The following is a 47,229-nucleotide window of genomic DNA, read 5'->3' on the forward strand; positions in this document are numbered from 1 at the left end:
CCCCGGGGGGTGCCCGCCCCCCCCCCCGCGGCTGACCCCACCCCACACCCCCCCCCCCCCCCCCGCGGGGGGTACCCCCCCCCGGGGGCCCCCTCGGCGGGAGCCGGCTCCGTCACAGCTGGCCGGTCCGCTCGCGCCACGCCCGCTCCTTGACGATCCACTCGTTGTCCTGCGGGAACTCGTCGATCGCCGGGACGCGCCGGATCTCGCACTTCGACCCGGGGATGGCGGGCATCCGCTTCGCCCACTCGACCGCCTCCTCCTTCGAGGCGACGTCGATGAGGTAGAAGCCGCCGAACAGTTCCTTCGTCTCACCGTAGGGGCCGTCGGTGACGACGGGGGTCTCGCCGCTGTAGTCGACCACGACGCCCTGGCCCGGGTCGTCGAGGCCCTCGGCGGCGACGAGCACGCCCGCCTTGATCAGCTCCTCGTTGAAGCGGCCGACGGTTTCGAGCATCTCCTCGAAGGGGGTCTCCATCATCTTGGTCATCGACTCGTCGGTGCCGCGCATGATCAGCATGTACTTGGCCATCGTCGTTCTCCTCGGTGTCGGGGGGTCGTCCGTCGACCCTCTCTACCTCAGGTCGAACGGCGGCGTGGCGGATCGACACAAGGAGGGAAAACTTTTTGGGACCTGTTCCCGGCCGGTTCTCAGTGGCCCGCCGCCGGGCGGGGCCAGCTGTGGTGGTGCTGGTCGATCACGTAGTGGTGGACGTGCTGCCAGCCGCCCTTGGTGGCCGGGCGGGCGTCGGTGAGGTGGGGGTGGCCGGGCGGGAGGTCGGTGTGGAGGTGGCCGAGGGTGTCGGGGTCGCGGGCCGGCCACAGGGCGGCGGCACCGGCTGCGGCGGCCAGGGCGACGGCCCCGAGCACGACGGCCGTGACCGGGAGTCCGGCGCCCGCCGCGAGCCAGCCGGCCAGCGGGTAGGTGAGCAGCCAGCAGCCGTGCGAGAGCGAGAACTGGGCGGCGAACGCGGCGGGGAGGTCCCCGTCGGCGGACGAGCGGCGGATGAGCCGGCCGCCCGGCGTGAGGACGGCCGAGCTGCCCGCGCCGATCAGGGCCCAGGCCGCGAGCAGCGCGGCCCACGCCCACGCGCCGGGCCCGGCGGCCGTGATCGCCGTGACGGCGGCGAGCACGGCGGGCAGCGCGAACGCGGCGGTGAGCATCACCGGCCGGTCGCCGGTCCGGGCGAGCAGCCGGGGCAGCAGCAGGGCGGCCAGCATCGAGCCCGCGCCGTACGCGCCGAGGGCGAGCGAGACGGCGCCGGCCGGGCGGTGGAAGTGCTCGCGGACCACGACGACGGTGTTGACGAACACGATCGCGCCCGCCGCCGCGACGGCGAGGTCGAGCGCGAGCAGGGCGCGCAGCCGCGGGGTGGCCCAGAAGAGGCGGGAGCCGAACGCGGCCCTGGCGTAGGCGCCGCCGGTGCGCTCGACCGGGGCGGGCTTCGGCAGGACGGCGGAGACGACGAGGGCGGCGGAGGCGAGGAAGCCCGCGGTGGTGCCGGCGAACAGCCAGTTGTACGGGACGACGGTGAGCAGGAGGGCGGCGAGCGCCGGGCTGAACAGGGACTCCAGGTCGTAGGCGAGCCGGGACATCGACAGCGCCTGCGTGAAGTCGCGTTCGGCGGGCAGGAGGTCGGGGATGGTGGCCTGGAAGGTGGGAGTGAAGGCCGCGGAGGCCGCCTGGAGCAGGAAGATCAGCAGGTAGACCTCCCACACCTGGGTGACGAACGGCAGGGTGAGCGCCACTCCGGCCCGGGTGAGGTCCATGCCCGCCATGAGGGCCCGCCGGGGTATCCGCCCGGCGATCGCGCCGGCCAGCGGGGCGATCGTGACGTAGGCGACCATCTTGATCGCGAGCGCGGTGCCGAGCACCGCCGAGGCGTCGGCGCCCGCGAGGTCGTACGCGAGCAGGGAGAGCGCGACGGTGGCCAGGCCGGTGCCGACGAGCGCGACGACCTGCGCGGTGAACAGGTGGCGGTAGGCGCGGTTGCGCAGCACGGAGAGCATGCGGGCCGTCCCGGTGGTCAGGGGGCGGTGGGGGACGTGCCCATGATAGTCAATGCGTGCGTACCTGTGCACACGTTGGTGGGACGTGGGCCCGGATGGGGCCCGCGGGGGCGTCAGTCGTGCGGCGGCAGGTGCCGGATCTGGTGGTCGGCGACGTTCATCGCCTCGTCGACGAGGCGCCGCAGGTGGCCGTGGCGCAGCGAGTAGACGACCCGGCGGCCGTCGCGGCGGGTGGTGACGAGGCCGGAGAGCCGGAGCTTGGCCAGGTGCTGGCTGACGGAGGGGCGCGCGGCGCCGGTGGCCTCGGTCAGCGTGGTGACGTCGGCCTCCCCCTCGCCGAGCCGCTCCAGGAGCGCGAGGCGGGTGCGGTCGGCCAGGAGCCCGAGGATGGTGGCGGCGACGTCGAGCCGCTCCTCGGCGCGTTGGTGCGAGTGGTGTGCATCTGCCAGCTCGGTGCCACTGCTCATCGGGCCATCGTAGGCCGTCCGGCCGCCGTGGGAGTGCTCGGGTGCGCACTCATGGTGAGTTGCCGGGAAGTCCGGCGGAGTGGCGGCCGCTCGTATACCGTGCTGGGGTATATGATCCCGGACCGTTCCGGTAGGAAACCGGGGAGCCCGGGGGAAGGCCGACCACCACATGCACGCGATCCTGCACGCCCTGTCCATCACCGGTTCGATGACCTGGGAGATCACCTGGGCCCTGGTGCTGGGCTTCCTGCTGTCCGCCGTCGTCCAGGCCGTCGTGCGCAAGGCGACGATCGTCCGGCTGCTGGGGGACGACCGGCCGCGCACGCTGGCCGTCGCGTCCCTGCTGGGGGCGGCGTCCTCGTCGTGCTCGTACGCGGCGGTCGCGCTGGCCCGGTCGCTGTTCCGCAAGGGGGCGGACTTCACGGCGGCGATGGCCTTCGAGATCGCCTCGACCAACCTCGTCGTCGAACTCGGCGTGATCCTGGCCCTGTTGCTGGGCTGGCAGTTCACGGCGGCCGAGTTCGTGGGCGGCCCGGTGATGATCCTGCTGCTCGCGCTGCTGTTCCGGCTGTTCCTGCGGGACCGCCTGCTGCGCGAGGCGCGCGAGCAGGCGGAGCACGGTCGCGCCGGCTCGATGGAGGGGCACGCGGCGATGGACATGTCCGTCCGGGGCGAGGGGTCGTTCGCGAAGCGGCTGCTCTCGCGCGAGGGCGTCACGTCCGTGTCGCACGTGTTCGTGATGGAGTGGGCGGCCATCCTCAAGGACCTCGTGATCGGCCTGCTGGTCGCCGGGGCGATCGCCGCGTGGGTGCCGGACGGCTTCTGGCAGGCGTTCTTCTTCGCCGACCACCCGCTCGCGAGCAAGCTGTGGGGGCCGCTGGTCGGCCCGCTGGTGGCGGTCGCGTCGTTCGTCTGCTCGATCGGGAACGTGCCGCTCGCGGTGGTGCTGTGGAAGGGCGGGATCAGCTTCGGCGGGGTGGTCGCGTTCATCTTCGCGGACCTGCTGATCCTGCCGATCCTCAACATCTACCGGAAGTACTACGGCGGCCGGATGGCGCTGTTCCTGTTCGGCACCTTCTACGCGACGATGGCGGTCGCCGGGTACGTGGTCGAATTCGCCTTCGGCGGGCTCGGGCTGGTGCCGGACCAGCGGACGGCGGAGATCCCGATGGCGGGCGTCGAGTGGAACTACACGACGTGGCTGAACATCGCCTTCCTGCTGCTGGCGGCGGTCCTGGTGGTCCGCTTCTTCCGGACGGGCGGGACGGCGATGCTCCGCATGATGGGCGGCTCGCCGGACGGCGGGCACGCGCAGGACGAGCACGGCGCCCACGGTGGCGGCCACGACGGTCACGGCCAGCACGGTGGTGGCCACGACGGTCACGGCCAGCACGGCGACGGCCGGCACGGCGGCGGCCACGGGCACCACTGACTCGGCGCGCCGAGCCGCGCCGACTCTGCCACGCTGAGGAGGGCAGCTACCTCGACCGAGGAGGCCCGCACCCATGTCAGCGCAGAAACCGGGGCCGGCCGAACGACGGGCCCGCGCCGCCGCGATCCGGGCCGAGGAGGCCCGCCGGGAGCGGCGACACCGATGGCTGGTGGGCGGGGTCGTCGGGGTGCTCTCGCTCGCCGTGATCGGCGGGATCGCCGGCGTGATCGCGACGAACCAGAGCTCGACCTCCCCCTCCGGCGTGCCGGCGCACCCGCGCACGACCGCGGAGGGCCGCACCACCCCGCCGCCCTGGGACGCGCCCGCCGACGTCGAGGCGGCGGTGAAGGCGGCCGGGCTGCCGATGCTCGGCGCCGAGGGCACCGCCCTGCACATCCACGCCCACCTCGACGTCTACGCCGACGGGCAGCCGGTGACCGTCCCGGCGCTGGTCGGCATCGACGAGGCCGCGCAGAAGCTCAGCCCGCTGCACACCCACGACACCACCGGCGTCGTGCACATCGAGTCGCCGGTGACCGCCGACTTCAGCCTCGGCCAGTTCCTGACCGAGTGGCAGGTCTCCGCCTCCGCCGACCACCTCGGCGGGCTGCGCACCGACGCCACCCACACGCTCACCGCGTACGTGGACGGCAAGGCGGTGTCCGGCGACCCGGCGGCGATCGTGCTGCACGCGCACGACGAGATCGCCCTGGTCTACGGCACGGCCGCGGAGAACGCCGCGGTCACCGTGCCGAGCAGCTACAACTGGCCGAGCGGGCTCTGAAGCGCGCCGTCGGCGGGGCCGCCCGGCACGAGGGGCGCGATGACGCGCTGGGTCGGGTTGGTGCTGTCGTTGTCGTCGTCCGAGGTCACCGTGGTGGTGATCGAGCTCGTCGCCCAGGAGACCACGCCGAGGACGATGAAGACGACGAGCAGGCCGCGCCCGCCGCCGCCGAGCACGAGCGGGCGGGTCGCCGACACCGGGCCGTCCGGCTCGCTGCCCGCCTCCTCGCCGAACAGGCGCTTGGGGTAGGCGGAGGTGAGCATCACGAAGTAGGCGGTGGCCCGCATCCGGTAGCGCACGATCGCGGCCGTGGCCTCGAACAGCGGCTGCGGCATCCGGCCGAGGATCAGCACGACGAGCCAGAGGACGAAGGACACCATCCACCACCCCGCGTACACCAGGCCCTGCACGATCGCGGCCGGGATGACGAGGACGACGCGGAACAGCACGGCCAGCCGGTTCAGCTCCCCGGGCCGCAGCTCGACCTGCACCAGGTGCTCGGGCGTCCGGAACCGGAACGGCGGGTAGCGGTCGTGCATGAGCATCAGGTAGGCGGTGACCCGGGTGTCGTACGGGACGAACGCGGTCAGGTAGTCCGCCGCGAAGCCGGGCAGGCGGCCGAGCACCAGCGCGCCGAACCAGCCGATGACGGTGACGAAGAACGCCACCACCGACAGCACCCACACCACCACGAACTGGGGGATCAGCAGCAGCAGCCGCAGCAGGACCGTCCACCGGTTCTGCGCCCCCGGCCCCGGCATGTCCAGCACCGGGAGCCACTCACGGCTGACGGGGGCGGGGGGAGCCTGCCACATCCGGGCCTCCACGGTCTCGGGACGACGGGCCCGGCGGTCGGGCGCGGCCGGGTGCCTTCCGAAGATCGCAGCAGTCCGTCCGGCCCGCGCGCGGAGCTGGGCCGGACGGCTGACGCCGCCTAAGCCGTGAGGTACGCCGGGTCGTGGGCGCAGATGATCCGGACGTCGGCGGAGCGGGTGCGCTGGAGGGCGCGCAGGCGGTCGAGGTTGTGGAGACGGGCGGGGTTGTCGACGGCCAGGAGACGCTGGAAGGCGGTGAGCCCGGCCGGGCGGCGCGGGGAGCCGGGGGCGATGTCGGCGTGGTTGAAGTAGGCGTCCCCGGCGTGGAGCAGCCAGCGGTCGCCGGTGCGGACGGCGACGCCGCTGTGGCCGCGGGTGTGGCCGGCGAGGGGGACGAGCAGGACGTCGGTGCCGGCCTTCGGGAGGACCGGGATCGCGCCGAAGCCGTACCAGTCCTCGGTGGCGGCGTCCGGCCGGTGCTCGACCCAGCGCGGGCCGTGCGCCCACTGGGCCGGGCGGTAGCGGTCGCGCTCGTTGAACGTGGCGCCGGCGCGGGCGGCGCGGAGTTCGTCGGCGAGCACGTGGACGTCGGCGTGCGGGAAGTCGCCGAGGCCGCCCGCGTGGTCGACGTCGAGGTGGGTGAGCACGACGGCGCGGACGTCGCGCGGGTCGTACCCGAGGGCGCGGACCTGGTGCAGGGCCGTGCGGGCAGGGGAGAGCCGGGGGCGGACGGTGGCGAGGAAGCGGCGCCCGAGGCGCTCCTTCGGGCGGGCCACGTCGTCGGTGCCGAAGCCGGTGTCGACGAGGACCAGCCCGTCGGCGCCCTCGATCAGCAGGCAGTGCGCCGAGAGCAGGCCGAGCAGCCGCCCGCCGCCGCCCATCAGCGCGCGGCCGCCGAGCGGGCACATCGTGCCGCAGTCCAGGTGGTGAACGGTCATGTCGCCTCCAGGGGTTGGGGGGCTTCGGGGGTGCGGGACAGCAGCCGGTCGAGGCCGGCGGCCAGCTGGACGTCCCCGTGCGCGGTGTACAGCTCGCCGGCGGTGCGCCGGTGTTCGGCGGCCTCGGCGGAGCGGCCCAGGGAGTCCAGGAACTCGCCGAAGTGCCGGTGCGCCAGGGCGTGCAGGCGCACGTTGCCGGAGGAGCGGCACAGGTGCAGCGCCTCGCGCCAGGTGAGCTCGGCGGAGTGCGGGTCGTCGAGCGCGTGCAGGGCGAAGGCCTCGTTGACCATCGCCCACACGTAGGCGTTGGCGGTCGGCTGTGCGGCGAGCAGGTCGCGGGTCTCGCGGGCGAGGTCGAGCGCGGCGGCCGGGGCGCCGAGGACGACCTTGAGGGCGGCGGCGTTGCTGAGCACGGTGGCGGCGTGCTCGCGCAGGCCGGTGCGCCGGACGAGGGCGAGGGCGGCGTCGGAGAGGCGGTCGGCGCCGGCCTGGTCGCCGGTGAGGGCGGTCATCGAGGCGCGCACGGACAGGGCGTGGATGTGCAGGTCGCCGTCCTCCGGGGTGGTGCGCTCGACGGCCCGCCCGGCGAGGGGCAGCGCCTCGGCGACGCGCCCGGTGGAGCCGAGGGCGCAGGCCGTCGCGGCCTCCATCGCGGCGAGGCCCTCGCGGTCGCCGCTCGCTCGCGCCGCGTCCAGTCCGACGCGCAGGCAGGCGAGGCGGTCGTGGACGCGCCCGGCGCCGTAGTAGAGGGTGGCGGTCGCCCGGGCCAGTCGCCAGGCGCGGTCGTGCTCGCCGCGGTCGGCGGCGGCCGTGACGAGTGCGCGCAGCACCGGTTCCTCGGCGTGGCACCAGGCGAGGGTGGCCTGCGGGTCGGTGAGCCGGGGGAGGGCGAGGTGCCCGGTGCCCGGGGGCCGGAACGGCTCGTGGTACGGGTTCAGGCGGCGGATGGCCGTGCCGGTGGCGAGCAGTTCGTAGTCGACGAGGCGGCGGAACGCGTCCTGCCGGCCGGCGGCGGGGAGGTCCGCGAACAGCTCGGCGCCGTACAGGCGGACGAGGTCGTGGCGGGCGAAGCGGCCGGGGGTGGTCTCGGTCAGCAGGTGGTGGGCGGCGAGGGAACCGAGTGCGAGCCGGGCCGCGTCGGTGTCGGCGGCGAGCAGCGCGGCGGCCGCGTGGACGTCGACCTCGGTGCCGGGGTGGGGGGTCAGGAGGGGCAGGAGATTTCGTGCGTGCGACGGCAAATGGCGATACGTCAGGCTGAGTGCCGAGTGGACGCCGAGGGTGCCGTCCGGAGTGGCGAGGGTCGACAGGCGGGTGCGTTCGTCCGCCAACTCGGCTACCAGATCGGCCAGTTGCCAGCCGGGGCGGGCCGCGAGCCGGGCGGCCGCGATCCGCAGGGCGAGGGGGAGCCGGTCGCACAGCTCGACCAGGTGGCGGGCCGCGTCCGGCTCGGCCGCCACGCGCTCGGCGGTGAGGCGGAGTTGGAGCAGGCGGTGGGCGTCGCCGTCGGGCAGCACGTCGACCTGGAGCAGCGCGGCGCCGTCGGCGACGACCAGCTCCTCCAGGCTGTTGCGGCTGGTGACGACGGCGACGCCGTCCGGCCCCGCGGGCAGCAGGTCGGCGACGTCGTCGGCGCTGCGGGCGTTGTCCAGCACGACCAGCAGCCGCCGCCCGCGGGTCCGTTCGCGGAACAGCGCGGCGCGCGCGGGGCGGTCCTCGGGGATCGCCGGTTCGGGCACGCCGAGCGCGCGCAGGAAGCGGCCGAGGGCGTGCGCCGGGTCGGCCGGTCCGGCCGGGTCGAAGCCGCGCAGGTCGGCGAAGAGCCGGCCGTCCGGGAAACCGGGGGCGGCGCGGTGGGCCCAGCGGACCACCGTCGCCGTCTTGCCGACCCCGGCCGGGCCGACCACCACGGCCAGTCCGTCCCCGGTGCGGTCCGGGCCGCACTGGGCGTCGAGCCAGCGGTCCTCCGCCTCGCGGCCGACGAACCCGCGCGGAGGGGCGGGGAGTTGGTCGGGTGCCGCCGATGGTGCCGCCGATGGCGCGGGCGTCGGTGGCACGGCGGGCTCCTCTTCGGGCTCCTCGTCGGCGAGCACGTCGGAGAGGGCCTGCTGGAGCTCGCGGCCCGGGCAGACGCCGAGCTCCTCCGCCAGGCGCGCGCGGGACCGGTGGTAGGCCTCCAGCGCGGCGGCGGTCCGGCCGCTCCGGTGCAGGCAGCGGACCAGCAGGGCGGCGACGGGCTCGCTCAGCCCGTCCGCCGCGACGGCCTGCTCCAGCGCCGGGACAGCCGCGAAACCGCGCCCGAGGTGGAGCTGGCGCTGCGCCCAGGCGGTGAGGAGCTCAGTGTGGGCCGCGTCCAGCCGGCGGGCCAGGGCCGCGGCGGGCGCGGTGGCGGGGAGGTCGGCGAGGGCCGCGCCCTGCCAGAGGCGGAGGGCCCGTTCGAGGAGCGCGGCGGCCGTCGCGTCGTCGGCCGTCGCGGCGGCCCGTGCGCCCAGCGCCTCGGCGGCCAGGGCGTCGACGGCGGCCGGATCGCCGGTGAGGCGGTAGCCGGGGGAACGGGTCGTCAGCTCGAACGGGGAGCCGGGCCCGGCGAGCAGTTTGCGCAGCGCGGCGACGTGACCCTGCAGGGCGGCCTTGGGGTGCGCGGGCGGCTCGTCGTCCCAGAGCAGCCCGGCGAGGCGCTCCACGGGGACCGTGCGGTTCAGCTCCAGGGCCAGCAGGGCGAGCACCGCCCGCCGCTGGGCACCCCCGACCGCCGTGGGGGCGCCGGTGCCGCGCGTGAGCTCCACCGGGCCGAGCAGCCGTATCCCCATGCGTTCCGTCCCGCCGTCATGCCGTTGGTCCGACCGCAGCTTACCCGCGGGTAGCCACGTCGGAGCCGGCCCGTTGAACGCCCCCGCCCGTCGGTCCCGTTCACGGAGAGGGGCGCGCACTCGGTCGCCCCGGAAACACGGGGAGGACGTGGATGCAGTCCCGACGCGACCAGGTGCAGGCCCACCTGTTCGTGGTGAGCAGACTCGCCTCCGGCATGCTGCGCGCCGAGCCCGACGCCGCCGACACCCCGACCGGACGCACCACCCGGGGCGCGGTGACCGGGCTCGCGCTGGGCGTGCTGATCGGCCTCGGCGCGGCCGTCTACGGGGTGATGGTGCCCGGCGGCGACACGGCCTGGGCCAAGCCCGGCACGCTGGTGATGGTCAAGGAGACCGGCGCCCGCTACCTCTACGTCGGCGGGCAGCTGCACCCGGTGCTCAACGACACCAGCGCGAAGCTCGTGGCCGGCGAGCAGATGGCGGTCGAGGAGGTGAGCCGCGCCTCGCTCGCGGACACCCCGCGCGGCGCGCCGGTCGGCATCGCGGGCGCGCCGGACGGGCTGCCGCCGGCCGCCGACCTGGCGGGCGGCACCTGGCTGGTGTGTGCCACCGTCCAGCCGGGGGCCGCCGGGGCCGCGCCCGTGCCGAAGCTGGGCGTGCAGCTGGACCCGGCGAGGGAGGGCAAGGCGCTCGCCCCCGGCCAGGGCCTGCTGGTGACGACCCCGGACGGCGCCGTCCACCTGCTCTGGCAGGGCCAGCGCCTGCGCGTCGACACGGCGAACAAGGCCATTCAGGCGCTGGGTTACTCGGGCACGACGCCGTTCCCCGTACCGGCCGGGCTGCTCAACGCGCTGCCCGCAGGCCCCGACCTCGCCGCGCCCGCCGTCCCCGGACGCGGCGACCCGGGCCCGGCGCTGGCCGGCGCCCCGACCCGGGTCGGCCGGCTCTTCGAAACCCCCGGCGGCGTGCGCTACCTGCTCCAGCGGGAGGGGTTGGTGCCGCTGACCGGTACGCAGTTCGCCCTCCTGATGGGTGATCCGCGCACCCAGAACGACGCGTACGGCGGGACGGCCCCGGCACCCGCGCGGATCGGCGCCGCCGACCTCGCCGCGCACACGGCGCCCGGCGCCGGCGCCCCGACACCGGGCCTGCCCGAGTCCCCGCCGACGCTCGTCACTCCGCTGCGGGACGAGGGCGTGTGCGCGGACCTGCACGTGGGCACGGGTGCGCCGGTCGGCTCGGTGACGGTCCTGAGCGCGGCGGACGCCGGAGCGGGCCGGGCGCCGGTGTCGCCACCGGGCTGTGCGGTCACCGACCTGGTCGCCGTCCGCCCGGGCCGCGGCGCGCTCGTGCGGGCGCTCTCCGGCGCGGGCACGGGCAGCACCGAGTACCTGGTGACCGAGGCGGGCGTGCGCTACCCGCTGCCGTCCGCCGCCGCCGTCAAACAGCTCGGCTACGCCGGCGCCACCCCGGTGGCCGTGCCGTCGGGCGTCCTGGGACTGCTGCCGACGGGCCCGAGCCTGGATCCGTCCGGCCTCGGCGGCGACGCCGCGACGAGCGCGCCGGCGGGCCGGGGGAGTTCGCCCACCTGCGGCTGAACCCGCCCGCGAACAGCCTCCGTTGACGAGGTAGACCGACGAACGAAAGGAGCTCCGATGACCACCCCCGCACCCGGCGGCCTGCTCAATGTGGAGCAGCAGGCGATCCAGAACGCGCTGCAGAGCCTCGAAGGCCAGATCTCGCAGATGATCAGCTCCGGCCAGACGGTCGAGCGGATCAACATGGAGATCGCCGCCAACTACGTCTCCGTGGCCAGCAAGACCTTCCAGGACAAGGTCGGCGACTGGGTCGTGAACTACAAGCGGGTCATGCAGGCCTTCGACAAGCTCACCCAGGACCTGGGCAGCGCCCGCTCGATCCTCACCAAGGCCGAAGAGGACGCCCACGTCCAGGGCGGCAACTGGGGCGCCTCGGACGGCGTCTTCCACGCCCTCGGCGGCAAGAGCTGACGCTCCGTCATAACCCTTACGCAACCCACGAACACGAGGAGGAGACGCCATGAGCGGCCCCACCGACATCATGCTCAGGCACGAGTCGATCGACGCGGCCTTCCAGGACCTGCTCAGCGCGGCCCACACCATGCAGAGCGGCCTGGAGGAACTGATCGGCCGGCTCCAGGGCATGGAGGCGAACGCCGGCCAGTACAAGCAGGCGTTCAGCGAGTTCCTGAACATCGCGAGGAGCAGCTCCAGCGCCATGCACGACGACATGCGCGACGGCGCCCGGGCCCTCGACGAGATGAACCAGGCCATGAAGTACGCCGACCGGGCCGCCGCCGCGGGCTTCTGAGCGGAGCACGGGCATGGCCAAGGAGCTCCGGCTCAACGACCAGACGATCGCCGACCTCACGGCGAAGGTGGACCTCTGGCGGCAGTGGCTCACCGGAGACGCCACGCCGCCCGGGATGCCGGCACCGACGGACGGTCACAAGAACCTCGTCCTGCAGGTGGAGGCGTTCGCCGGCGGCGCCGACACCCCGGGGGACAAGCACTACCCGGACACCTACACCAAGCTGCTGGGTGCGCTCGGGCTCGGCCCGTCGACCGAGATGCAGAGCAGGTTCAAGACCTTCGCGGGCGGTGTGAAGGCCGAACTGGACGTGCTGGTGAAGTCCCTGGACGACATCACGCTGGGGCTGGCGATCGCCAAGATGAAGTTCAAGGAGGGTGAGGACCACGCGCTGACCGCGGCGGAGATGTTCGAGATCCTCAGCAGCCCGTCCACGCCCCCGCCGCCGGGACCCTCGGGGGCCCCGCCGGCACCGTAGTGACGCCGCCGCCGGCGCCGGGCCGGCGGCGGCACATACCCGGGTCGGGACGGATCCCCTCCGAACCCCGGCCCCTTCCGTAAGCAGCATCGCAGGAGCGTGAGTCGATTGGGCGCAACCGGAACCGGCGGGGGCGGCGACAGCAGCCCGAACTACCCGTGGGAGACGGCCCTGAAGGCCTTCGGGATCACCGACTACCCGTCCCGGGACGACGTGGCCAACCCGGCGGTGTCCGGGGACTGGCTGATGAGCGGCGCCTACTGCTCGACGACGGCCATCAGCACGAGCAACATGGACGTCGTGGCCGTCCTCCACCCGCTGAAGAAGTCGAAGACCGACAACACGCCGAGCTGGTACGTCGGCTTCAACGGCAACTGGAACGGCAACGGCGACAACCCCGGCTGGAACTCCGGGGCCAACAAGTGGGCCCACTTCACGAGCGCGTGGACCGACGTGATGTGGGGGCTGTACGCCGGTGGCGACAACAGCGCCACCAGCGTGCCCAGCCTGAAGTCGGGCAGGTACCTGATCGACCACCTCTCGGCCCTGCTGGCCGAGGTCAAGAGCGACGTGCACAAGGTGGCCGACACCCTGGACGTCGAGGGGAGCGACTTCCAGGGCTCCGCCGCCGGCGAGCTGAAGTCCTACCTGACGAGTTTCGAGCAGGCCGTGAGCGTCCTCCAGCTGGAGATCACGCTGCAGGGGAACCCGTCCGACGCGCTGGGGACCGCCGCCGACGGCCTGAAGGCCGCGTACAAGGCGCTCCTGGACGCCCGGCAGGCCTGGCTGACGGACCGGGGGGCCTACCAGGCCTTCAACACCCAGGCGTCCCCGGTGCCCTGCCTGCGGTACGCGCTCAACCAGCTGATCCTGCCCGCACACGCGGACACCTCCAAGAAGACGGTCATCTCGAACGGGATGGACGTCAAGTCGGACGAGTTCCGCAACGCCGTGGAGGCCCTGGCGAAGAAGGTCTGGCGGGACAACGTCGTCAAGTACCTCGACGCCGACGCCAGCACCGCGATGGGGAACCTCGGGCTGCAGTTCACCGCCGTCAGCACGAAGCTGAACACCAGGTTCAGGGTCGAGACCCCGACCGGGACGGCCATCGCGCCGCCGGCTCCCCCCGGTCCGGGCGGTGACGGCGGGGGCAAGGACGGGGGCAAGGGCGGTGGCGGCGACCTCGGCCTCGGCGGCGGCGGTGGTGGTGGCAACGGTGACCTCGGCCTCGGCGGCAGCGGCGGCAAGGGCGACCTCGGCCTCGGCGGCAAGGGCGGCAAGGGCGGAGGTTCGCACGGCATCAACGGCGGCGGACCGCCCCCGCCGAAGGACGGCGGGCCGCTGACCCTCGACCCCGGCGGCACCGGCGGCATGCGCGTCCCGCTGCTCGACAAGGACGGGAACAAGCTGGTCGGCAAGGACGGCCAGCCGCTGACCGTCCCGCCCGGCTCGACCATCGACGGCCAGGGCCGGGTGATCGGGCCCGACCACAAGCCGGTGCTCGGACCGGACGGCCGGCCCCTGGTCGTTCCGCCGGGCACCACGCTGGGCAAGCCGGCGCCGGTCGTCCCCGGGGGCGGGTACTTCACGGTGCCGCCGGGCTCGAAGGTGGACGGGAACGGCATGGTGATCGGCCCGGACGGCAAGCCGCTGCGGGACGCCCGGGGCAATCCGGTCTACGCCGGCAAGAAGGGCACGATCGACAAGGACGGCCGGCTCCTCGACGCCAACGGCAAGCCCGTCACCACCAACGACCAGCTCTTCGCCGACGAGGAGCACGCCCTCAACGAGCTGACCACCCTCGACCCGACCACCGGCGGCAGCGGCGGGTTCGACCTCGGGTCGCTGCGCGGCGGGAACCGGTGGACCGACCCCGGCTCCTTCGACCTCGGCGACGGTTCGCCGGGCTCGCTGGGTTCGCCGGGTTCGTCGGGCGGCCTCCGCCTGCCGGGCCCGGAGGTGGGCGCCCCCAGGCCGGAGACCGGGTCCGGGGAGCCGCTGTCCGTCACCGGCGGGTTCTACGGGGGCAAGGCGCTGACCGACGGCGGCCTCGTCAACTCGCCCGAGGACGCCGCGACCCTGGCGGCCGCCAAGAAGGCCGCCGCCGAGCAGGCCCTGACCGAGAAGCCCGGCCCGAAGGGCCCGAACCCGGCCCAGGAGGAGGCGCAGCTCCAGGGCCGCAACACCGCCACCACCGGCGGCGGCATGCCGCCCATGATGCCGCCCGGCGGCATGGGGGCGGGGGCCGGCGCCCAGGAGAACAAGGAGCGGCAGCGCACCACCTGGCTGGCCGAGGACGAAGAGGTGTGGGGCACCGACGCGGGCGCCGTCAGCGGCGTCATCGGCCGCTGACGGCACCCGGGTTGAACGCGGGCCGCCGCCCGTCCCGTTGTCCGGAATGACAACCCCGAAAGCCGGCGCGCGCCGGGCTCCCTCCCCCGTGGGCCCGGTGCGCGTCCTTGTCCGAGAGGAGCCCGATGGCCGTCTCCCCGTTCGCGCAGCAGATCGAAGAGGCCATGGAGACCCTGCGCGTGCAGCAGGCCAAGATCGAGGAGGCCACCCGCAAGCTCCAGGCCGAAACGGTCTCCGTCACCTCCAAGGACCGGATGATCACGGCCGTCCTCGGCGCGCAGGGCGAGGTGGTGTCGCTGACCTTCCACACCACCGCCTACCGCTCCATGGCCCCGGCCCAGTTGAGCGCGGCCCTGACCGACGTGCTCAACCGGGCCCGGGCGGACATGGGCGCCAAGGTGACGGAGTCCCTGGGCACCTTCGAAGGGCTCGGCGAGATGCTGCGCACCTCGATGACCGGCGGCACCGAACTCGACGAACTGCTGGCCCCGCTCCAGGCGATGCGCCCGGGCCCCGGCGCCGGCGCCCGGCGCGAGCGGCAGGAGGAGTTCCGTGGGTGAGTTCAAGGCCACGGCCGAACTGGGCGGCTCGTTCGCCCAGTTGGGGTCGATGACGACCCTGCTCGACCAGATGAACCGCCGGATCGGGCAGATCGACAAGTACAACAAGAACTCGGCCGGCCACGACGAGATCGGCAAGAGCTACCACGAGACGGTCGACGGGCCGACCAAGAACCTCATCGAGCTGATGGACCAGGTCGGCCAGGTCGTCCAGAAGCTCAGTGAGAACGGCGGGCACGCCGCCAAGCTCTTCACCAAGACGGACGACGACCTGTCCACGACCGTCAAGTAAGGCCTCCCGGACGCCCCGCGGCGCCTCCGGCGACCCGGACGCACTTCGTACCCCTCAGGAGTCCCCCGCCATGTCGATCGAGATCCCGGTCGGGCTCGCGAACCTCTTCCACGGTCTGACCGGCATGGCGTGGCCGGAGGCCAAGGAGGACGACCTGCGCAAGGCCGGGGACTACTACCTGCTGGTGGGCAAGAACATGCCGCAGCTGGAGGACTACGTCCGGCAGGCGGCCGCGTACTGCACGGACAACATCGCGGGCCAGGCCGGTACGGAACTCGCCGCGGCGGCGGGCGCGCTGGTCGGCGCGGGCGGCAAGGACAACGCCCTCGACCTGGCCGGCAAGCAGTGCACCCAGCTCGGCCAGGTCGCGCACGACACCGCCAACCAGGTCGAGTACGCCAAGTGGATGACGATCGCCCAGCTCATCCAGCTGGCCCTGGAGATCGCCTGGGCGATCGCCGCGAGCCCGTTCACCGGCGGGGCGTCCCTCGGCACGATCGTGGCCGCCCGGGCGGTGGCCGAGGGCGTGATCCGCAAGATCCTCGCCTGGCTGATCGACCGGATCGTGATGCACACCGTCGTGAGCATCACGGGCGGTCTGGTGATGGACACGATCATCCAGCTCATCCAGATCGGGCGCGGCGACAAGACCGAGTGGGACTCCAAGTCCACGCTCCAGGCGGTCGAGTTCGGCGCCCTCAACGGCATCGTGGGCGGCCCGCTGGCCCTGCTCGGCGGCGGGCTGACCAAGCTCTTCCGGGGCGTGATCGGCAAGAGCCTGGGCAAGGAGGCCGGCCGCGTCCTCGGCGGCGACCTCGCCAGGATCTCCAACGGGCTCGCCAAGGACGGCCTGGCCGGCGTCCTGTCCAAGGACGCGGCCCGGACGATCGGGGAGACGGCGGCGAAGGACCTCGCGAAGGGCGCCGGGAAGACCCTGGCCAACGAGGCCGGGCGCAGCGCGGCGGACGCGGCCGCGCGGGACGCGGCGCGGAGCGCCGAGCACGCCCTCGCCAACGAGGCCGCCCACGCCGTCGCCAACGAGGCCGCCCACGCCGCGGCGGGAGCGGCCGCCCGGGACGGCGAGAAGTGGCTCGCCAGGGAGTCCGCCGAGGCCTTCGGCAACGACCTGGCGCAGACCATCGGCCGCTACTCCCACGAGATCGGCAACGCCTTCGCGGGTGGCCTGCGCGAGCTCGGCAAGGACGCGGTGGCCCGGTTCGAGAAGGACGTCGCGCAGGTCTTCTCGCAGCACTTCGGCAGCGTCCTCGGCAAGGAGGAGGCCACCCAGCTCGGCAGGGACTTCGCCCACGCGATGGCGGTGAGCGGCGGGCGCGGCGCGGCCGAGCACGAGGCGCTGCGCACCGCGATGCGGGACGCGCTGGGGTCGCGCGGGCTGAGCTCGGAGGGCGTCGACCACCTGGTCGAGCAGGTGCCCGGCTTGCTCGACCAGGTGGGCGGCAACACCAGGCTGTTCAGGATGGGCGTCGCCGTCGGCGGCTACCTCGGCGCCGGCGTGCAGAACGGCCTCACCGAAGGCTTCTACAACCTCACCTTCGGGCCCGACCACTCCTTCTCCGTCACGTGGGAGAGCTTCGTCTCCGGCATGGCCATGGGCTTCGTCGGCCACATGGGCCACAAGGGCGTCGCCCCGCTCGCGGAGCACTACGGGAAGTGGGTGAGCAAGAAGCTGGCCGATCCGAACGACACGGGCCCGGGGGTCCAGTACCTGCCGTGGAACCACCCGCTCACCATCCTCTCGGCGGTGGCGAACCTGACCGGCCGGTCCGCCCCGTTCCCGGTGCCGCGGCCGAAGCCGCTGACGGGCGGGCCCGAGCACGTGGGCGGGGCCGCGCACCCGGAGGTCCCGAAGGCGGGGAGCACGTCGACGGTCGGGGGCAAGGCGTCGTCGTCCTCCTCGTCGACCTCGTCCTCGTCGTCGTCCCGGTCGTCGTCGGAGAAGGCTCCGACCGCGCCGGTGCCCGACTCGGTGAAGGTCCAGGGCGGCGCGGAGCACCAGCAGCCGTCCGAACACGAGACCGGCGGGCAGCAGGGGGCGGTCAAGACCTCGTCGGAGGGCGGCAGTTCGCCGTCCGCACCGCCGTCGAGCGAGCGCGAGGCGCCGGCGCACGCCGCGACGGCGGGCGGGGAGCCGGGGCAGGTCGCCCCGCCGACGCGGGTCGCGACGTCGGGGTCCGTGGCGCCCGAGGCACCGAGGCCCGTGGCGCCCGAGGCACCGAGGAACGTCGACGTCCCCGTCCTGCCGGTCGTCGAGGCGGCCCCGGACGCCACGCCGCCCCACGCCGCCACCGCGGCCGGTCGCCACCTTCCCGACGGGGGCGGCTGGCTCCTCCACGACACGGGCGCCGGGGCGCCGCGCTTCCCGGCGGACCTCGGGAGCGTCCTCGGTCGTGCGGCGGAGGACGGCACCCGGTTCCCCGTCGTCGTGCACGTCGGCGAGAACGGCCGGCCCGTGCTGGACGGCCGGGAGATCCCGCCGGAGCGGATGGCCGACCTCCTCCGCCGGCGGGAGGCCGACGGGGAGTGGGAACCCGCCGCCCAGACCGTCGAGTTCCTCGGCTACGGCGACCGGCGCGCCGTCGACCCGCAGTACGTCCAGCACGTCGTCGACGACCTCGCCCGCTCGCCCCGGTTCGCGGACGCCCAGGCGCGGACGGGCGGGAACGGCACCGGGCCCGTGTTCCGCAGCGCCGAATCCGGCGAGCGCGCACGGGTGTTCGACGAGTCCTCGCCCGACCGGCGCACCTTCGGCGACCTCCTGCGCACGTCCTCCGACGGCGACGGTCCGACCGCCGCCGAGCACCCGCTGCTGCCCGATCCCGCACGGCTGCACGAACTCACCGCCGCCGAACGGGCGGAGGCGCTGCGCAACCTGCCGGACGAGCGGCGCCGGGAGCTGGCGCGCGACGCGGCCGTGATCGAGAGCCTGAAGAAGCTCGGCGACACCCGGGAGTTCGCGGAGGCCGCCGCACACCTGATGGTCGACTCCGGCCCCCGGGCCGGCGGGTCCGGGCCCGCGCACCGGGAGGCCGTCGAGCAGGTCGCCCGGATGCTGCGCAACCGTCACGTCGCCGTGAAGCTGCTGGAGGCGGGCCACCGGGTGGGCGCCGTGCCCGGCGGGCACCCGACGACGACCCACGACGTCGCCCACGCGGTCCTCGACGTGCTGCCGACCCGGGACCGGGCGATCATCAGGGAGGCCTACCGGACCCGGACGGAGGGCGGGGAGCAGGGGGCCGGTGCGGGGCAGCGGACGGGCGACGACGTATCCCGGGGCGAGCACGAGTACTTCGCCCGCGTCACCGAGGGCTACCTCGGCACCGACGGCGGGCCCGACCGGGTGCGGCGGAACGAGCCGCCGGAGGTGTCCGCTCTGCTGAAGCGCCTCTACGGCAAGGATCCGGTGCACCCGAACGACGGCACCGGCCCGCACCTGGCGCCGTCCTCCCCGACCGAGCAGGGCGGGCAGCCGCACCAGGTCGCCGCTCCGGGCCAGGGCGACGGGCCGACGACCTTCGTGGCGCCGCGACTCACGAGCGGAGTCAGCGACCTCATCGGTGGTCTCGGCACGGACGATCGACCGGGCAACTCCGCCTTCGAGAACGTCACGAGGAACGTCGGGGCCGTGCCGAAGCTGTCCGAGGCGGACTACCTGGCGTTCCTCAAGCCCGGTGAACCCGATGCCCTCCCCCCTCTTCGACCGCTGGGCTTCGTGGTCAGCGCCATGACGAGCTACAAGAGCGCCGGCGAGATCAGGACCGTGATCGAGCGGATCATGGAAGGCTCGCACGGCATGGACCGCCGGGTGGCCTTCGTCATCGGCCTGAACGCCCCGAAGGGCGAGGAGGCGGCCCTCGCCGCCGCCGCCCGGGAGGCCAGGAACATCGCGGCGACCATGGGCGTGCCGGTGGCCGTCGTGAAGTCGACGTTCTCGTGGCTCAAGGTCAAGGGGGAGGAGGTCTTCCCCTACGGCGAGATGCGCAACGCGCTCCTCGACAGCGCGCCGACCCACCAGCTGATCAAGGCCATGATGGACAGCGACCTGCATCCGTACCTCGCGGTGCAGGACTACGACATGGGCTCCCGCAAGGTGCCGTCGGGCAAGCACGTCTTCAACTTCGTCGAGGACACGCTGCACCGGCCGCAGCCGCACCCCGACCACTCGCCCACGGGCACGGGCGAGCAGACGGACCACCGGTTCGACCTCGACGACGACGCCCTCGACCCCAGCCGCCCGCTGGCCTTCGTCGGCGGGTACCGGATGCCCACCGAACAGGCGGACCTGGACCGGCTCGTCGCCGATGTGGAAGGGAGGTTCACCAGGAGCGGGAAGCAACTCCCGGCGCAGTGGCTGGACGCCCGAGGCCGGGCGGAGATCCTGGAGCAGGTGAGGCTCGCCGTCGAGACGGACATGCTGGAGCGCGACTGGCAGGCCTCGTACGCCCCGCTGCTGCCCTACGCGCCGGAACCCAACCTGATGGTCGACGGGCCGGCGGTCCTGCTGGCCGACGGGACCGGCACCCAGGCCCTGAAGTGGGGCCCGGGCCGGGCGGAGTTCGAGGAACTCGGGCGCGGGCTCAACCGGATCAACGCCTGGGAGCTCGACCGGTACTACCGGAACGAGCTGGAGGGCAAGCCGGAGACCGTGGCCGTGCCGAACAGCACGCGGTCCACGAAGACCTCCACGCCCCTGGGCCAGGGGCGGGACGAGATCGTCGAGAGGGTACGTGCCGACGCGTCCAACAACCGTCTCCCGAACCGCGGTGAGGCCTTCCGTACCGACTTCCGGGGCGGTGCCACGGTCACCGACCTGTCCCGGCTCGTCGTGGACCACCTGGAGAAGCTGGCCGCGTACAAGGGCAAGGGCGCGGGGCCGAAGATGGCGCTGGGGCAGTCGCACGTCGGCCTCGCGACCCCGTCCGCGCGTCTGAACAGCAAGGACTTCCGCCTGGGCGACGGCGATCCGAACTCCTCCGCCAGGTCGGCCCGGCACACCATCGGACTCGGGCCCTACCGGGAGGACTACGGGAAGAACCTCGCCGACCGGTTCCGGAGCGAGGACCGGCTCAACCGGTCGCACCGGGAGCCGGCCGGGGACCGGAACGCGATGGTCCCGGTGGACCCCGCGAGCTACAAGACGACCGAGGCGTGGCAGAAGGAGATGGTCAGGACGCGGGTCGGCCGCGACTGGCTGCTGGCCGGACAACCGGGCCCGGACGGCAGCGCGATGCCGCCGCACCTGATCCCGAGGGACGGCCTGGGCAGGCCCGAGTTCGGGCCGGGCGGGCTGACCAAGAACGTGCTGAGCCACTCGACGTCGGCCCCGCTGGACCCGCGAGGGCCGTTCGCCGGCATCAAGGCGGGCATCCAGGACGAGCACAAACTGCCGACCGCCCAGGCGCTGGCCCTGTCGACGGCCGCCATCCGCCTCGGGCGCCGCCTCGCCGACCTGCGGTTCAACCCCGAGCCGGGGCGCACGGCACCGCGCGCCGAGGACGCCGCCGGGCCCTGGAGGATGCCGACGGAGCCGGTGCTGCGCGAGTACGGCGGGCTCTACCGGGCCTTCGGGCACCTCCGGGCGGAGAACCGGCCCGGCGGTGCCGCGGGGCAGCCCGCCGGTGCTCCCGGGGAACTGCGGGCTGCCGTCGAGGAGGTGCGGAAGGAGGTCTTCGACTGGATGCTGAAGCCCGCGAACCTCGAACGGGTCACCACCTACGCCCGGGAGAAGGGCGTGAACCTGGACGACCTGTACCTGACGATCGAGCACGGTGAGGACCGGACCGGTCCGACGGGTGACGTGCTCCCGAAGATCCTCGCGTCGATCCGGAAGGCGAAGCTGGACTTCGGCACCGGGGAGCCCGTGCTGCCCTTCAAGGGAAACCCCAAGAAGGTGATCAGGGTGGACGGGCCCGGGGACGGTGACACCGCGATGGACATCGATCACGCGACGGACACCGGTACCGCGATGCACACCAGTACCGCGATGCACACCGATACCGCGATGCACACCGATACCGCGATGGACATCGACAACCCGGCGCCGGAGGGGGCGCCGGAGCCGGGCCCCGCCGTCCCGGGCGGCGCGCCGGCGCCCGTGCGGTCCGTCCACGAGCTGGAGCTCCTCGCGCCGGAGGCCCGGCGTGAGCTCGCGCGCGACGCACAGTACGTCAGGGGCCTTCGCGAGAGCCTGGAGCCGGAGGACTTCGCCGAGGCGGCGGCCCGGCTGATCGTGGACGTCGACCCCCGTACCCACCAGCCCGTCGCGGCGCGGTACGCGGCGTACGAGCAGGTCGCGCGCATGCTGCGGGATCCGAAGGTCGCGGAACGGCTCCTCACGCAGGAGGTCCGGGTGGTCATCGTTCCGAGGGACGTGCCGATCACCGAGGTGGCGGGCCTGGAGCACCTGAACGACCTCCCCGAGGTCGACGGCCGGCCCTGGCGGACCGTCCGGGGCGTGCAGTCCAGGAAGATCGTGGTCGTGACGGAGGAGAACCTCCTCGGTGCGACGACGACGCTCGGACGGGCCTCGACCCATCCCGAGGGCTACTCCACGACCACCCACGAACTCGCCCACGCCATCCACAAGTTCGGCCTGACGGGCGACGAGCACGCGCTCGTCAGGGAGGCCTACCGCGGCAAGCGCCAGGCGGACGGGCTGACCGACCTGTTCGGCGAGGAGCCCGTCGCGGCGTGGCCCGACGGCGGGCGACGCAATGCCGCCGACGAGCTGGTCGGCAACTACTCCTCGGCCGACGAGTACGAGTACTTCGCCCAGCTGAGCAACGCCTACCTCGGCACCAACCACGGGAACGACCCGAGCACCCGGTCGGCCCGCAACAACGGCGCCGACTGGGTCCGGCGCAACGACCCGGAACTGCTGCCCCTGCTGGAGCGCCTGTACGGCCCCGACCCGCAGGCCGGCCACCCCGCCCCGGCCAACCCGGTCAGCCGCACCCGTGCCGAGGAGGAACTGTACGGAGGCTTCCGGGAGTTCATGCGCACGGCGACCGGCGAGCCGCACCCCGAACCGGAGGGGCCGAGCCACCCCGTCTCGGAAGCCGACCTGATCGAACTCGCCCTCAACCCCGCCGCCGCCACGGCCCACGGAGCTCACGAAGCCCACGGTGTCCTCCTGTCGCCGGAGGGGGAGGAGCCGAAGCCCGTCGTCCTGACCGACGAGGAAGTGCTCAGGCCCCTGGTCAACGAGATCCTCCCGGGCCCGCACCCGGGCATGACCTTCGCCGTCGGGCACCTGCGCCTGGAGGGGCAGGACAAGGCCGGGAACCCCTACGTGTGGACGTCGAAGCGGACCAACAACGGCGCGAAGCAGTTCCCCGAGCTCAATGACCGGACCCGACTCGACGAGCTGAAGGCGCAGTCCTGGCCCGAGGACGAGAGGGCGATCAAGCAGGGGAAGGGTTACCAGAGCGCGGAGAAGTGGCGGGCCGAAAAGGTGGCCACCGTGCTCCGCGAGGCGGCCGCTCAGCACAAGGCCGCGTCCACCGGACTGACGGAGGCGGTCGCCGGGTACAAGTCCGCGTTCACGGCTCTGGACACCTGGGTCACGAAGCCCGCTGAAAGGGAGGCGGCCGGAGAGCACTTGGCCGCGGTCGCCAGGAAGATCGACGATGCGGTCGCGCTGGCCGCCACCGCACGGGAGAGGACCACGGAGGACGAAGGGGGCAGGCCGAGGGATCCGCGCGAGTTCTGGAACAAGATCGAGCTGGCGGAGACCCGCCATGGCGAGGCGGTCGAGCTCCACCGGCAGGTCGTGGACATCCAGGAGAGGGTGAAGGCCGCCAAGACCCGGAACGAACCGCGGGAGACGATGGCGGAGTTGCACAAGCGGGCGGCGGACCTCCACAAGCAGGCCTTCGAGAAGTTGAAGGAGTACGCGCGGGCCGAGGACGAGGTGGCCGCCGAACTCCGGAAGCCCGCTGCCGACCACTCCTTCGGCTACCAGCGGAAGGACGCCGAGGTCACCCTGCTGAACGCGGCGTACCGGCAGCTGGAGAGCTGGGGTTTCAAGGAGAAGAACCAGGTGTCCGGGACGTTCACCGTCTTCTCCACCAAGGGGACCTGCGAGAGCTGCAAGGACGTCGTCCGCGACCTCAACCAGGCGTACCCCGGGATCCGGGTGGTGGCCGCCTATCCGAAGGACGACGGCAAGGTGCCGCCGAGCCGGGAACTCACGTTCGGGGGCGCGAAGATCAACGTCGCCATCCCGTACGGGTACGAGCACGTCGACGGGACGTTCGACGTCACCGTCACGGACGACCGGGGGAGGAAGCAGCGCCACCAGATCGCGTACAAGACCGTCGCGCCCGTCGCTCGCCCGAGCGACGCGGCGACGACCGCCGGGGCGGAGTCGCAGAAGCCGGAGGCGGGGGCGCCCGAGTCGTCGTCGCAGCCCGTGAAGCCGCAGGCGAAGGGCGCGTGGGGCAAGCCGGCGCCGCAGTCGTTCGGGCAGCGCGAGTATTCGGGCCCCGACGCCGAGCACCCCATCGCCGACCGTCCCGGCAGCGCCGACGCGCCGTTCTGGCCGGCGGGCGAGGCACCGGACCCGGCCACCGCCGACGCCCTGGCCCACTTCCCGCACGACCCTGCCGTCCGGCTGGTCGCCCTGCACACCAAGGACGCCCAGTTGCCGCTGAGCCCCCGCCGGCTCGCCGACCGGCTGGTCGAGTGGCACCGGAGCGGCGGTTGGGACGGCCGGACGACCCTGCGGTTCGTCGCCTGCGACCTGGCCTCGCAGGGCGGCCACACCCAGGTCGCCGAGGTCCTGGCGCACCTGGCCGAGCACGGGCTCACCCCGGAGATCCACGCGGCCACCGGCCCGGTCTGGTTCGTGCCGGACCACGGGAACCCGGACGGGCCCGGACACCTGCTCGTGGCCGCCGACGTCGGCATCGACGCGCACGGCCGTCCCGTCGTGGTGCCCGGGGGGCACTGGGTCGGCCACCGCCTCGGCGAGGACGGCACGGTCGTCCGCACCGAGCTGCCGGCCGGGGACCTCCCGTCGGGGTACCACCCGGCGGAGCACCTGGCCGGCCCGGGTGAGCACCACCTGCGGCCGATGGAGGACACGGCACGGTTCGGCGGTCCGGGCGGCCAGGAGGAGAGTTCGTCCTCGGGCGGGCATCGCGAGCAGCCGGAGAACGGCAACCTGGTGAGCGTCGATTCCGACGGCTTCTGTCTCCTGCGGGCGGTGGCCACCAGCGATCCGCGCGGCGTGGCAGGGCTGTTGACCGACCACGGGCTCCACACGCTCGAGGAGCACGAGGCCCTCCGCAGGGTGGTCGAACAGTACCTCGCAGCTCGGGATCCGCAGGGTCTGCCGAACGAGATCACTCACGCTTACCGCGTCCTGAGGGGAGATCCGGCCGCTCACCTCACCCGGGACGACTACGCGGGACTGGTGGACGCCGTCGCCAACTGGCGGACCCACTGGGCGACCGCCGAAGGAGAGATGTTCGCGCCGCTGGTGGCGCACGCGCTGGGCATCCGGTTGCGGATCGTCACCCCGGAAGGCCGGCAGGCTCCCGTGGAGTTCGGCGACCCCGCCCACCGCCAGGTCACGGTGTTCTACTCCAGCAGCCGCAGCCACTACGACGCGAGCGACCTGCTCCACCGTCCCGAGGCGCCGGAGCGTGCCCAGGGGCTGGTGACCCAGCTCGAAACGGGCCCGGACGGGAGGATCTCCAACGTCACGGTCGTCGGCCGCCCGCCCTCCCCGTACAGCGGCACGATGGGTGACCACTCCACGGCCTTCGCCGTGCAGGTCGCGGCTCTGACCAGAAGGCTGCGGGCCCACAGCCCCGCGGACGCGGTGACCGGGCTCGCCAGCCTGATCGGGGCGGTGCGTGAGCTGCCCGGCGCGCGGTTGACCGACCACCTCCCGCCCGAGCACCGGCGGAGGCTCGAGGAGGCCGAGCGCGAACTCCGCGATCTGCACTACCTGCTGACCCGGGTGAGGAATCCGGAGTTCGGTACCTCGCTGCTGCAGCAGTTCGCGGACGCCTACCTGCACTACCGCGAGCTGATCCCGCTCACCACGATCAACGTGCGGGAGGTCAGCCCGGCCACGGCGGGCAAGGGCAAGGCCGAGGCCGGTCCCGTACGGCTGCTGGCCGACTTCGAGGACCGTGCCGTCAACCGGACGCAGGCGGATCTGCAGGACGCGGTCCTCGACCTGTTCGACACACAGGCGGCGGCCTGGGCGGTGGCCGAACCCGATCCGCACACGCTGGGCAGGATCGCCCCGGGCATGCCGGACTCCGCCGGCTTGGAGCAGCGGATGAACGAACTCGTCCAACAGCACCTCCGGTCGGTCGAACTGGCCTTCCCGGATGCCTTCGTCGCGGCGTGGGGCCACGGCGATGAGGGCCGTGAGCGGGCGGCCGTGCAGTTGGCGATGCGGATCCGGCCGGCGGTCCGGCAACTGGCCGACAAGTACGTGCAGGAGGCGAAACGGATCATGGGCCTCCGCGAGGGTCGCTTGGAGCGGCTGACCAGCAGCCTCACCACGAAGAAGGAGCGCGCGGAGATCCCCGTTCTCAGGAAGGAGATCACCGACCTCGGCAATCTGGTCGGGCAGTTCGAGCAGATGCAGCTGGACGAGCCGATGACCGCGGGCGCCGCGCCCGGTCCGTCGTCGGGTCCGGCCGCCGCGGAGCACTCCGGGACGCCGGCTTCCACCGATCACAGCAGTGAACCGGACGAGGACGCCCTGCTGGAGGAGGAGCGGGCACGGTCTCCGCTCGCCACGCAGGCCGTTCTCGGACCGGACGGCGTGATCCGGCAGGTGCTCCTCGCGGGCCGCAGCCCGTCCCCGTTCTCGGGCACGATGGGCGCGCACACCACCTCCTGGGTGGTCCACCAGGACGTGATCCGCCAGGCCGTCACCGGGGAGGGGATCCCCCAGGCCATGCTGAACCTGGCGCGGGTCGCCCGGCACGCCGAGCGGCAGGAGAACGAGCGCGTCGGGGCCATCCCGATCGAGCCCTACCACCGGGAGAGGCTGAACACGGCTCGTTCGGAGCTCGCCGTGCTGGTGAATGACACCGAGAACGGACGCGCCGAGACGTCCCCGCAGGCTCTTCAGCGGTTCGTCAACAGCCTGCTCACCTACACCAACTACATACCCGGAGCCACCTTCGAGGCGGCCGTCCCGGACGGCCGCCGTGAGGCCCACCACCGCGCGATGCTGCGGGGCGGGGCCAGGAACGCGGGCGAGCTGGCGAGTGCGGTGATCGGTCTGCTCGACCTGCACGACGTGCCGGACGGCATCGCGCTCGTCATCGCCGGGCACCACATCGAGCTGATCAGGGAGGCCTACCCCGGGGTCTACGAGGCAGCCGGACTGGGGGACGCGGCGGCACTGCTCCGGCGAGTGCGGGCGGCCGAGCGGGCCCGGGAGGACCGTGGCTAATACCCGGGGGTCCCACGCCCGTGCCCCGGCCGTGTCGATCGGCCGGGGCACGGGACGGGCATCGCGGCGCTCAGCCGCCCAGGGCGCGCAGGGAGTGGTAGAGGCCGCAGGCCTGGAGGGCCAGCGGGAGGAGGGCGAGGGCGGTCAGGGTGTGGAGGAGGTCGGCGATGCGGCCCCAGTAGGGCAGGAGGCGGCGGCCGGGGACGGTCCAGGCGGCGACCAGGAGGGCGGCGGTCAGGGCCACCAGGGCGCCGAGGAGGGCGAGGCGTTCCGAGGGGGAGGCGCCCGTGGTGAACCGGGTGAGCAGCACGGCGCCGCCGTACACGCCGGGCAGCAGGAGGACGAGGCGCTGGCGGATGCTGCCGATGGCGCGGGCGTGGAGGACGAGGAGCAGCGCGAGCGCCCCGGCCTCGGCCGGGCCGGCCCAGCCGCCCGTGAACGGCAGGACGGTGAGACAGACCGCGCAGACGGTGCCGATCGCGGTGTAGAGCGCCATCAGGTAGTCGTCGGCGACGAGCGCGCGGGGGAGGACGGCCGTGGCCGGGACGGGATCGATGTTCTCCTGGAGTTCCTCGGCGTTGCGCGGCAGCATCGGCAGCCGCAGGCCGGAGAGCCGGAACGCCACGGACGGCACGAAGGAGCCGACCAGGACGGCGAACACCGAGACGAGGGCGACGAGTTGGTCCGCGGCGAGGCCGAGCAGGAGCAGGGCCCCGGCCAGCACGCCGAGCGCGGCGACCAGCACCAGGCCGATGAACAGCGGCGCCGCGGCCCCCACCGCCGCCAGCGACAGCACGGCCGCGCCCGCCGCGGCGGAGGAGGCCGCGAGCACCCGGGCCCCGAGCAGGTCGTCGCCGCCCGGCCCGGCGGGCAGCAGCAGGGCGGCGAGCCCCAGGTACGGGACGGCGGCGGCGCCGAGCGCGGTGCCCGCGCCCGCGTCCGCCATCGCGCGGGAGGCGCTGGCCGCGCCGAGCAGCAGGAGCACGGCGACGCCCGCCGCCGCGGCCTCCCGCGGGGCGGCCGGGCCCGGGAGGGCCAGCACGATCCAGCCGGCCGCGAGGGCGGCCAGGGCGAGCGCGAGGGCGAGGCGGCGGGTGAGGGCCGGGCGCCAGGTGTCGCCGCGCTCGTGCATGCCGGTGGCGACGCCGTCGACCAGGTCGTCGAAGTGCACCGGGGGCAGGGCCTCGTGGCGGGGGCGCAGGTAGAGCGCGTCGCCGTCGTGGAGCGCCAGCGCCTCGACGCTCCGCTCCTCGTCCAGCGGCTCCTCGCCGAGCCGCTGGAGCACCCAGCCGCCGTGCTCCAGGCCGCTCTCGGCGAGGCCGGGGCCGGCGTGGCCGATGATCGCGGGGAGCAGGTCGGCCAGGGGGACGTCGGCCGGGACGGCGAGTTCGAAGACCGCCTCCGGCGCGTGGAACCTCAATCGGCACAGTCCTGCGACGGCGCTGGTGCTCACGCCTCTCCTCGGGGTCGGGGTCCGTAGTGTTCTCCGTCTTCTCGAACGGGCCGCGCGGGAGTCGGCGTTCACGCACCCGGCCGCGTCCGGCCGGACCCCGCTGAACCCCGCGGTCGCCGCCGCCCGTCAGCGTGAGAGGACGGTGGCGGAACGTGAGGAGCCCTGAGTGAGCGTGGTCCTGGTCAAGCGGACGCCCAGGCGTCCTGGGCCCGAGATGCCGGACGGCGACGTCCAGCTCCAGGAGCCGCCGGTCCTGCCCGAGAAGCAGAGCGGCATGTCGAGCATGATCGGCATGGCGCCGATGGCGCTCGGCTCGCTGTCGATGGTGTTCATGTTCCTGCGCCCGGCCGGGCCCGAGGGCGGCGGCGCGCTGAGCTACGTCGCGGTCGGCATGATGGCGCTGTCCGCCGTCGGCATGCTCGTCACCCAGCTGTTCCGCGGCTCCAGCGACCGCAAGCACCAGCTGCGCGCCGAGCGCCGCGACTACCTGCGCTACCTCGCCCAGATGCGCCGCCAGGTGCGCCGCTCGATCGACGCCCAGCGCAAGGCGCTGGCCTGGCGCCACCCCGCGCCCGGCGAGCTGTGGTCGCTGGTGGGCACCACCCGGCTGTGGGAACGGCGGGCCGCGCACCCGGACTTCAGCGACGTCCGGATCGGCCTCGGCGCCCAGCGCCTCGCGACCCCGCTCGCCCCGCTCGCCACCAAGCCGGTCGAGGACCTCGAACCGCTGTGCGCCCACGCGCTGCGCCGCTTCATCCACGCCTACGGCACCGTCGCCGACCAGCCGATGGCGATCCACCTGCGCGGCTTCGCCCAACTCCTGCTGCGCGCCGACGATCCCGAGGCCGCCCGCGCGCTCGTGCGCGCGATGATCGCCCAACTCGCCGTCGTGCACGGGCCGGACGAGCTCCACGTCGCCGTCGTCGCCGACGCCGAGCGGCGCACGCACTGGGAGTGGGCCAAGTGGCTGCCGCACGCCCTGCACCCGACCGACACCGACGGCGCCGGCCCGGTCCGGCTCGTCGCGGGCAGCCTCGGCGAGGTCGAGCAACTGCTCGGCGAGGAGTTCACCGGCCGGCCCGCGTACGAGCCCGACGCCGACCCGAGCCGCGACGAACCGTTCACCGTCCTCGTCCTCGACGGCCCCGGCGCGCACGCCGGCAGCCGCGCCGCGCTCACCGGCTACCGCAACGCCGTCCTCGTCGACCTCGCCGACACCCTGGAATGGCGCCCGGCCCGCACCACCCTGCGGCTGCGCGTCGAAGAGGGCCGGCTCACCATGGTCGGCGCCGACCGCAACCGCAAGGACGTCGTCACCGACCTCGGCCGCCCCGACGCCCTCGCGCTGCCCGCCGCCACCCGGCTCGCCGCCCAGCTCGCCCGCTACCGCATCGCCGACGGCGTCGACGTCGCCGAGCCGCTGGCCACCGACTTCGACCTGACCGCCCTGCTCGGCATCCCCGACCTGCACGCCCACGACGTCGAGGCCCTGTGGGCCCAGCGCGGCATCCCGCAGCGCCTGCGCGTGCCGCTCGGCCTCGGACCGGACGGCCGGCCCGTCGACCTCGACCTCAAGGAGTCCGCGCAGGGCGGCATGGGCCCGCACGGCATGCTCATCGGCGCCACCGGCTCCGGCAAGTCCGAACTGCTGCGCACGCTCGTCCTCGCGCTCGCCGTCACCCACTCCTCCGAGGTGCTCAACTTCGTCCTCGTCGACTTCAAGGGCGGCGCGACCTTCCTCGGCCTCGACACCCTGCCGCACACCTCCGCCGTCATCACCAACCTCGCCGACGAGGCCTCGCTGGTCGACCGCATGCGCGACGCCCTGCACGGCGAACTCGTGCGCCGCCAGGAGCTGCTGCGCGTCGCCGGGTACGCGTCGCTGCTGGAGTACGAGACGGCGCGCGAGGGCGGCGCGGCGCTGCGGCCGCTGCCCACCCTGTTCGTCGTCGTCGACGAGTTCAGCGAACTGCTCTCCGCCCACCGGGACTTCATGGAGCTGTTCGTGATGATCGGGCGGCTCGGCCGCTCGCTGGGCGTCCACCTCCTGCTCGCCTCCCAGCGGTTGGACGAGGGCCGGATGAGCGCGCTCGAATCCCACCTGTCCTACCGGATCGGCCTGCGGACGTTCTCGGCCATGGAGAGCCGGGGCGTCCTCGGCGTCCCCGACGCCTACCAGCTGCCCTCCCAGCCCGGCAACGGCTTCCTGCGCAGCGACATCTCCACCCTGACCCGCTTCAAGGCCGCCTACGTCTCGGGACCGTACCGGCCCAAGCGGCGTGCCGCCCAGCAGGCCGTCGTCGCCGGACAGGTCGTCCGGTACGGCACGGACTACGTGATGCAGCGCCAGGCGCCCGTGGTGGAGGTGGAGGAGGAGGCCACGGCGTCGGCCGGTTCCCTGCTGGAGATCGCCGCCGACCGCCTGCGCGACGCCGGACCGCCCGCCCACCGGGTCTGGCTGCCGCCCCTCGGGGTCCCGCCCACCCTCGACGAACTCCTGCCCCCGCTCGTCCCGCACCCCGACCGCGGCCTCACCACCGAGGACGAACACACCCACGGAGCCCTGCGGCTGCCCGTCGGCGTCGTCGACCGCCCCTTCCAGCAACTGCGGGACCTGCTCACCGCCGACCTGTCCGGCGCCGGCGGCCACGTCGGCATCGCCGGCGCCCCGCAGAGCGGCAAGAGCAACCTGCTGCGCACCCTCGTCACCGGCCTCGCCCTCACCCACACCCCGCGCGAGGTCCAGTTCTACTGCCTCGACTTCGGCGGCGGCACCCTCTCCGCCCTGCGCGGCCTGCCGCACGTCGGCGGCGTCACCGGACGCCACGACGGCGAACGGGTGCTGCGCACCATCGCCGAGGTCAACGGCATCATCACCCGGCGCGAGAAGTACTTCGCCGAACTCGGCATCGACTCCGTCGCCGCCTTCCGCCGCCGCAAGGCGGCCGGCGGACTCCCGGACGACCCGCACGGCGACGTCTTCCTCGTCATCGACGGCTGGAACACCCTGCGCCAGGAGTTCAACGACCTCGTCCAGCCGCTCACCCTCATCTCCCAGCGCGGCATCAACTACGGCGTCCACCTGGTCATCGCCACCACCCGCTGGGGCGAGATCACCGGCGGCCTGCGCGACCAGCTGCAGACCCGCTTCGAACTGCGCCTCGGCGACTCCGTCGACTCCGTCATCAACATGCGCGCCGCCGCCAAGGTGCCCAAGCTCCCCGGCCGCGGCCTCACCGACGACCAGCTCCACTTCCTCACCGCCCTGCCCCGCATCGACGGCTCCGGCAGCGCCGACGACCTCGGCGAGGGCGTCGCGGACCTCGTCGACGCCGTCGCCGCCCACTGGACCGGGCCCCGCGCCCCCGAGGTCCGGATGCTGCCGCTCAGCCTCGACGCCGGCCGGCTGCCCGCGCCGGAAGGTCGGCTGCGCGTCGCCATCGGCCTGGAGGACACCGAAGTCGCCCCGCTGTGGCACGACTTCGAGGAGAACCCGCACCTGCTCGTCGTCGGCGACAGCGAATCCGGCAAGACCAACCTGCTCGAACTCGTGATCCGCGGCATCACCAGCGCCTACACGCCCGCCGAGGCCCGCATCATGCTCGTCGACTTCCGGCGCGGCCTCTACGACGCCGTCCCCGAGGAGTACCGCCTCGGCTACGCGGTCGCCGTCGACAAGCTCCGCCAGATCGTCGACGGGGCGTCGCGCGCCATGAAGAACCGCATCCCGCCCGCCGACATCACCCCCGCCCGCCTCAAGCTGCGGGACTGGTGGGAGGGGCCCGAACTGTTCATCCTCGTCGACGACTACGACCTCGTCGGCGCCGGCACCGGGGCCCACCCGTTCGCCGCCCTCCTCGACGACCTCGCCCAGGGCGCGGAGATCGGGCTCCACCTCGTCGTCGCCCGCGGCGCCAACGGCATCGCGCGGGCCATGGGCGACCCGCTGGTCCGCAAGCTCCAGGAGGTCAACTCGCCCACGCTGCTGCTCTCCTGCCCGCCGTCCGAGGGCTACTTGTTCGGCAACCTCAAGCCGAGGGAGTTCCCGGCGGGGCGCGGGCTGTACATCACGCGGCGACGGACGGTGCAGGTGCAGACCGGCCGCCTGGCGGGGCCGGGCGGCTCGGGCGGCTCCGACGGCCCGGGCGGTTCGGGCGGTTCGGGTGGTTCGGGTGGTTCGGGTGGGGAGCTGGGCGCGTAGTGGCCGGCGGAGGGTCGGCGGGGGCGGACAGCGGTCGGCTGTCGGAGGTGGGCGGGTTGATGGGGGTCGATCGATGAGCCGGGTGACGACGGAGGGCGTCGAACGGTCGACGCTGCGTGGACTGGGGCCGCACTTCGTGATCGCGCCGCCGGGTGCGGAGGCGGCGGGGTTGGCGGCGGCCCTGGCGCCGGTGCGGGCCGAGGCGCACAGCCTGCTGGTCCTCGCGGCGGCCGAGGACGCGGCGCCCGTGCTGCGGGCGTCGCTGCCCGAACTGACGGGTGCGGCCTACGGGTTGGGCGCGGACACGCTCGTCCTCGCGGCCTCCGGCCTCGCCGCGCCGGGGCCGGACGGTCGCCGGCCGGCCGAACTCCTCGCCGGGCGCGCCGGGTTGACGGTCGTCGCGCCGGACGCGGTGGTGTCCGTCGAGCCCGACGGCACCCTGCGGGCCGTGGCCGGCTCCTGGTGGCGCTGCCGGCCGGGCGGCGGCCAGGCGGAGCCCCTGGGCGAGCGGTGGCCCGCGGCGGCGACGCTCACGCCGCTGGCCGGGGGCGCGTTCTGGGCGACGTCCGGGACACCCGCGGGGCGGCCCGCGATCCTCGACCACGCCTCGGGGCGGGACGGCGCCGTCGTGCTGGTGATCGGCGAGCCGTCGGGGAGGCTGCCTTCGGGCGTCCAACTCGTCCATTCGGCCGCCGATGTGATGACGTCCGCGCGCCCGGACTCCGTGCTGCTGCTCAGCGCTCCGTGGGCCGAGCCGATCGAACTCGTCGAGCTGGCCGCGGTCGTGGCCGCCTCGCTCCGGTACGAGGTGCGGGCCGCGATCGGCCTGCCCGTCCGCGACGGCGCCGGGCACCACCACGTCCACGTGGCGCCCGACGGGACGGCCGGCTGGGAGCCGTACCTGACCGAACTGGCCGCCTGCCCGGTCGAACGCAAGGTCACCGCCGTCGGCTGGCGCAGCCGCCCCGACGCCCCCACCGCCCCCGGACCCGCCCGCTACCCCGCCTTCCCCGGCTGGGAACTGGAGGCCGTCGCGGCCGGCCTGTGGCTCCGTCCCACCGGCACCACCAACCGCGGCCCCCGCATGCGCCGCCCCGACCCGGCCCGCCCCGTCCTCGTCGTCGGCACCCCGGGCCGCCCGGTCACCGAGGACACCTGGGCCCGCCTCGGCGACGCCCTCGCCACCCTCCCGTCCGCGCCCCGGCTCGGCCTGGTGGTGGCGGGCACGATGGACGCGGAGTCGCAGACGGTGGGCCGCTTCTGCGCCCGGCTCCACGGCATGGACTGGCTGGGGCCGGAACCCCTGTGGCCCGCCCCGGAGCCGGGGGCATCCGTCCCGGCGCCGGAGCCGCTGCGGGGGCGGGGAGAGGCGGGGGTGTCGGCTCCTGTGTCCGTTGGGACGGCGGCGGCCAGGCCTTTGGCCGTCGGCGGTGCGGCGCCGGAGCCGACGTCCAGCGCGGCGCTGGGGTCTTCCGATACCGACGCGCCGCCGGTCGCGCTTGGGCTCGCGCCCGTGGCGGCGCCGGTGCTGGAGCCGGATTCCACCGTGTCGCGGGATGGCGGCGCGGTGCCCGGCGCACCGTCGGTTGCCGGTGTGGCGCCGGTGGCCGCTGCTGAGGCTCCTGGGCCCTCCGCAGCCCGCGTGCCGGTGTCGGATTCCACCGTGTCGTGGGATGGCGGTGTGGTACCCGGCCATCCGTCGGTTGCCGGCGTGGCCCCTGCTCAGGCTCCTGGGCCTTCCACAGCCCACGTGCCGGTGTCGGATGCCACCGTGTCGCGGGATGGAGGTGCGGCGCCTGGGTCTTCGGGCGTGGGTGCGCCCGAGTCCGGCCTTCCGCCGGCCGCTGCCGCGCCGCCGGTGGCGTCGGCATCGACGGTGTACGCGAATCCGGCGCCGGACGGGCCTTCCGCACCCGCCGAGGATCCGTCGACGTTCTGGAGCGGCGACGCGGCCGGGGCGCCTGGCGCGCCAGGGCTGCTCGACGGGGTCGGGGCAGGGGAATCCACGTCTCCCGCGTCGACGGCATCGCTCGGCCCGGACGCAGAGGCGCTGCCGTCGGAATGTGACGAGGAGCCGGTCGTGTCGGCGGCCATGGTGGCGGGAGAAGTCGGCGTGACCGACTTCTCGGTACCTGGCCCGCTGGCGGAGTCGGCCCTTGCGGTCACCCGAGGCCCGGACACAGCGGTGCCGCCGTCGGAACGTGATGGGGCGCCGGTCGTGTCGGCGGCCATGGTGGCGGGAGAAGTCGGTGGGACCGACTTCTCGGTACCTGCCCCGCCGCCGGCGCCGGATCGGGGGGCTGCCGGGGCGTCCCCGGCACCACCGGTGGCTGAGGCCCCGGGGAGCGAGGAGCCTCCCGAACCCGTACCTGCGCCGACTCCGGTCTCCGCCGTCGGTGGCCTGAGGGATGGCACGTCGCCGTCCGCCACCAGCGGAGCCCCGAGGCCGGCTCCCGCGCTCCCGGCGGCAGCGGCACCGGCCGACGATGCGGCCTCCGTGGGCATGGCCGAGTCGGCGCCTGGCGGGCGGCCGTTGGCTGGGCCGGAGGGTGCGTTGCCGGGCGCCGAATCGGGTTCTGATCCGAGCGCGACGGTGGTGCCGGGCGTCGGCGGGGTCTCCGGAGGCACTGACGGGTCCGTCAGCGCGCCGCCGGTTGGTGGGCCGGAGAGTTCGTGGCCGGACACAGCGGCGGAGCCGGACGGCGATGCGACCGCCGAGGGTCCGGAAGGGCCGGCCCGCGGGGCTACGCTCGGCGAGTTGCCGTCCGATCCGTCGGGCGATCGGCCGAGTTCGATCCCGGGAGCCGCCGTACCGGACACGGGCGGCAGCGCGATCGCGCAGCGCGCCGGCGGGGTTGCCGCCGGGCCGATGCCGGGTGAGCCGTCGTCGGACCGGGCGGACGAACCGTCTCCCCAGCCCGCCGAAGCCCCCACCCCGGCCGCGGACCGCACCGCCCTCGTCGCCCTCCTCGGGTCCGCGTACCCGCGCCTCGCGCGCCGGGCCGAGGACGCGTCGACGAGGCTGCCGGGTCTGCGCCCGCAGGCCGCCGGGGGCGACCCCGGGCCGGAGCTCGTCGCGGTCCTGGTGCACCATGCCGAGTCCGCCGTCCCCGTCGCCCGTGAGGCCCTGGTCGCGGCGGCCCGGATGGGTGCGCCCGGCCCGCTGGGGTCGTACCTGCGGTGCCTTGCTGCCGGGTTGCGCCGGCTCCCGAGCCACTACGGCGGCGTGCTGCTCGCGGCCCCCGCCAGCGGATGCGACCTGGCGCGCTTCACGCCCGGTGCGGTCTTCACCGAGCGGGCTCCGGTGAGCGGGCTGGCCGCGGTGGGGGCCGATCTCGGGGAGGACGTGGAGGTGGAGTTCGCGGTGTGGTCCGTCGGCGGGCGGCGCTGTTCGGCGTTCGGCGAGCCGGGCGAGCCGGCGGCGGTGGTGTTCGCACCGGGGACGGGCTTCGAGGTGGTGGCCGTCGACGCCGCGGACCCGGCTGCCGGGGTCCCCGCCCGTGTGCTGCTCCACGAGGTGGGGAGCATCCGTCCCGCCCCCGACCGTCTCCGCACGTGGCTCGCCCGCCGGGACGCCATCGCCCCGGCCGACCGCGTCCGCCCGCCCCACCCGGCGCACTACCGCCTGGACTTGGGGGCGGCCGGCCGGCGGTGATCGCAAGGGCATCGTCGCACTGACGCCCGCGCCCGGTGACACCGTCTTGTGAGCCACACGTGAGGCGCTGCGGGCCCGGTGACGCGCGGCGCGGCGCGCATCGGGGAGGAGCAGCGTGAGGAGTGGCGCACCGACCTGGACCGGAAGATCCGGGCGGTGCGCCGCTTCGCCCGCCGGTAGGGCGCCCAACTGCTCGCCGCCGACGGCATGTTCGCCGGACTCGCGGCGGCGGTCACGCCCGAGCACTGGTCCGCGGACGGCGTGCACCCGACGCCGGCCGGTCACGCCGCGCTCGCGGAGGCCTGGCTGCGGCGGGTCGCGTGATCGGGGCGCGCTGTGTCGAACCGGATTGCGTACCGGGCGGGTTGAACCCGTTCCGGCGGGGTCTCCGTCAGCACTTGTGAGGGGCCGACGTGTTCGCCCGGCCCCGGCTGGTCCCGGTGTCCCTTCCCTGGAGCAATGGAGCAATCATGAAGAAGATCAAGGCCGTTGCGGCTTCCGTGGCCGCGCTCGCCGCCATCGCCATCGGCGCGGCGCCCGCGAGTGCGGCGGGCACGGGCGGCAGTGGCACGGGTTCGGGTGCCAAGGGTGTGGGCACGTGCAGCAGCAAGGTGTGGGACGGCAAGTTCCTCTGCGGCGGCGCGTACGGGGACGGCACGGCGACGTACTACTTCCGCGACGGCCGTCAGGAGGTGTTCGTCATCGGCACCGACCACGCGGTGTGGACGCGTTGGACCACCGACAAGGCCGGCCACAAGAGCGGCTGGCTCTCCATGGGCGGTGTGCTGGCGGGTCCGGTCAGCGTTCTGGCTTCGGACATGGGGTTCGGCAACTTCGAGATCGGGGCGGTCGGTTCCGACGGCCACATCTGGGCGCGTGCCCGTGACACCAACGGCAACTGGACCGGGTGGGCCTCGGTCTCGTAGTCGGGTCCCGGTTGAACCCTCCGCCGTCGCCCGGCCGTCGGAGAGACGTGAGCCCCGGTGCGGAACGCGCCGGACGTGCGGGAGGAGTGCCGAAGGTGAACGAGGCGGAGCGGGACGGGTTCAGGCTCGCGGCGGTCTTCGACGCCGTGGATCCGGTGACGGGCCCGGGGTTCGCGCCCGGCCGTCCCCGGCTGGCGGAGGGGCCGGAGCGACGGGCCGTGGTGCGCTACCTGCGGGACGGGGCGGCCGTGCTGCTCACGCCGACGCTCATGGACGACGTGGTCGACCCGGAGCGGCGCGGCGTGGTGCCGCTCGGCTTCCGGACGGATGGGCAGTGGATCTGGACCGACACGGTGACCTACTACCTGGAGACCCACGGCGTGGCACCCGAGCCGGGCCTGCTCGCGCACGTCCGGGCACAGGGGGACGGGCCGTGCGTCCGGCCGGGCCGCGAGGTGCTGGAGCGGGCGGCGGCGTTCGTCCTGGCGCCGCCGGAGCCGGGTCGGGCCGCGGTGTGGTCGGTCGGGTCGTAGCGGACTGAACGCGAGCGGGACGCCGTCCGTCGGTGCTTGGCGGACGGTGGGGCGGTAGCGGACTGAACGCGAGTGGGGGCGCCGTCCGTCGGTGCTTGTAGGAGTGGCGTCGAGTGCAGGGGATGAGCGTGGGCGAGGAGAAGCGCGGCGATGGGGGCCAGGGTTCGCCCGGGTTTCACCTCCCCGTGGTCAACTGGGCCGTGGCAGCCGAGGCGGAGGGCGAGGACGAGACGGCCGAGATCGGTCCGGCTCTCTCCGAGCCGGGTTCGGGCGGCGCGGTCGGGTCGGCGCCGGAGGTGCCGGCCGGGACCGAGCCCGCCCCGCCGCCGGCACTGCCGGAGTCCGCCCCCCTGATCGAGGCCGGGACGGCCGCCGCCACGCCGGAGGCGCTCGCGGAGGCGGCCGTGGCGGACCGCGAGGGCGCCACGACCGCCGCCGACGGCCCGCGTCCGGGCCGGGTTTCGCGTCCGATGGTCGCGGCCGCCGTCGCGGTGGGCCTGGTGCTGGTGGGTGCGTCCGTCGTGGTCACGCAGCTGGGCGGGGGCGATCCGAAGCACGGTCCCGCGCAGGCGGACAACCCGCCCGGGTACGGGCAGGGCGGCGGCGACGGCGGCAACGGGTACGTGCCGGGCACCGACGGCAACAACGGTGGCAACGGCGGCGGCAACGGCGCGCCCCCCGGAGACCAGGGCGCACCCGGCGGCACTGCACCGGGTGCCGCGGTGCCCGTCGGCGACCCCGTCGCGGGTGCGCCGAGCACGGACGCCGGTCAGCCGGTCGTCCCGGGCCAGTCGGCCGGTGCCCCTGCGGCGGGCGCGCCCGGGGCCGGTGGCGCGCCTGCGGCCCGGCAGCCCGGCACGGTGAACCAGGGCGGCGGCAACCCGGCGGCCACGACGGGTGGTTCATCGGGCGGCGGCTCCGGCGGGTCCGGCGGCGCCGGCGGCAACGCCCCGCAGCAGCCCGCGCCGGGGGCCGCCAAGCCCGCCGTCCCGGGCCAGCAGCAGCCCGCCCCGCAACAGCCCGCGCCCCAGCAGCCGGCCCCGCAGCAGCCCGTCCCGCCCGCGAAGCCCGCCGACCCGCCGCCCGTGGTGACGGTCCTCGGCCCGGGGTGCAGCGGCAAGGGCTCCTACCGGGAGAACGGCCGGTTTAGCAAGGGCATCGAGGGCTGGATCGGCAACTCCGGCGGCTGGAGCGGCGACGGCTGCAACGGCAGCTACACCTCGGTCCCGATGTACGGCGACGCCTCGAAGGACGACCCCTCCGCCTCGGTGGTGTGGACGTTCAACCTGGGCAACGCCAGCACTTGCGCCCTGTCCGTCTACGTCCCCGCGAGTGGAGACGTGACGAAGGTCGGCGGCCACCCGACGTACTACACGGTGCAGAGCGGCGGATCGGGCGGCTCCTTCAACGTCAACCAGACGGCCAGTCAGGGAAGTTGGGTGAACGTAGGCAGCTTCGCCTACAGCGGCTCGCTGTCCGTCACCCTCCACACCCGCGGCGTGGACTGGGGCAGCGGCGTGTCCCACGCCCACCACGCGGCGAGCGCGATCCGCGCGACCTGCACCTCCTGACCGCCCCACGCTCCACCCCCAACGAAGGGAACCCCCACGCATGTCACGCGCGGTGCTGACGGTCTGTGCGGAGCAGCGGGAGTCCGGCTCGCAGCCGGGCTTCTACCGCACGATCGGCGAGGCCCTCCAGGCGGCCCGCAGCGGCGCGGTGATCTCGGTGCGCCCCGGCCGGTACGAGGAGAACCTGGTGGTCACCAAGATGGTGACGATCACGGCCGAGGACGTCCGGGGCAGCGTGCGGATCAGTCCGCGCCGCGGCTCGGTGCTCCAGGTGCTGGCCGAGGCGGTGCAGTTGACCGGCCTGGTGCTCCAGGGCCGGGACGAGGAACTGCCCACCGTGGACGTGCCGCGCGGCCAGCTCGCCCTCCAGGACTGCGAAGTGGCCGGCAGCGCCTGGACGGCCGTACTGACCCGCCAGCAGGGCGAGTTGGCGATGCGCGGCTGCCGCGTGGTGAACCCGGCGGGCGCCGGCCTGGTGGAGACCTCGACCGGTGCGAGCGTCATCGAGGACAGCGTGATCGAACACCTGGGCACCTCCGCCCTGGTGATCGGCGAGCGCGCCAACCCCACCGTGCGCCGCTGCGTGCTGCGCGACGCCCGGGGCAACGGCGTGTGCGCCAACGGCGAGTCCCGCGGCGTGATCGAGGACTGCGAGATCTCCGCAACCGACAAGCCCGCCATCGCACTCGAGGAGCAGAGCACCACCCGCGTGGTGCGCACGCAGATCCGCGACAGCGCGCTCGGCGTCTTCATCGGCTCCACCGCCCGCGTGGAGCTGGAGGACTGCACCGTCAGCGCCGTGCGCGCCCACGGCTACGTGCTCACCAACGGCACCGACCCGCTGCTGCGGCGCTGCCGCGCGGTCCGCACGCAGGGCAACGGCCTGCACGTCTCCGGACGCGCCAGGGGCACCTTCGAGGACTGCGAGGTGACGTCCGCCGTCCAGGCCGGCATCCACGTCGGGGAGTCCGCCGGGCCGAGCCTGGTCCGGACGGTGGTGCGCGACGGCGAGACGGACGGCGTCGAGCTGACCGGCGAGAGCGCGGCCGAGTTCGACCGCCTGGAGGTGCGGGACGCGGCCGGCGCCGGGGTCGTCGTCCGCGACGGCGCCAACCCGCTGCTGCGCCGCCTCGCCGTCACGGCCGCGGCCGGGCACGGCGTCGAGGTGCTGCGCGACGGGCGCGGCCGGATCGAGGACGCCACCGTCGTCGACTCGGGGCGCGACGGGGTGCGCATCGAGGACGGCGCGAACACCTACGTCGGCGGCAGCACCGTGCGCGGCAGCAAGGGCTGCGGGATCTCGGTCGGCGCCGAGGGCGTCGCGACGCTGCGCGACGTCGACGCCGAGGACAACGCGTACGACGGCGTGAGCGTCGAGCACGACGGCGAACTCACCGCCACCCGGGCCGGCCTGCGGGCCAACCGGCGGCACGGCCTGCACCTCCTGCCCGGCGCCAGGGCGACCCTGACGGGCTGCCGGATGACCAACAACACCGTGGACGGCGTCCGTTCGGAGTCCGCGGAGCCCGTCCGGCTGAGCGACTGCGTGGTCGCCGAGAACGAGGGCGCGGGCCTGCGGCAGACCGAGCCGACCGAACGGCTCGCCGTCGAGCACCTGGACAGCCGCGACAACCGCTCCGCGGACGCCCACGGCACGGCCGCCGCGGCCGCCGCGACGACCCCGGCCGCCGTGGAGGCCGCTGCGGACGGCCCGGCCGGTGAGGCGGCCGCCCCCGTGAAGGAGCAGGGCCCGCAGGCCGTCCTGCAGACCCTCGTCGGCCTGGAGGGCGTCAAGGACCAGGTCGCCACGCTCGTCAACCTCAACAAGCTCGCCCGCCGCCGCGAACAGGCCGGCCTGCCCGCCCTCCCGATGAGCCGCCACCTCGTCTTCGCCGGGCCGCCGGGCACCGGCAAGACCACCGTCGCCCGCCTCTACGGCGCGATCCTGGCCGAACTCGGCGTGCTGCGCAGCGGACACCTGACCGAGGTGGCGCGCGCCGACCTGGTCGCCTCCATCATCGGCGGCACCGCGCTCAAGACCACCGAGGTGGTCAAGGAGGCGCTCGGCGGCGTGCTGTTCATCGACGAGGCCTACACGCTCTCCGCGGGATCGGGCGGCAGCGGCCCCGACTTCGGCCGGGAGGCGATCGACACGCTCGTGAAGCTCATGGAGGACCACCGCGACGACCTCGTGGTGATCGTCGCCGGGTACGAGGACGAGATCCGCGAGTTCCTGGCCTCCAACCCGGGCCTCGCCTCCCGCTTCAGCCGCACCGTCGAGTTCGAGAACTACAACGACGACGAGCTCACCACCATCGTCGAGCGGGCGGCCGCGAGCCACGGCTACGAACTCGCCCCGGGCACGCGCGAGGCCCTCGCCGTCCACTTCGAACGGATGCCCAAGGGCCCGGACTTCGGCAACGGACGGGCGGCGCGCAAGGTGTTCGAGGAGATGGTCGACCGGCAGGCCGGGCGGCTCGCCGAACTCGAGCAGTTCGACAACGCCGACCTCACCCTGCTCCTCCCGGCCGACGTCGGCGAGGAGGCCGCGGCGGCGGTCGCCCGGGCCGCGGCGGGGGAGGAGGAACCCACGGCGCCCGGCCTGCTGGACCGGCTGCGCGCGATGGTCGGCCTCGCGGCGGCCAAGGAACAGGTCGAGGACCTCGTCAACCTCACCCGCCAGACCCGCCGCCGCATCGAGGCCGGCCTCCCGGCGGCCACCATCAGCCACCACCTCGTCTTCTCCGGCCCGCCCGGCACCGGCAAGACCACCGTCGCCCGCCTCTACGGCGAACTCCTCGCCGAACTGGACGTGCTGCCCGGCGGCCAGCTCATCGAGACCGCCCGCGCCGACCTCGTCGGCCGGTACATCGGCCACACCGCCCAGCTGACCCGTGACGCCTTCGAACGCGCCCGCGGCGGCGTGCTCTTCATCGACGAGGCGTACACGCTGACGCCCCGGCACGGCGGGGGCGGCGACTTCGGCCAGGAGGCCGTGGACACGCTGATGAAGCTCATGGAGGACCACCGCGACGAGGTCGTCGTCATCGTCGCCGGCTATCAGGAGGAAATGCGCGGCTTCCTCGCCTCCAACCCCGGTCTGGCGTCGCGCTTCTCCCGCGAGATCACCTTCGACCACTACTCGGACGACGAACTCATCACCATCGTCCGCCTCCAGGCCGAGGCCGCCGGCTACACCTGCACCCCGGACACCCTGACGGCCCTGAGCGCCCTCTTCCGCGCCGTTCCGCGCGACAACTCCTTCGGCAACGGCCGCTTCGCGCGGCAGGTGCTGGAGGCGATGATCACGCGTCAGGCGGGCCGCCTGTCCCGCCTGGACATCGGGGACCTGGACGAACTCAGCCTCCTGCTGCCCCAGGACATCCCGGCCGAGCGCATCGGCAGTTTCGCGTGAGCCGGGTGACGGGGGCGGTGGCAGGAGCGGCGGCGGTCCGTTCGGCCGACCGGGCCCCACGGGCCCGCCGACCGCTGCCGCGCGGGGCTGCGGCAGGCCGGATCGGCGGCTTCTCGTGAGGCGCCGGGCGGACGACGTGGTCCCGGTGGACGACGTGGTCCCGGTGGACGAGGTGGTCCCGGCGGCCGAGGTCCCGGCCGCCCCTATGACAGCCGTCGGCCGGCGGAGCGGGGAGGGGAGGGGACCGGCAGCCGGGGCGTCGGCGTCCGTGGGGGACGCGTGTGGGGATGAGCCCGCGCTGCCGACCCCCTCCCCGACCACCGCCGGCCGGCGGCCTTCGCCCGACGAGGAACCGGGGCAGGCGGGCGGGCGCGAGCCGTCGGCCGGCCGGCCTCGGGCACGGCGGGCGTTGTCGGCGTCCGTACCGTCCGCCGCCTCGACCACCGCCGGCCGACGGCCCTTCGTAGTGCGGGCTTCGGCGACGGTCCTGGCCGCTGCGCTGCTGCTTCCGGCGGGAGCCGCATGGGCCGACACACCTGCGCCCGCGACCGCGCCCTCGCCGTCCTCCTCGCCCGGGGACGCCTTGCCGGGCGTCAGCCAGGTGCGGCGGGACGTGTCCGGGAAGCCCGCGGGCTGCCTGCCCGCGTCGGCGAAGGGCACCCAGCTCACGCCCTGGCCGCAGACGTTCCTGCGGCCCGACCGGGTGTGGCAGCTGAGCCGTGGCGACGGAGTGACGGTCGCGGTGCTCGGCTCGGGGCTGGGCGACGGCTCCGGACTGCTCGCCGGCCGTACCGACTTCGCGCCCAGGCTCGACGGCGCCGCCGACCCGGCGCACGACTGCGTCGGCCACGGCAGCTTCCTGGCCGGGCTGATCGCCGCCGACCGCCGCGACGGCACCGGCTTCTCCGGCCTGGCGCCGCACGCGCGGGTCCTGGCGGTGGGCGTCACCGACGACACCGGCACGACCACCGCGGACCGGCTCGCCCAGGGCATCACGGCGGCGGCCGACCGGGGCGCGCGCATCATCGCCGTCGGCGTCACCGTCCCCGAGGGCAACGACGCACTGGCCGGGGCCGTGCGCCGGGCCCGGGCCAAGGGCGCGCTGATCGTCGCCCCGGCCGGGCCCGACACCGCACCCACCGCGCAGGCCAAACCGACCCCCGTCTACCCCTCCGCCTACCCCGAGGTGCTGGCCGTCCGCGACCTCGGCCCGGCCGGGGCGCTGCCGGAGAACGCGGCGGTCGGCGGCCGGGTGGACCTGGCCGCCCCGGGCGACGCCGTGACCGGCCCCGGCCCGGCGGCGGGCGGCTACTACACGGGCGCGGGCCCGAGCTTCGCGACGGCCTTCGTCGCCGGCACGGCGGCCCTGGTCCTCGGCTACCGCCCGACCCTCACCGCCGACCAGCTGACGGCCCGTCTCGAAGCCACCGCGTACCGCCCGGGCGGCCCGGTGCCCGATCCGCAACTCGGTTACGGAACGGTGGACTTGGTCGCGGCCGTGACGAGCACGCTCGACCACGAGACGTCCCCGAGCCCGCACCCCACCACCCCGACCACGGCCGCCCTGGCGATGCCACCCGGCCGCCCCACATCCGAAGCCCCCGCCCAGGCCACAGCGGTGGCCCTGACCGCACTGGGCACGATCGGCCTGGTAGCCGTCGCCGGAGCCATAGCCCCCCGAGGCCGCGCCCGCCGCTGGCAACCGGCAAAGGCCGACGACGCGTCGTAGCACCACCCCGAGCCCGGCGGACGGGGGATCCCGTCGGTCTCGGGGATGCCGTGGCCCTGTACGACAACCCCGAGGCCGACTTCAGTCCGTCCAACGTCTGGGCCGCGGACCGGTCGTGGCTCCTGTGCACCGACTACGACCTCTGGGGCACCAAGGTCGCCGGACCCACCGGGCCTCGTCGAGGCGCTGCTGAACGACCCCGAGCCGAAAGGCCCGCCCTAGCCCAGTCCGTTGCTCAGCAGGTCGAAGGCGCGCTCGGTGGCGTGGACGGCTGCCGGGTAGTGGTCGTCGGCGGAGGTGCCGGCGGCCAGGTGTTCCTGGTGCATGATCGCGAGCTCGCGCTGCACCACGATCACCTGGGCGGCCACGAGGCGGGCGGTGACTGGGTCGACGTCGGCCTCCTGCAGGGCCGCGCACAGGGCTTCGGCGCCGCGTTCGGAGTAGCGGATCAGCCGTGATGCCAGGCTCTCGGTGCCGGCGATCAGGCGGAGGAAGGCCATGACCTCGGGGTCGTCGCAGAGGCCGGTGTTCGGGTCGCGCCGGGCCAGGGCGTCGAGGCGGGCCGTCCGCAGCGCCTCCAGCGGGGGTTGGCCGTCCGGGCGGGCGCGGACGATGCGGGCCGCTTCGCTCTCGTGGTCGGCGAAGCGCTGGAGGACGAGGTCCTCCTTCGTCGGGAAGTAGGCGAAGAGGGTGCGCCGGGAGACGTCCGCCGCCTCGGCGATCTCGGTGATCGACACCTGGTCGAAGCCCTTGTCGAGGAAGAGGCGGATCGCGGTCGCCGCGATCGTCTCCCGGGTGCGTTCCTTCTTGCGTTCCCGCAGGCCCATGTGCTGATTCATGCACTCAGTCTACCTTGTGGTAGACTGAGTGCAGAATTGCACCTGGTTTCTTCTTTCGGAGGTTGCTGTGCAGACCGAAGTCATCGTCGTGGGGGCGGGCCCGACCGGGCTGATGCTGGCGCACGAGCTGACGCTGGCCGGGATCCCGGTCGTCGTCACGGAGAAGCTGCTCATCCGGAGCACCCAGTCCCGGGCCGGCAGTCTCCAGCCGCGCACCGCCGAAGTGCTGGACCTGCGGGGGTTGTTGGAGCCGCTGCTCGCGGAGCTGCCGGCGGGGGAGAGCTTGGGCGGGCACTTCGCCGGCCTGCCGGTCGAGCTGGACTGCACGCCGTGGCGCACCCGGTACCCGCACCCGGTCGGCGTCCCGCAGGCCGCGCTGGAGGCGCACCTCGAAGGACTCCTCGCCGAGCGGGGCGTGCCCGTGCTCCGCGGCCGCGAGGTGACGGCGGTCGCGCAGGATGCGGACGGGGTCACCGCCGAGTGGCGAGCGGAAGACGGCGGCAGCGGCGAGATCCGCGGCGAGATCCGGGGCCGCTACCTCGTCGCGTGCGACGGCGGGCACAGCACGGTCCGCCGGCTGCTGGGCGTCGCGTTCCCCGGCCGGGAGCGCCGGATGTCCGCCGTGGCCGCGGACCTCACGCTCGTCTCGCGCTCAGACAAGGTCCGCACCGAGCCCGGGCACTTCAGCGAGTACGCGCGGTCGGCCAACGGCTTCCACACGATCCTGCACCCGATCGGCCCGGACCTGTACCGGATGCTGTTCGGCAAGCTCTCCGGGGACGGCCCGGACCACGCGTCGCCGGTCTCCGCCGACGAGGTCCGGGAGGCCCTGCACGCCGTGTACGGGCCGGAGACGGTGCTGGGCGAACTGCGCGCGGCCTCCCGGTTCGGCGACGCCGTGCGCCAGGTCGAGCGCTACCGCGAGGGCCGGGTGCTCTTCGCCGGGGACGCGGCGCACATCCACATGCCGATCGGCGGCCAGGGCGTCAACCTGGGCGTCCAGGACGCCGTCAACCTGGGCTGGAAGCTCGCCGGCACGATCAACGGCTGGGCGCCCGCCGGCCTGCTCGACAGCTACCACGAGGAGCGGTACCCGGTCGCCGCCCGGGTGCTGCGCCACACCCGCGCGCAGGGCGTGATCATGAACCCGGGGCGGGACGAGGAGATCGCCACGGTCCGCGAGATCGTCACCGACCTGCTGCGGCTGCCCGACGCCCACCGGTACGTCTCGGGCATGATGTCCGGCCTGGACCTCCACTACCCGGGTGTCGGCCCCCGGCTGATCGACCTGGAGCTGACCACCGAGGACGGTCCGGTCAGGGCGAGCTCGCTGATGCGCTCCGGCCGCGGCCTGCTGCTGTCCCTCGACGGCCGGCGGCGGTCGGTCGGCGACCGGGCCGACCGGGTCGAGCACGTCCTGGCGAAGACCGAGGAGGACGTCGACGGGGCCGGGGCCCTCCTGATCCGCCCCGACGGCTACCTCGCCTGGACCGACACCGACGGCACGCCGCTCGACACGGCCCTGGCCCGCTGGTTCGGCTGAGCACCGGCCCGGGCCCGGGGCCGGTTCGCCCGAGGTCCGCTCAGGCGAGCCGGTCCGGGGACGGGAGCCGGGTGACCGGGTCGTCGGACCAGGAGTAGACCTCCAGCAAGGACAGGTAGCCCTCGGACGCGAACAGCATGACGCCGCCCACCGGTTCGCCGGTCTCGTCGAGCACGGTGGCCTCGGCGAACGGACTGTCCACGGCGGGCGCCGCGGGCACCGCCGACCGGTCCAGGGCGAAGTCGATGCTCGGGCACGGGCAGCGGCAGTGGCCGGCGACGCGCAGATGGGGGATCTGCGCGGACAGCTCCGGGTAGGCGTCGCCGAGGAGGGCCTTCAGGAGGTGCACCGCTTCGTCGGGTACGGGCTCGCCGGTCATGGCCCGAGCCGATCATCCGGCGGCCGGGCAGGTCAAATCCCGGTCCGGGCCGTCAAATCCGCGGCCGGGCCGGTCAATCCCGGGGCGGCCTGGTCAAATCCGGCGGTCGGCCATCGCGTCGCCGGTGAGGGCGGCCAGTTCGAGGACCGCCGCCGCCCGGGCCCTGGGGCGGCGGGGCAGGACGACGACGCCGCGGCAGCGGGTCCGGAAGTGGGCGATCAGGTGGCGGGGGGGGCGGGGGGGGGGGCCGGG

Annotated in this window: 27 protein-coding genes; 18 read left to right on the plus strand and 9 right to left on the minus strand. The window is 74.4% G+C overall.

All coding sequences use genetic code 11. The annotated features are described in order from the left end of the window. Positions 1 to 112: 112 nt before the first annotated feature. The 3 genes from ACFVU9_RS33890 to ACFVU9_RS33900 all read right to left on the minus strand — a co-directional run bounded on the left by ACFVU9_RS33890 (position 113) and on the right by ACFVU9_RS33900 (position 2,477). On the minus strand, positions 113 to 532 hold the full coding sequence (locus ACFVU9_RS33890; protein WP_380441801.1) for a YciI family protein: 420 nt from the start codon (positions 530 to 532) through the stop codon (positions 113 to 115). Between the two features lie 119 nt (positions 533 to 651). Beyond that, a complete protein-coding gene (locus ACFVU9_RS33895) occupies positions 652 to 2,010 on the minus strand; it encodes an MFS transporter (RefSeq protein ID WP_387600032.1) in 1,359 nt (452 codons plus the stop codon). A 113-nt stretch (positions 2,011 to 2,123) separates the two neighbouring features. Further along, entirely contained in the window at positions 2,124 to 2,477 is a 354-nt protein-coding gene (locus tag ACFVU9_RS33900; RefSeq protein WP_380441796.1) for an ArsR/SmtB family transcription factor, read from the minus strand. Positions 2,478 to 2,646: 169 nt separating this feature from the next. On the opposite strand from ACFVU9_RS33900, the gene ACFVU9_RS33905 reads away from it, so the two are divergent. Both ACFVU9_RS33905 and ACFVU9_RS33910 read left to right on the plus strand, forming a co-directional pair. Beyond that, positions 2,647 to 3,909 (plus strand): permease, encoded by a 1,263-nt coding sequence (locus ACFVU9_RS33905; protein WP_387600036.1) that lies wholly within the window; start codon positions 2,647 to 2,649, stop codon positions 3,907 to 3,909. A gap of 73 nt (positions 3,910 to 3,982) precedes the next feature. After that, the gene (locus ACFVU9_RS33910) at positions 3,983 to 4,693 is read left to right on the plus strand and encodes a hypothetical protein (RefSeq protein WP_380441792.1); all 711 of its coding nucleotides are present in this window, start codon (positions 3,983 to 3,985) and stop codon (positions 4,691 to 4,693) included. On the opposite strand, the gene ACFVU9_RS33915 is transcribed toward ACFVU9_RS33910, so the two are convergent. The 3 genes from ACFVU9_RS33915 to ACFVU9_RS33925 all read right to left on the minus strand — a co-directional run bounded on the left by ACFVU9_RS33915 (position 4,669) and on the right by ACFVU9_RS33925 (position 9,253). Continuing rightward, positions 4,669 to 5,508, minus strand: a complete 840-nt coding sequence (locus tag ACFVU9_RS33915; protein WP_387600039.1) for a DUF4389 domain-containing protein — start codon at positions 5,506 to 5,508, stop codon at positions 4,669 to 4,671. The two genes, ACFVU9_RS33910 and ACFVU9_RS33915, sit on opposite strands and share 25 nt — an antisense overlap. A 119-nt stretch (positions 5,509 to 5,627) precedes the next feature. Beyond that, a complete protein-coding gene (locus ACFVU9_RS33920; protein ID WP_380509962.1) occupies positions 5,628 to 6,446 on the minus strand; it encodes an MBL fold metallo-hydrolase in 819 nt (272 codons plus the stop codon). Further along, positions 6,443 to 9,253: a BTAD domain-containing putative transcriptional regulator gene (locus ACFVU9_RS33925; RefSeq protein WP_387600042.1), complete on the minus strand. Its 2,811-nt coding sequence runs from the start codon at positions 9,251 to 9,253 to the stop codon at positions 6,443 to 6,445. The genes ACFVU9_RS33920 and ACFVU9_RS33925 overlap by 4 nt, the downstream gene beginning before the upstream one ends. A gap of 152 nt (positions 9,254 to 9,405) precedes the next feature. Here ACFVU9_RS33925 and eccB point away from each other — a divergent pair, with 152 nt between their 5' ends. The 8 genes from eccB (at position 9,406) to ACFVU9_RS33965 (ending at position 26,733) form a co-directional block, all read left to right on the plus strand. Further along, positions 9,406 to 10,851: a type VII secretion protein EccB gene (gene eccB, locus ACFVU9_RS33930; RefSeq protein ID WP_380509968.1), complete on the plus strand. Its 1,446-nt coding sequence runs from the start codon at positions 9,406 to 9,408 to the stop codon at positions 10,849 to 10,851. Positions 10,852 to 10,908: 57 nt separating this feature from the next. Next, on the plus strand, positions 10,909 to 11,262 hold the full coding sequence (locus ACFVU9_RS33935; RefSeq protein WP_380441782.1) for a hypothetical protein: 354 nt from the start codon (positions 10,909 to 10,911) through the stop codon (positions 11,260 to 11,262). 49 nt (positions 11,263 to 11,311) lie between these two features. Beyond that, the gene (locus ACFVU9_RS33940; RefSeq protein ID WP_380441780.1) at positions 11,312 to 11,602 is read left to right on the plus strand and encodes a hypothetical protein; all 291 of its coding nucleotides are present in this window, start codon (positions 11,312 to 11,314) and stop codon (positions 11,600 to 11,602) included. Positions 11,603 to 11,615: 13 nt separating this feature from the next. Further along, a complete protein-coding gene (locus ACFVU9_RS33945) occupies positions 11,616 to 12,080 on the plus strand; it encodes a hypothetical protein (protein WP_380441778.1) in 465 nt (154 codons plus the stop codon). Positions 12,081 to 12,188: 108 nt separating this feature from the next. Further along, a complete protein-coding gene (locus ACFVU9_RS33950) occupies positions 12,189 to 14,432 on the plus strand; it encodes a hypothetical protein (protein ID WP_387600047.1) in 2,244 nt (747 codons plus the stop codon). 125 nt (positions 14,433 to 14,557) lie between these two features. Continuing rightward, positions 14,558 to 14,992: a YbaB/EbfC family nucleoid-associated protein gene (locus ACFVU9_RS33955; protein WP_380441775.1), complete on the plus strand. Its 435-nt coding sequence runs from the start codon at positions 14,558 to 14,560 to the stop codon at positions 14,990 to 14,992. Continuing rightward, positions 14,985 to 15,284, plus strand: a complete 300-nt coding sequence (locus ACFVU9_RS33960; protein ID WP_380441773.1) for a hypothetical protein — start codon at positions 14,985 to 14,987, stop codon at positions 15,282 to 15,284. Before ACFVU9_RS33955 ends, ACFVU9_RS33960 begins: the two co-directional genes overlap by 8 nt. A gap of 70 nt (positions 15,285 to 15,354) precedes the next feature. Further along, complete coding sequence (locus ACFVU9_RS33965; protein ID WP_387600050.1) at positions 15,355 to 26,733, plus strand: hypothetical protein; 11,379 nt, start codon at positions 15,355 to 15,357, stop codon at positions 26,731 to 26,733. 70 nt (positions 26,734 to 26,803) lie between these two features. Here ACFVU9_RS33965 and eccD read toward each other — a convergent pair whose 3' ends face one another. Continuing rightward, complete coding sequence (eccD, locus tag ACFVU9_RS33970) at positions 26,804 to 28,186, minus strand: type VII secretion integral membrane protein EccD (RefSeq protein WP_380508800.1); 1,383 nt, start codon at positions 28,184 to 28,186, stop codon at positions 26,804 to 26,806. A gap of 214 nt (positions 28,187 to 28,400) precedes the next feature. Here eccD and eccCa point away from each other — a divergent pair, with 214 nt between their 5' ends. The 7 genes from eccCa to ACFVU9_RS34005 all read left to right on the plus strand — a co-directional run bounded on the left by eccCa (position 28,401) and on the right by ACFVU9_RS34005 (position 44,216). Beyond that, positions 28,401 to 32,387: a type VII secretion protein EccCa gene (gene eccCa / locus ACFVU9_RS33975; protein WP_387600069.1), complete on the plus strand. Its 3,987-nt coding sequence runs from the start codon at positions 28,401 to 28,403 to the stop codon at positions 32,385 to 32,387. 73 nt (positions 32,388 to 32,460) lie between these two features. After that, positions 32,461 to 36,042: a hypothetical protein gene (locus ACFVU9_RS33980; protein ID WP_387600053.1), complete on the plus strand. Its 3,582-nt coding sequence runs from the start codon at positions 32,461 to 32,463 to the stop codon at positions 36,040 to 36,042. A 470-nt stretch (positions 36,043 to 36,512) separates the two neighbouring features. Beyond that, positions 36,513 to 36,968, plus strand: a complete 456-nt coding sequence (locus ACFVU9_RS33985) for a hypothetical protein (protein WP_387600056.1) — start codon at positions 36,513 to 36,515, stop codon at positions 36,966 to 36,968. Between the two features lie 95 nt (positions 36,969 to 37,063). Continuing rightward, a complete protein-coding gene (locus tag ACFVU9_RS33990; RefSeq protein ID WP_380498394.1) occupies positions 37,064 to 37,501 on the plus strand; it encodes a hypothetical protein in 438 nt (145 codons plus the stop codon). Between the two features lie 122 nt (positions 37,502 to 37,623). Then, positions 37,624 to 39,072: a hypothetical protein gene (locus ACFVU9_RS33995; protein WP_387600059.1), complete on the plus strand. Its 1,449-nt coding sequence runs from the start codon at positions 37,624 to 37,626 to the stop codon at positions 39,070 to 39,072. Positions 39,073 to 39,112: 40 nt separating this feature from the next. Then, complete coding sequence (locus ACFVU9_RS34000) at positions 39,113 to 42,487, plus strand: right-handed parallel beta-helix repeat-containing protein (protein WP_387600062.1); 3,375 nt, start codon at positions 39,113 to 39,115, stop codon at positions 42,485 to 42,487. 613 nt (positions 42,488 to 43,100) lie between these two features. Continuing rightward, a complete protein-coding gene (locus ACFVU9_RS34005) occupies positions 43,101 to 44,216 on the plus strand; it encodes a S8 family serine peptidase (RefSeq protein ID WP_380447867.1) in 1,116 nt (371 codons plus the stop codon). Positions 44,217 to 44,434: 218 nt separating this feature from the next. Here the strand turns inward: ACFVU9_RS34005 and ACFVU9_RS34010 are convergent, their stop codons facing one another. Continuing rightward, positions 44,435 to 45,055: a TetR family transcriptional regulator gene (locus ACFVU9_RS34010; protein WP_380447869.1), complete on the minus strand. Its 621-nt coding sequence runs from the start codon at positions 45,053 to 45,055 to the stop codon at positions 44,435 to 44,437. Positions 45,056 to 45,122: 67 nt separating this feature from the next. On the opposite strand from ACFVU9_RS34010, the gene ACFVU9_RS34015 reads away from it, so the two are divergent. Further along, positions 45,123 to 46,598 carry an FAD-dependent monooxygenase gene (locus ACFVU9_RS34015; RefSeq protein ID WP_387600066.1) on the plus strand — a complete coding sequence of 492 codons (1,476 nt, stop codon included), beginning with the start codon at positions 45,123 to 45,125 and terminating at the stop codon, positions 46,596 to 46,598. Positions 46,599 to 46,638: 40 nt separating this feature from the next. On the opposite strand, the gene ACFVU9_RS34020 is transcribed toward ACFVU9_RS34015, so the two are convergent. Continuing rightward, positions 46,639 to 46,977: a hypothetical protein gene (locus ACFVU9_RS34020; protein ID WP_380498401.1), complete on the minus strand. Its 339-nt coding sequence runs from the start codon at positions 46,975 to 46,977 to the stop codon at positions 46,639 to 46,641. Positions 46,978 to 47,229: the final 252 nt, after the last annotated feature.

The organism is Kitasatospora sp. NPDC057936 (assembly GCF_042887525.1).
GTDB lineage: Bacteria > Actinomycetota > Actinomycetes > Streptomycetales > Streptomycetaceae > Kitasatospora.

Bases quoted from the DNA above. Each gene is read 5' to 3' on its own strand.
- ACFVU9_RS33955 (WP_380441775.1), top strand. From the start codon at position 14,558: ATGGCCGTCTCCCCGTTCGCGCAGCAGATCGAAGAGGCCATGGAGACC.
- ACFVU9_RS33895 (WP_387600032.1), bottom strand. From the start codon at position 2,010: ATGCTCTCCGTGCTGCGCAACCGCGCCTACCGCCACCTGTTCACCGCG.
- ACFVU9_RS33965 (WP_387600050.1), top strand. From the start codon at position 15,355: ATGTCGATCGAGATCCCGGTCGGGCTCGCGAACCTCTTCCACGGTCTG.
- ACFVU9_RS33995 (WP_387600059.1), top strand. From the start codon at position 37,624: ATGAGCGTGGGCGAGGAGAAGCGCGGCGATGGGGGCCAGGGTTCGCCC.
- ACFVU9_RS33910 (WP_380441792.1), top strand. From the start codon at position 3,983: ATGTCAGCGCAGAAACCGGGGCCGGCCGAACGACGGGCCCGCGCCGCC.
- ACFVU9_RS33925 (WP_387600042.1), bottom strand. From the start codon at position 9,253: ATGGGGATACGGCTGCTCGGCCCGGTGGAGCTCACGCGCGGCACCGGC.
- ACFVU9_RS33945 (WP_380441778.1), top strand. From the start codon at position 11,616: ATGGCCAAGGAGCTCCGGCTCAACGACCAGACGATCGCCGACCTCACG.
- ACFVU9_RS33940 (WP_380441780.1), top strand. From the start codon at position 11,312: ATGAGCGGCCCCACCGACATCATGCTCAGGCACGAGTCGATCGACGCG.
- ACFVU9_RS33980 (WP_387600053.1), top strand. From the start codon at position 32,461: ATGAGCCGGGTGACGACGGAGGGCGTCGAACGGTCGACGCTGCGTGGA.
- ACFVU9_RS33900 (WP_380441796.1), bottom strand. From the start codon at position 2,477: ATGAGCAGTGGCACCGAGCTGGCAGATGCACACCACTCGCACCAACGC.
- ACFVU9_RS34000 (WP_387600062.1), top strand. From the start codon at position 39,113: ATGTCACGCGCGGTGCTGACGGTCTGTGCGGAGCAGCGGGAGTCCGGC.
- eccCa (WP_387600069.1), top strand. From the start codon at position 28,401: ATGCCGGACGGCGACGTCCAGCTCCAGGAGCCGCCGGTCCTGCCCGAG.
- ACFVU9_RS33985 (WP_387600056.1), top strand. From the start codon at position 36,513: ATGAAGAAGATCAAGGCCGTTGCGGCTTCCGTGGCCGCGCTCGCCGCC.
- ACFVU9_RS33935 (WP_380441782.1), top strand. From the start codon at position 10,909: ATGACCACCCCCGCACCCGGCGGCCTGCTCAATGTGGAGCAGCAGGCG.
- ACFVU9_RS34020 (WP_380498401.1), bottom strand. From the start codon at position 46,977: ATGACCGGCGAGCCCGTACCCGACGAAGCGGTGCACCTCCTGAAGGCC.
- ACFVU9_RS33890 (WP_380441801.1), bottom strand. From the start codon at position 532: ATGGCCAAGTACATGCTGATCATGCGCGGCACCGACGAGTCGATGACC.
- ACFVU9_RS33920 (WP_380509962.1), bottom strand. From the start codon at position 6,446: ATGACCGTTCACCACCTGGACTGCGGCACGATGTGCCCGCTCGGCGGC.
- eccB (WP_380509968.1), top strand. From the start codon at position 9,406: ATGCAGTCCCGACGCGACCAGGTGCAGGCCCACCTGTTCGTGGTGAGC.
- ACFVU9_RS33915 (WP_387600039.1), bottom strand. From the start codon at position 5,508: ATGTGGCAGGCTCCCCCCGCCCCCGTCAGCCGTGAGTGGCTCCCGGTG.
- ACFVU9_RS34010 (WP_380447869.1), bottom strand. From the start codon at position 45,055: ATGAATCAGCACATGGGCCTGCGGGAACGCAAGAAGGAACGCACCCGG.
- ACFVU9_RS33905 (WP_387600036.1), top strand. From the start codon at position 2,647: ATGCACGCGATCCTGCACGCCCTGTCCATCACCGGTTCGATGACCTGG.